Below are 57,221 nucleotides of genomic sequence, written 5' to 3' on the forward strand. Positions count from 1 at the left end.
TGGGGCTCAATGGCACGGGTGACCAGACCACCCAGACGCCGTTCACCCTGCAGACCTTCAACAACATGCTGTCCCAGTTCGGTATCAAGGTGCCGCCAGGCTCGGGCAACGTGCAATTGAAGAACGTTGCCGCGGTGTCGATCAGTGCCGATTTGCCGCCATTCGCCAAGCCGGGCCAGGTGGTGGACATTACCGTTTCGTCCATGGGCAACTCCAAAAGCCTGCGTGGCGGCACCTTGCTGATGACGCCGCTCAAAGGTATCGACGGCAACGTCTACGCCATTGCTCAGGGCAACCTGGTGGTCGGCGGGTTTGATGCTGAAGGCCGCGATGGTTCGAAGATCACTGTCAACGTACCGTCGGCCGGGCGCATTCCCGGTGGCGCGACGGTTGAACGCACCGTGCCGAGCGGTTTCAACCAGGGCAACAGCCTGACCCTGAACCTCAATCGCTCCGACTTCACCACTGCCAAGCGCGTGGTCGACAAGATCAACGACATGCTCGGCCCAGGTGTGGCCCAGGCCATCGACGGCGGTTCGATTCGCGTCACCGCACCACTGGACCCCAGCCAGCGTGTGGACTACCTGTCGATCCTGGAAAACCTGGAGGTCGACCCTGGCCAGGCGGTGGCAAAAGTCATCATCAACTCGCGTACCGGCACTATCGTGATCGGTCAGAACGTCAAGGTCTCGCCGGCAGCGGTGACCCACGGCAGCCTGACGGTGACCATCACCGAAGACCCGATCGTCAGCCAGCCGGGCCCGCTGTCCAACGGCCAGACCGCCGTGGTCCCGCGCTCGCGGGTCAATGCCCAGCAAGAAGCCAAGCCGATGTTCAAGTTCGGCCCCGGCACCACCCTGGACGAGATTGTCCGTGCGGTGAACCAGGTGGGCGCAGCGCCCGGCGACTTGATGGCCATCCTCGAAGCTTTGAAACAGGCCGGCGCCTTGCAAGCCGACCTGATCGTGATCTGAGGCCATGGCCATGGATATGCGCAAGAGCGGCATCAGCAGCACGGCGGACTCGGGGTCTTACTCCGACCTGAATCGGCTTAACCAGCTGAAGGTCGGTGATGATAAGAACAGCGAAGGCAACATGCGCAAGGTGGCGCAGGAATTCGAATCGCTGTTCTTGAACGAGATGCTCAAGTCCATGCGCTCGGCCACCGATGCCCTGGGCAAGGACAACCCGTTGAACACCCCGGCGGCCAAGCAGTACCAGGAAATGTACGACCAGCAACTGGCGGTGTCGATGTCCCGCGAGGGCGGTGGTATCGGCCTGGCCGACGTGCTGATGCGCCAGATGCAAAAGAACAAACCTGTGGAGGCCCAGGCCGCCACCTTGCAAGGCCCGGCAGCGGATGGGCCGGTGAGGAAAGTCGATGTGCCGACCGAGATTGCTGCCGGTACCCAGGCTGAGGGCCCGTTGGGGCGCTCCAATGGCCAGCGTCCATTGTGGGCCTATCGCGTGGCCGAGCCGCAGGCCGGGGCCGTTGCGTCTCACAGCAACGACATGGAGCTGATGAACCAGCGCCGTATCGCCTTGCCCAGCAAGCTGACTGACCGTTTGCTTGCCGGCATCGTGCCCAGTACCCAGGTCGAGGCCAAGGCCGCGCCGCTGCGCAACAGTGCCGCCGATGACAACGTCATCAACAGCAGTGCGCGCACCTTTGCCGTACCGAGCGGGCGCATGCAGGTGTATGGCCGCGCCATTGCCCAGCCACCGCTGGCACCGGCGAAGAAAGCCTTCAGCTCCCAGGATGAATTCGTTGCCACCATGCTGCCGATGGCCAAGGCCGCCGCCGCACGGATTGGCATCGATCCCAAGTACCTGGTGGCCCAGGCAGCGCTGGAAACCGGTTGGGGCAAATCGGTCATGCGTGCCGAAGACGGCAGCAGCAGCCACAACCTGTTCGGCATCAAGGCTGGCCAGAGTTGGCAGGGCGGCCAGGCCCGTGCGATCACCAGCGAGTTTCGCGATGGGGCGATGGTCAAGGAAACGGCGCAGTTCCGTTCCTACAGCTCCTACCAGGACAGCTTCCACGACCTCGTGACCCTGCTGCAAAGCCATGATCGCTATAAAGAAGTTGTGAAATCAGCCGACAACCCGGAACAGTTTGTACGCGAGTTGCAAAAAGCCGGTTATGCAACCGACCCGGATTACGCCAGCAAGATTTCGCAGATCGCAAAAACCATGAACAGTTACCAGAACTACGCTGCCGCTGGCGCAACCACACATTTATAAGGTCTGAACCATGAGTTTGCTCAGTATCGGGATGTCAGGGCTCAACGCCGCTCAAGGATCGCTGTCGGTCTTGAGTAACAACATCGCCAACGTGAACACCCCGGGGTATTCGCGTCAGCAGACCACGCAGAATACCAACGCGTCGAACCCGTTCGGCGGTGTGTTCATCGGCACTGGTACCACCCTGGCCGACGTGCGCCGGGTGTACAACGAATACCTGGACACTGCCTACCAGAACAGCACGGCCCTGAACAACGATGCCAAGGCGTATCTGGATCAGGTCGGCGCCGTCGACAAAGTGCTGTCGGACAAGACCACCGGTCTGTCATCGGTGCTCAGCTCGTTCTTCGCTACCCTGCAAACTGCAGCGTCCAACCCCAGCGACCTGTCGGCCCGCCAACTGCTGGTGACCAACGCCCAGACCCTGAGCAGCCGTTTCAACGCGATCTCGACGCAGTTGACCCAGCAGAAAGAGACTATCAACAACCAACTGAGCAGCATGAGTGAGCAGGTCAATCAATTGACCGCCTCGATTGCCTCGCTCAACAAGCAGATCTCCCAAGTGCAAGGCGCGTCGGGCAATGCACCGGCCAACCTGCTGGACTCGCGTAACGAGGCGGTACGCTCGCTCAATGAGCTGATCGGCGTAACGGCCACCGAGAAGAACGGCCAGTTCAGCGTGACCACCGGCAGCGGCCAGTCCCTGGTGGAGGGCGGGATCTCCAATACGATTTCCGCAGTGCCGAGCAAAACCGATAACAGCCAGTACACCATTCAGTTGGACATGAACGGCACCACCATGGACCTGGGCGGCGTCATCAGTGGCGGCAGCATCGGCGGCCTGTTGCGTTATCGCAGTGATGCCTTGATGCCGGCTATCAACGACCTGGGCCGTATCGCCATCGCAACCGCAGACACCATCAATAACCAACTGGGCCAAGGCCTGGACCTCAATGGTGACTTTGGCGTTTCGCTGTTCAAAGACATCAACAGTGCCGCCGCCATTGCGTCGCGCAGCCAGGGCGCCTCGGGCAACAGTGCCGGGGCCGGCAACCTGAATGTGACGATCAAGGACAGCAGTAAGTTGTCCACGTTTGACTACACCGTGACCTTCAGCGACAAGACCGACCCCAACAAGGTCACGGTACTGCGTTCGGACGGCAAGGCAATGGGCACCTTTGACATGGGCTCCACACCGCCGCCGACCATGGATGGCTTTACCCTGGCGCTGGACGGCAAGGGCGCCATGGCGTTTGGCGACAGCTTCAAAGTCAGCCCGACCGCCACCGGCGCAAGCGGTATGGGTGTAGCGCTCACCGATGCCAACAAGCTGGCGTTTGCCGGCCCGCTGGCGGGTACCAGCAGCAAGACCAACAGCGGCACAGGCACATTTACCCAGCCGTCGTTGACGGTGCCGGTGGACATCCATGGCGGCACCGACACCGCACAGTTGCGCGCCGGTATTGAAAACTCGATGCCGGTGAAGATGGTGTTTGGCAAGCCCGGCGCTGACGGCACGCAGTCGTATACGATCAGCGATTCCAAGGGAAACCCGATTGGCACTGGTTCAATCATCCCGGGGCAGGGCAACAAGATCACCGTCGACGTACCGATGCGCGACGCCAGCGGTGCAGCCATCCCCGGCAAGAGCTTCAAGTTCGACACCACCGTCAATGGCTCCCCGGCAGACGGCGACAGCACTACCTTCGCCTTCAACAGCGGCGGCAAATCCGATGGCCGAAACGCCCAGGAACTGCTGAACCTGCAAACCAAGGCCACCGTTGGCATGGGCGAGGGCAACGGGGGCACCAGCCTGGTGGGGGCCAATAGCAAGCTGGTCTCCACTGTCGGCGCCAAGGCCAGCCAGGCCGGGGTCGACAGCGCCGCCACCGGTGCGTTGCTGAGCGCCAATAAAGATGCGCGCAACTCGGTGTCCGGGGTCAACCTGGATGACGAAGCCGGCGACATGATCAAGTTCCAGCAGTACTACACCGCGTCGTCGCAGATCATCAAGGCTGCGCAGGAAACCTTCACCACACTGATGAATGCTCTTTAAGGGAGGCTGGGACGATGCGTATTTCTACACAGCAGTATTTCGAGACCAGCTCTGCCAAGTACCAGAGCAACTATTCCAGCGTGGTCAAGGCCCAGGACCAGGCCAGCACCGGTGTCCGTGTGCAAACCGCCGCGGATGATCCGGTAGCGGCGGCGCGGTTGCTGATGCTGCAACAGCAGAAAGATATGCTGGCGCAATTCAACGGCAATATCGACACGTTGAAGAACTCGCTGACCACCCAGGACGGCGTGCTGGAAAACATCAATATCGCGATTCAGCGGGCCAGTGAGCTGGCGTTGAAGGCGGGTAACGTTGGTATCAGCGACGCTGACCGCAAATCGACTGCCGCCGAGATCGGCGCCATTGAAGATCAGGTGCTGGGCCTGCTCAATACCAAGGACGCCAGCGGTAATTACCTGTTCTCCGGGAGCAAGACCGACACGCCTCCCTACACCCGCAACAATGACGGCACCTACAGCTACCAGGGCGATGACACGCCGCTGAGCCTGAAGGTGGCGGAGAACCTGTCGGTCGCCATGGGCAATACCGCCAAGAGCATGCTGGAAAGCTCGGCGAATACGGGCCGTACGCAAACAGCACCGATCCTCGTGCCGCCAGCGGTCGATGATGGCAAGGTCACCGTGTCTGCCGGGCTGATCGCGGCCAACACCAGCTATAACAGCAGTTTTTCCGACGGCCAGCCGTACAAGCTGACCTTCACCAGCAGCACCCAATATGTCGTAACGGACAATGCCGGCAAGGACATCACCTCGGAGATTCCGGGCAACGGCACTTTCGATGCCACCAAGGAAGGCGGTTCGAGTATCAATCTGCGCGGGGTCAAGTTTGACATCGGCTTGAACCTGGGCAAGGACGCACTGGGCAAAGACATACTGCCCGGCGCGCCATCGGACGCCATCGTCAAGGATCGCGAGTTCAGCTTGTCGGTCAAGCCGGACACCTTCAGTGTTTCACGCACCCCGAGCAATCCGTCCACTGCGCAACTGAGCGGCGGCACGGTGAGCGATCCGGCGGCATACGCCAGCACCTTTCCCAACTCGGGTGTCGTCGTCAAGTTTGGCGCGGCCGGTGCCTATGATCTGTATGCGCAGCCGTATACCGCAGACAGTAAATCCATTGCCAGTGGCACCCTGGCAGCTGGTGCAACGTCAATCACGGCGGCGGGCGTGACCTTCGATGTCACCACCGCACCGGCGCCGGCAGCCGGCGACCAGTTTTCGATCAGTGCCACCAGCAACAAGAATGAGAATGTCCTCGACACCTTGAGCCATTTGCGCAAAATCCTGGAAACGCCGTCAGACGGCAACCCGGCGGCGCAGAAGGAGCTCAAGGATGTGGTGGCCAAGTCCATTGGCAACCTGACCAATGCCTACAGTCAGATCGACCAGGCGCGCGGTTCCCTGGGGGCGCGCCTCAATGGCCTGGATATTCAGTCCAAGGAAAACGTTAGCCTGGACCTGGCCAATACCACCACCATGAATGCCCTGGGCAATGTCGACTTCGCCGAGGCCGCCATCAACCTGAGCTTGCAGCAGACCATGTTGCAGGCTTCGCAGTTGGCCTTTGTGAAAATCTCGCAGTTGAGCCTGTTCAACAAGATGTGATCGGCGCTGTGCACGACGGCCCAGCCTGGAAACAGGCTGGGCCGTCGTCGTTTCCGTGGCGCAATTGTTGAAACGTTTTGCATAAACCACGCAAAATTGAGTGACCTGTGAGTCATAAAGCGCATCTTCACTGTATCGTGTGAAAAGGATAAGTCGCCCACAGTTCTTTATCAGGTGGCTTTCACCGGGATTTTTATGGGGTTATCCCCTTTATTGTCAGCACTTCCGGCATAGCCCGAGGGGTGTTCTCCAGCTATTTAGTATTGGGAAGCCACAATGATTGGCATAAAAAGCATCGCCAGTTACGTGCCGGCGGACGGGATCGATAACTACGCCCAGGGTGCCAAGTTCGCCAAGGATGAAGAATTCATCATTGGCAAGATCGGCTCGGCGTTCCTGCCGCGCAAGGAAGCTGCACAGGAGACTTCCGATCTGTGCGTCGAAGCAGTCAACGCCTTGTTTGCCAACAACCCCGAATTGAAGCGTGAGTCCATCGACGCGCTGATCGTCGTCACCCAGAACGGCGATGAAGAGGGCCTGCCTCATACCGCCGCCATCGTTCAGGACAAACTGGGCCTGCCTACCCACGTTGCCGCCTTCGATATTTCCCTGGGCTGCTCCGGCTACGTCTACGGCATCTACGCGATGAAGGGCTTCATGGAAGCCGCCGGCCTGAAAAACGGCCTGCTGATCACTGCAGACCCGTACTCGAAGATCGTCGACCCGGAAGACCGCAACACCACCATGCTGTTCGGCGATGCCGCCACCGCCACCTGGATGGGCGAAGATGCGCCGTGGTTGCTCGGCAAATCCAAGTTCGGCACCGACGGTTCCGGCGCGCCGCACCTCAAAGTCAGCGACGGCGTGTTCTTCATGAACGGCCGCCAGGTATTCAATTTCGCACTGCTGAAAGTGCCTGCGCACTTGCATGAACTGCTCGCCGAGTCGGACCTCAAGGCCGATGACATCGATGCGTTCTGCATCCACCAGGGCAGTGCGGCCATCGTCGATGCCGTGGCGCGTCGCTTTGAAGAGGCGCCGGTGGACAAGTTCATCAAGGACATGGTCGAGACCGGCAACACCGTGTCGTCGAGCATCCCGCTGCTGCTGGAAAAGCACGTGATGGACGCTACCTGGAAGCGCGTGGCAATCAGCGGGTTTGGTGTGGGCCTGTCGTGGGGCTCGGCGATTCTCTATCGCCCGTGATGTTTTAGCCGCTGCATAAAAAACGCCGATGATCCTTCGATCATCGGCGTTTTTTTATTGGCGCCAGAAAAGCCAATGAAACCGGGCTTCTGTGCCTGCATAAGCCCTTGAAATACAAGGGCTGGCACAGGGCTACTAAAAAAAATCAAAAAAATCCTCAAGCAACCGGCTACCACGACGATAACTATTACGTAGGTTCTCTAGGCCACACCCGGCGGTCGCCAGGGCCGGAAGCCGCAGTATCCAAACCACGAGGATTTCGTCATGGCATTATCAGTAAACACCAACATCACCTCCCTGGGTGTCCAGAAGAACCTGAACAAAGCTTCCGACGCCCTGAGCCAGTCGATGAACCGTCTGTCCTCCGGCCTGAAAATCAACAGCGCCAAAGACGACGCTGCCGGCATGCAGATCGCCAACCGTCTGAACAACCAGGTCAAAGGCCTGAACGTTGCCATCGCCAACGCCAACAACGGCGTGTCGATCGCCCAGACCGCTGAAGGCGCGATGCAAGAATCCACCAACACCCTGCAGCGTCTGCGTGAACTCGCCCTGCAAGCGTCCAACGGTGACAAAAGCGACGCTGACCGTGTTTCCCTGCAGCAGGAATTCACCGCTAAAGTGGGCGAGCTGAACCGTATCGCCAGCACCACCACCTTCGGTGGTCGTAACCTGCTCGACGGCTCGTTCAGCAACGTAGCCTTCCAAATCGGTGCCAACGCCAACGAGACTATCTCGTTCGGTATGACCGACATCAGCTCGACTGCGCTGAAGGGTAACTACAAAGAGGCTGCTGTAAATGGCACCGCGATGACTGGTCTGGCTGCTACTTCGACCGGCTCCGTGTTGGGCGGTACTAAAGCCACCGTAACCGGTGGTGCCGCAGCACTGGCAACTGTTGCAACTGACGCGTTCACCATTAACGGTACTGAAATTACTCTGGGTGTTGCCGCTGCTGGTGCAGCAGCCGGTACTGCTGCCGTTACTGCTATCAACGCTCAAACAGCTACCACTGGTGTTACTGCTAGCGCTGATGCTGCCGGTGTCGTTACTCTGACCTCGAAAAGTGCTATTACCCTGGGCGCTTCCGCTACCGGCGGCGCAACAGCGGGCCTGGCCAAACTCGGTCTGACTGCAGGTGCTACTCCAGCTACCAACAGTACCCCTACCGGCACCACCGCAATGGGTTTGACTGGCGGTATCTCGGTTAACGGCACTGCTGTAGCCTGGACTGCCACTGATACAATGGCTGACGTGCTGACTGACATCGCTGCTGCTGCGGGTGCTGGTGCAACCGCTACATTGGTTGATGGTCGTGTCAAAGTGACCTCCGGTGGTGGCCAGGACATCAAGCTGTCCAACACCTCTGCGGGTTCGCTGTCGCAATTGGGTCTTTCCGCTGGTACTTCCCAAGCCAAACTGACCGCTGACACCTCCATCGATGTGAACGGTGTTGAAGTCAAGTTCAAGAAGGGTGACACCGCTGACGCGATCGTTTCTTCGATCAACAGCGCCAGCACCGGTGTTCAAGCCAGCAAAAACGCTGACGGCACCCTGAACCTGTTCGCTGACAAAGACATCACCATCAAGGATGGTAGCGCCGGTACTGGCCTGGCTGCACTGGGTCTGACCGCTGTTGCAGCGGCCGGCACCAAAACCGCCGTCACCATGGAAACCAGCGTTTCCGACCTGAACATCCTGACTGCCGCTTCTTCGCAACAGGCTACCCAGGCTCTGGACGATGCCATGCAGCAGATCGACAGCCAGCGTTCGCAGCTGGGTGCCGTACAAAACCGCTTCACCAGCACCGTGGCCAACCTGCAGAGCATTTCGCAGAACTCCTCCGCTGCCAAAGGCCGCGTAGAAGACGCTGACTTCGCTTCTGAAGCCGCTGAGCTGACCAAGCAACAAACCCTGCAACAGGCTTCCACTGCGATCCTGTCCCAGGCCAACCAACTGCCATCCGCTGTACTGAAGCTGCTTCAGTAATAGCGCTAGCGGTTAAATAACGGGAGGGTGCGTTTAACGACGTGCCCTTCCGTTTTTTCAGTTTGGAGGTGGTGACATGGACATGAGCATCAAGCTGACCTCGTCTTACCCCGCAGCCACGGCTTCGGCCAACCTTGGCGCAGTGGTGACCCAGGCCAAGCCTGTGGCCAGCAATGAGCCGATCAAGAGTGAAGAGCCTCAGCGCGTGGCGCTGGAGAAGGCTGTTACCGATATGCGTGAGTTTGTGCAGGCTTCACAGCGCAACCTGGATTTTTCCATCGATGACTCTACCGGCAAGGTAGTGGTCAAGGTGATCGCCACCGACAGTGGTGAAGTGATTCGACAGATTCCATCGGAGACCGCGCTGAAACTGGCGCAGAACCTGAGCGATGCCGGCAGCCTGTTGTTTGATAGCAAGGCTTGAGTTGGCACGAAACATGTTTCTGATTGCGGTCTAGGCGTTTAAGCGCCAAAAAAACGGCCGCCGCAGGACAAGGAGAATGAAAAATGGCTAGTTCAACGATTTCCGGCCCTGGTTCGGGCTACGACACGCAAGCTATCGTCAAGGCGTTGGTGGGGGCTGAACAAGCGCCTAAACAACAGCAGATCACCAACGAGCAGAAAACTGCCACCGTCCAGTTGTCGGCAGTTGGTTCGATCAAGACGGCGTTGGAGGCCTATCAGGCGGCGATCACCAAGTTGAATAACCCCTCCGCGTTCAATGGGTTGGCGGCAAGTTCTTCGGAAGAGAAAAACGCCAAGGTGACGTTGGGTGACGGAGCATCCAGTGGCAAGTACGTGTTGCAAGTCGATAACCTGGCAACCGCTTCAAAAGTTACCACTGCGGTGAATGCTGAGGGTGCCTCGGGCAAGGCCAACACTACAGACGAAGACCAAACGCTGACCATCAACCAGTCGGGTAAAAGCTTCGATGTGGTGATTCCAGGTGGCGCGACCCTGCAACAGGTGCGAGAGTCAATCAATACCCAGCTCTCGTCGCAGGGTATCAGTGCCAACGTATTGAGCGACTCCAATGGTGCGCGACTGGTACTGACCTCGACCAATATGGGCGAAGGCACCGACATCACCCTCAGCGGTGATTCGCAACTGGCCAGCGGGTATGACAAAGGCACGCCGCCGACCAACGCCAAGTACTCCATCGACGGCATTGCAATGTCATCCAGCAGCAACAAAATCACGTCGGCGATCAGTGGCGTCACGTTGGAGCTGTTGGACACCATTGATGTGAAAAAACCGACGACCATTACCGTGGCCAGTAACACTGACACGTTGAAAACCTCGGTACAGTCCTTCGTCAGTGCGTACAACACGCTGATGACCGCCATCAATACCCAGACCAAAGTTACTGCAACCGGTGACGCGTCGACTACCACTGCCGGTGCGTTGACCGGCGATGCATCAATGCGTCAATTGGTGAACAGCCTACGCTCCGAACTGGTCAACGGCTCCGGCGCGGGCACCATGACCAGCCTGGCCCAGATGGGTATCACCACCGATCAGAAAACCGGCCTGCTGAGCCTGGATGACAAGACGTGGGACAAGGCGGTAGTCAAAGGCGCTGGCGATATTGCCAAGCTGTTCACCGGCGACACTGGTTTGATCACGCGCATGAACAAGGCGACGAAGAGCTACGTGGGCACCACCGGCACCCTGGCAACCCGGGCGACGGATCTCAACAACAAGTTGACCGACTTGACCAAAGAGACGGCCGACCTGACACGACGTATGGACGCCTTGCAAAAATCCCTGACCGCCAAGTACACGGCCATGGACACCATGATCGCGCAGATCAACGCCAGCAGCTCCAGCATCCTGACCACCCTCAACTCGCTGAACAATCCGAAATCGAACTGATGGGCGGCGCGCTTTCAGGCCCTGATTCAGGGCCTTGGCGCATGGTTGGGAATTAAAGTTTTCGTCGCCACGGTCGAAAAACTGGTTAAGCAAACCTATTCGATTGTCGCCAGTAACGAGGTAGCAACATGAACCCGATGAGAGCCCTTCGCCAATACCAGAAGGTCAGTTCCCATGCCCAGGTCTCCGAAGCCAGCCCGCACCGCCTGGTGCAGATGCTGATGGAAGGAGGCCTTGATCGCATGGCGCAGGCCAAGGGCGCATTGAACCGTGGGGATATTGCCCAGAAAGGGCTGATGCTGGGCAAGGCGATTGAAATTATCTCTGGCCTGCGTGACGGCCTGGAGCCAGAAAAGGCCGAAGATCCGGCAGCAGTGCACCAGTTGGACGCCTTGTATGGCTATATGAGCAATCGTTTGGTCGAGGCCAACCAGGTGAATGACGCCGAGATAATCGACGAAGTCGCCCGCCTGCTGATCACCGTCAAGACCGGCTGGGATGCCATCGCTCCACAATAAGGCCGATCGCCTTGAGGGACACATCATGAGCCATGCACTGCAACGCATCGACGAAACCCGCGAAGCCCTTCTCGGCGCGCTGGCTGAGCGCAATTGGGAAGCCGTGGGCGAGTTGGACCTGGGTTGCCGCGCGGTGATTGATGAGGTGCTCAGCGAAGCGCCGGTGGACGAGGGCGCCTTGCGCGAGAAACTGGAAAGCCTGTTGGTGGTGTATCAGCAGTTGCTGGAGGTCACGACCGGCGAGCGCCAAGCGATTTTCGAAGAGATGTCGCAGATCAACCAAGCGAAAAATGCGTCAAAGGTTTACCATCTCTTCGGTTGAACGGGCGCAGTTAATCCGCACGGCGCGTCATATATTTGACTGTGCCAGCATTTTTGACTTAACTAGTGCTGTTTTCAGATTTCAGACGTCTAGTAGGTAACAAATCTTACAGGCGTCTTGATTGCCCTCATTCCGGGGCAGGAAGTTTTACTAGGGAAGTTGCTATTGCATGTGGCGTGAAACCAAAATTCTGCTGATCGATGACGATAGCGTCCGCCGCCGCGATTTAGCGGTGATTTTAAATTTTCTTGGTGAAGAAAATTTACCCTGCGGCAGCCACGATTGGCAGCAGGCGGTCAGCTCGTTGGCGTCGAGCCGTGAAGTCATCTGTGTATTGATCGGGACGGTAAACGCTCCTGGCGCAGTTCTGGGCCTGTTAAAGACACTGTCAACCTGGGATGAGTTCCTTCCGGTGTTGCTGATGGGCGATATTTCTTCTGTGGACCTGCCGGAAGACCAGCGCCGCCGCGTGCTTTCCACCCTGGAAATGCCGCCCAGCTACAGCAAATTGCTCGATTCGCTGCACCGCGCCCAGGTCTATCGCGAGATGTACGACCAGGCCCGCGAACGCGGCCGTCACCGTGAACCCAACCTGTTTCGCAGCCTCGTCGGCACCAGCCGGGCGATCCAGCACGTGCGCCAGATGATGCAGCAAGTGGCCGACACCGACGCCAGCGTGCTGATCCTCGGCGAGTCGGGCACCGGCAAGGAAGTGGTCGCGCGCAACCTGCACTATCACTCCAAGCGTCGCGACGGGCCTTTTGTGCCGGTCAACTGCGGGGCGATCCCGGCAGAGCTGCTGGAAAGCGAGCTGTTCGGCCACGAGAAGGGCGCCTTTACCGGGGCGATCACCAGCCGTGCCGGGCGTTTCGAGCTGGCCAATGGCGGCACGCTGTTCCTTGACGAAATTGGCGACATGCCACTGCCGATGCAGGTCAAGTTGCTGCGTGTGTTGCAGGAGCGCACCTTCGAGCGCGTGGGCAGCAACAAGACCCAGAGCGTGGACGTGCGCATCATTGCCGCCACCCACAAGAACCTCGAAAGCATGATCGAGGTCGGCAGCTTCCGCGAAGACCTGTACTACCGCCTCAACGTATTCCCCATCGAGATGGCCCCGCTGCGCGAGCGCGTGGAAGACATCCCGTTGCTGATGAACGAGCTGATCTCGCGCATGGAGCACGAAAAACGCGGCTCTATTCGTTTCAACTCCGCTGCGATCATGTCCCTGTGCCGCCACGGCTGGCCGGGTAACGTGCGTGAGCTGGCCAACCTGGTGGAGCGCATGGCGATCATGCATCCGTACGGGGTGATCGGCGTGGTCGAGTTGCCGAAGAAATTCCGCTACGTCGATGATGAAGACGAGCAGATGGACAGCCTGCGCAGTGACATGGAAGAGCGCGTGGCCATCAACGGTCATACCCCGGACTTCGGTGCCACCGCCATGCTGCCGCCCGAAGGCCTTGACCTCAAGGACTACCTCGGCAACCTGGAACAAGGGTTGATCCAGCAGGCCCTGGACGATGCGCATGGCATCGTTGCCCGCGCCGCCGAGCGTCTGCGCATCCGCCGCACCACCCTGGTGGAGAAGATGCGCAAGTACGGTATGAGCCGCAAAGAAGGTGATGAACAGGCGGATGATTGACGCCTGTTTTTCAACTAGCTGATTTATAAGTAGATTTTTTTCGGCACGGGTATTGCTACAGCCCTCGCAACGTTCCGTTTAACTGACGGTCAGCCAAGCGAGAGAGCATCATGCCCCACGCCGCCCAACTATCTTCGGCCCCTGCCATCCAGGGGCTGGTTTCGCCTGTAGAACCGCCGACCCGCCAGGGCCTGGAACAAGCGTTCTCGCAGTTCAACCAGATGTCGAGCCAACTGACCGACTCCTACAGCCTGCTTGAGGCTCGTGTTTCCGAGCTCAAGGGCGAGCTGGCGGTGGTCAGCGCCCAGCGCATGCAAGAGCTGGCGGAAAAAGAACGCCTGGCCAACCGTCTGCAAAATCTTCTGGACCTGTTGCCCGGTGGCGTAATCGTCATCGACGACCAGGGCCGTGTGCGCGAAGCCAACCCGGCGGCCTGCGACCTGCTGGGCCTACCGCTGGAAGGCGAGCTGTGGCGCCATGTCATCACCCGCTGCTTTGCGCCGCGAGAAGATGACGGTCACGAAGTCTCCCTCAAGGACGGACGCCGCCTGTCTATCGCCACTCGCTCCCTGGATGCCGAGCCAGGCCAATTGGTGCTGCTCAATGACCTGACGCAAACCCGTCACCTGCAAGACCAGTTGGCCCGTCATGAGCGGCTGTCGTCGTTGGGCAGGATGGTCGCCTCGTTGGCGCATCAGATCCGCACGCCCTTGTCGGCGGCGTTGATCTACGCCAGTCATTTGACTGATGAGCAATTGCCTGTAGCCACTCAGCAACGATTTGCCGGGCGCCTCAAGGAGCGCTTGCATGAATTGGAGCACCAGGTGCGCGACATGCTGGTGTTTGCCCGCGGCGAATTGCCGCTGACCGACCGTGTCACGCCTGCCGGGTTGATGCAGGCCTTGCAAGCAGCGGCGGCGACCCATGTACAGGGCGCCAACCTGCGTTGGCAATGTGACAGCCACCAAGGCGAGTTGCTGTGCAACCGCGACACCCTGGTCGGCGCCTTGCTCAACCTGATCGAAAACGCCACTCAGGCCAGCGGCCCGGATGCACGTCTCAAAGTGCACCTCTACGCCCGCGAACAAACCCTGCGCCTGTGTATCAGCGACAGCGGCAGCGGCATCGACCCCCAGGTGCTGCAACGCCTGGGCGAGCCGTTTTTTACCACCAAGACCAACGGCACTGGCCTGGGCCTGACCGTGGTCAAGGCAGTGGCACGCGCCCATCAGGGAGAATTGCAGTTGCGCTCCCGGTTGGGGCGCGGCACCTGTGCATTGATGACCTTGCCGCTGTTTTCCAGCGCGGCGAGCGCGGAGTAAAAGGATTATGGCTATCAAGGTTTTATTGGTGGAAGACGATCGCGCCCTGCGTGAAGCATTGGCTGACACGCTGCTGTTGGCGGGCCATGACTACCGTGCGGTCGGCTCTGCCGAGGAGGCCTTGGCGGCGGTCGAGCAGGAAGCCTTCAGCCTGGTGGTCAGCGATGTGAACATGCCCGGCATGGACGGCCACCAGTTGCTCGGCCTGCTGCGTGCGCGCCAGCCGCAGCTGCCGGTGCTGCTGATGACTGCCCATGGCGCCGTGGAGCGGGCGGTGGACGCCATGCGCCAGGGTGCGGCGGATTACCTGGTCAAACCGTTCGAGCCCAAGGCGTTGATCGAGCTGGTCGCCCGACATGCCCTGGGTGTGATGTCGGCGGGCGAGGGTGACGGCCCGATAGCCTTTGAACCGGCCAGCGCGCAATTGCTGGAACTGGCAGCGCGGGTGGCGCGCAGTGATTCCACTGTGCTGATTTCCGGCGAATCCGGCACCGGTAAAGAAGTGTTGGCACGCTACATCCACCAGCAGTCCAGCCGTGCCCAGCAACCGTTCATTGCGATCAACTGTGCGGCGATCCCCGACAACATGCTCGAAGCGACGTTGTTCGGCCATGAAAAGGGCTCGTTCACCGGCGCCATCGCGGCCCAGGCCGGCAAGTTCGAACAGGCCGACGGCGGCACCATCCTGCTCGACGAAATCTCGGAAATGCCCCTGGGCCTGCAAGCCAAGTTGCTGCGTGTGTTGCAGGAGCGTGAAGTGGAGCGCGTGGGGGCACGCAAGCCGATCCAGCTGGATATCCGCGTGGTTGCCACCACCAACCGCGACCTGGCCGGCGAAGTGGCAGCGGGGCGCTTCCGGGAAGACCTGTTCTACCGGCTGTCGGTGTTCCCGCTGGCCTGGCGCCCTTTGCGCGAGCGCCCGGCGGATATCATTCCGTTGGCCGAGCGCCTGCTGAACAACCACGTCAAAAAAATGAAGCATGCCCAGGCGCGGTTATCGCCGCAGGCTCAGGCGTGCCTGGTCAGCTATCCGTGGCCGGGCAACGTGCGCGAGCTGGACAATGCCATCCAGCGTGCGCTGATTTTGCAGCAGGGCGGGTTGATCCAGCCGCAGGATTTCTGCCTGGCCATGGGCAATGGCGCTGCGCCGTTGCCGAGCCTGGCCCCGGCTTCAGTGGTCGCCGAGGTTGAATCAGCTGGCGCCCTGGGCGATGACCTGCGTCGTCGCGAATTCCAGATGATCATCGACACCCTGCGCGCTGAGCGTGGCCGCCGCAAAGAAGCGGCCGAGCGCCTCGGCATCAGCCCGCGCACCTTGCGCTACAAGCTGGCGCAGATGCGCGATGCTGGTATGGATGTGGAAGCTTATCTTTTCGCCACATGACCGGTAACAAGTTCTACAAGCTTTGTCGCCTTTTCTTACGAGTTGCTCCAGAGCTGGCACCCTTGTTGCTACCACCCCTAGTAACCGCTGCGTAGTGTCAAAAAATTGCGGGTCGTCGGAGAGAGAAGGTCATGAGCCAGGGTATTGAGTTCAATCGGTTGATGTTGGATATGCGCGCCATGCAAATGGATGCCATGGCTCAACCGAAATCCGTCGCGCCAGCGCCGGAATTGGGCCAAAGCAGTTTTGCCGACATGCTCGGTCAGGCAATCAATAAAGTCAGTGATACCCAACAGGCCTCCAGCCAGTTGGCAACGGCGTTCGAGATCGGTAAAAGCGGCGTGGACCTCACCGATGTGATGGTCGCCTCGCAAAAGGCCAGTGTGTCCTTCCAGGCCTTGACTCAAGTGCGTAACAAGCTGGTTCAGGCTTATCAAGACATCATGCAGATGCCGGTTTAAGGACGAGATTTAAGTCATGGCAGAAGCACTCTCCGACAACCTCCCCGCCAAGGCAGACGGCAAGCCGCCGTTGTTTGGCCTGTCGTTCCTGGAAAACCTCTCGCAAATGACCATGCTGCGTCAGGTGGGCCTGATGGTCGGCCTGGCGGCCAGCGTGGCGATTGGTTTTGCCGTGGTGTTGTGGTCGCAACAACCCGATTACCGCCCACTGTACGGCAGCCTGTCGGGCATGGATTCCAAGCAGATCATGGAAACCCTCGCCGCTGCCGACATCGCTTACACCGTGGAGCCCAACTCCGGCGCCTTGCTGGTCAAGTCTGATGACGTGGCCCGTGCACGGATGAAACTGGCCGCCGCTGGCGTGGCGCCGTCCGACAGCAATATCGGTTTCGAGATTCTCGACAAGGACCAGGGCCTGGGCACCAGCCAGTTCATGGAAGCCACCCGTTATCGCCGTGGCCTGGAAGGCGAACTGGCGCGCACCATCTCCAGCCTGAATAACGTCAAGGGTGCCCGTGTGCACCTGGCGATTCCGAAAAGCTCGGTGTTCGTGCGTGACGAACGCAAACCCAGCGCTTCGGTACTGGTCGAACTGTTTGCCGGCCGCTCCCTGGAGCCTGGCCAGGTGCTGGCGATCGTCAACCTGGTGGCCACCAGCGTTCCCGAATTGAGCAAGTCGCAAATCACCGTGGTCGATCAGAAGGGCAACCTGCTCTCCGACATGGCCGAAAACTCCGCGCTGACCCAGGCCGGCAAGCAATTCGACTACAGCCGCCGCATGGAAAGCATGCTCACCCAGCGCGTGCACAACATCCTGCAACCGGTGCTGGGCAACGACCGCTACAAGGCTGAAGTGTCCGCCGACGTAGACTTCAGCGCTGTCGAATCGACCTCCGAACAGTTCAACCCTGACCAGCCGGCCCTGCGCAGCGAGCAGTCCACCAGCGAGCAGCGCACCGCCGCCAATGGCCCGCAAGGTGTGCCGGGGGCCTTGAGCAACCAGCCACCGTCGGCCGCCTCGGCACCGCAGACCACTGGCGGCGCCGCTGCCACTGCTGGCGCGATCCAGCCTGGCCAGCCGCTGCTGGATGCCAACGGCCAGCAGATCATGGACCCGGCCACCGGCCAGCCGATGCTTGCGCCATACCCGGCGGACAAGCGTAACCAGTCCACCAAGAACTTCGAACTCGATCGCTCTATCAGCCACACCAAGCAGCAACAGGGCAAGATCAATCGCCTGTCGGTGTCGGTGGTGGTCGATGACCAGGTCAAGGTCAACCCAGCCGATGGCGCCGTGACCCGTGCGCCCTGGACCGCCGACGAATTGGCGCGCTTCACCCGCCTGGTACAGGACGCCGTCGGTTTCGACGCCAGCCGTGGCGACAGCGTCAGTGTGATCAACATGCCGTTCTCCGCCGAGCGCGCTGAAGTGATCAGCGACCCTGCGTTCTACACCCAGCCGTGGTTCTGGGACATCGTCAAGCAAGTGCTGGGGGTGTTGTTCATCCTGGTGCTGGTGTTCGGCGTGCTGCGCCCGGTGCTCAACAACATCACCGGCGGCGGCAAGAAACAGCTTGCGCTCGCAGGTGGCGACGTCGAGTTGGGTGGCATGGGCGGCCTGGATGGCGAACTGGCCAACGACCGCGTCAGCCTTGGCGGCCCGCAAAGCATCCTGTTGCCAAGCCCGAGCGAAGGCTATGACGCTCAGTTGAACGCAATCAAGAGTCTGGTGGCAGAAGACCCGGGCCGTGTGGCCCAGGTCGTGAAAGAGTGGATTAACGCTGATGAATGATCGAGCCGCTGTGGCCAAGCTCTCCCGGGTCGACAAAGCCGCCGTGTTGCTGCTGTCCCTGGGTGAAACCGACGCTGCCCAAGTGCTGCGCCACATGGGCCCCAAAGAGGTCCAGCGTGTCGGCGTGGCGATGGCGCAGATGCGCAACGTGCACCGCGAGCAAGTCGAGCAGGTGATGAGCGAGTTTGTCGAGATCGTCGGCGACCAAACCAGCCTGGGCGTCGGCTCCGACAGCTACATTCGCAAGATGCTCACCTCGGCGCTGGGCGAAGACAAGGCCAACGGCCTGATCGACCGCATCCTGCTGGGCGGCAACACCAGTGGCCTGGACAGCCTCAAGTGGATGGAACCACGTGCGGTCGCCGACGTGATCCGTTACGAACACCCGCAGATCCAGGCGATCGTTGTGGCTTACCTGGACCCGGACCAGGCCGGTGAAGTGCTTGGCCACTTCGACCACAAAGTGCGCCTGGACATCATCCTGCGCGTGTCGTCGCTCAACACCGTACAACCGGCGGCCCTCAAGGAACTCAACACGATTCTGGAGAAGCAGTTCTCCGGCAACTCGAATGCCTCGCGCACCACCCTGGGTGGCATCAAGCGCGCGGCCGACATCATGAACTTCCTCGACAGCTCGGTCGAAGGCCAGTTGATGGACTCGATCCGCGAGATCGACGACACCCTGTCCGGTCAGATCGAAGACCTGATGTTCGTCTTCAACAACCTTGCCGATGTCGACGACCGTGGCATCCAGGCGCTGTTGCGTGAAGTCTCCTCCGACGTGTTGGTGCTGGCCCTCAAGGGCTCGGACGAAAACGTCAAAGAGAAAATCTTCAAGAACATGTCCAAGCGTGCGTCCGAACTGTTGCGCGACGACCTGGAAGCCAAGGGCCCGGTGCGCGTCAGCGATGTGGAAACCGCGCAGAAGGAAATCCTCACCATTGCCCGCCGTATGGCCGAAGCCGGAGAAATCGTTCTCGGCGGGAAGGGCGGCGAAGAAATGATCTAAGGCGCCTTGCATGTCGAACAAAGATGAGACGCCCAGCGATCTGATTCGCGCGCGGGATGTCGGCGGGTTCGACATCTGGTCGTTGCCCAGCTTCGACCCCCATGTGCCGGAGCCCGAGCCTGAGCCGGTCGAAGAGCTTCCGGTGGAAATGGAAGAAGTGCCGCTGGATGAAGTCCAGCCACTGACCCTCGAAGAGCTTGAAGCCATCCGCCAGGAAGCCTACAACGAAGGCTTTGCGGCGGGTGAGAAAGACGGTTTTCGCAGCACCACCCTCAAGGTCCGCCAGGAAGCCGAGGCAGCGCTGGGCACCCAGCTGGCCAGCCTGGAACGCCTGATGGGCAACCTGTTCGACCCGATTGCCGAGCAGGACACCCAACTGGAAAAATCCATGGTCGACCTGGTGCAGCACATTGCCCGCCAGGTGATCCAGCGTGAGCTGGTGCTGGATTCCAGCCAGATCGAAAGCGTGATGCGTGAAGCTCTCAAGTTGCTGCCCCTGGGCGTCGGCAATGTGCGGCTGTACATCAACCCCCAGGATTTCGAGCAGGTCAAAGCCTTGCGCGAGCGCCATGAAGAAACCTGGCGCATCGTCGAGGACGCTTCGTTGCAACCCGGTGGGTGCCGTGTCGAAACCGAACACAGCCGCATCGATGCCACGGTGGAAACCCGCATCAGCCAGATCATGGCCAAATTGTTGGATCAACTGCATGAGCAAGCCCTGCATCCGGCAGCGCCTGACGTGAGCGTTGACCTGGACGCTCCCGATGCGCCTTGATCGCACCAGCTTTGCCAAGCGCCTGAGCAGCTACGCCGAGGCAACCGAATTGCCCGGCCAGCCGATCCTTGAAGGGCGCTTGTTGCGCATGGTTGGCCTGACCCTTGAAGCCGAGGGCTTGCGCGCCGCCATGGGCAGCCGCTGCCTGGTGATCAATGACGACAGCTACCACCCGGTGCAGGTCGAAGCCGAGGTGATGGGTTTTTCCGGCAACAAGATTTTCCTGATGCCGGTGGGCAGCCTGGCCGGTATTGCCCCGGGTGCTCGCGTGGTGCCGCTGGCCGACACGGGCCGCCTGCCCATGGGCATGAGTATGCTCGGCCGCGTACTCGACGGCGCCGGGCGTGCGCTGGATGGCAAGGGCGGCATGAAGGCCGAAGACTGGGTGCCGATGGACGGCCCCACCATCAACCCGCTCAACCGCAACCCCATCAGCGTGCCGCTGGATGTGGGCATTCGCAGCATCAACGGTTTATTGACGGTCGGCCGCGGCCAGCGCCTGGGCCTGTTCGCCGGTACCGGCGTGGGTAAGTCGGTGTTGCTGGGCATGATGACGCGCTTTACCGAGGCCGACATCATCGTGGTCGGGCTGATCGGTGAGCGGGGCCGTGAGGTCAAGGAGTTCATCGAGCACAGTCTCGGTGAAGAAGGGCTCAAGCGCTCGGTGGTGGTAGCGTCGCCTGCGGACGATGCGCCACTGATGCGCCTGCGCGCAGCCATGTACTGCACACGCATCGCCGAGTATTTCCGTGACAAGGGCAAGAATGTGCTGCTGCTGATGGATTCGCTCACGCGTTTCGCCCAGGCCCAGCGGGAAATCGCCTTGGCCATTGGTGAGCCACCGGCCACCAAAGGCTATCCGCCGTCGGTGTTCGCCAAACTGCCCAAGCTGGTGGAGCGCGCCGGTAATGCCGAGGCCGGCGGTGGTTCGATCACTGCGTTTTATACCGTGTTGTCCGAAGGCGACGACCAGCAAGATCCGATTGCCGACTCGGCGCGGGGCGTGCTCGACGGCCACATTGTGCTGTCGCGACGCCTGGCAGAAGAAGGGCACTACCCGGCCATCGACATCGAAGCGTCCATCAGCCGGGTGATGCCGGCGGTGGTCACCCCTGAGCATATGGCCCGTGCGCAGCAGTTCAAGCAACTGTGGTCGCGTTACCAGCAGAGCCGCGACCTGATCAGCGTCGGCGCCTATGTGGCCGGCGGCGATCGCGACACCGACCTGGCCATTGCCTTGCAACCACAGCTGGTGAACTACCTGCGCCAGGGCCTCAATGACAAGATCAGCATGGGCGAAAGCGAAGCGCATCTGCAGTCCATCTTCGCCCCCGCGCCAGGCGGTTAAGCCATGGCCAACAGCCGCGCCGCGCGCCTGGCCCCGGTGGTGGAAATGGCCGAAAAGGCCGAGAAAACCGCCGTGCAACGCCTGGGTTACTTTCAAGGCCAGGTGCGCCTGGCAGAGAGCAAGCTGGGCGACCTGGAGCGCTTTCGCCTGGAATACCAACAACAGTGGATCGAGCGCGGCAGCAAGGGCGTGTCGGGCCAGTGGTTGATGGGGTATCAGGGCTTTCTCAATCAGCTTGAAACAGCCGTCGGCCAACAGCGCCAGAGCCTGGCCTGGCACCAGAACAACCTCGATAAAGCCCGGGAAAGCTGGCAGCAGGCGTTTGCCCGCGTGGAAGGTTTGCGCAAGCTGGTGCAGCGCTATATCGACGAAGCGCGGGCGATTGAAGATAAGCGCGAGCAAAAGCTGCTTGATGAATTGTCCCAACGCCTGCCCCGCCAGGAACAATTCTAACTAACGACGCAGGATAAATGTGGGAGGGGGCTTGCTCCCGATAGCGGTGTGTCAGCCAGCAAATCCATTGCTGACACATCGCCATCGGGAGCAAGCCCCCTCCCACATTTGATTCGATGTGTTGCTCAGATCCGGTTCGCCTGCTAAACCTTGTTGCACAGTGCCAATGACAAGGAAGCAGTCACATGTCAATCGAGTCCGATGTATCCCTGGATGGGAAGAAGTTGACGATCGCAATCAAGGGCCGGTTCGATTTCGGCAGCCACCAAGACTTTCGCAATGTCTACGAGCATGTTTACCCCAAGCCGGAGACTGTTGTGGTGGACTTGAGGGGGACCACCTACATGGACAGTTCGGCCCTGGGCATGCTCTTGTTGCTGCGTGACCACACGGGTGGCGATACGTCCGATATTCGCGTGGTTAATAGCAACCCCGACGTGCGCAAGATCCTCGCCATCTCCAACTTCGACAAACTGTTCGATATCAGTTGAGCGCCTTGGCCCCGGTCCTTGAGGCGCTGACTATCCTGATCGCCGAAGACAGCGCCGCCGATCGGCTGTTGCTGTCGACCATCATCCGTCGCCAGGGCCATCAGGTGCTGACTGCCAGCAACGGTGCCGAGGCAGTGGAGATCTTCCGTCATGAGCGCCCGCAACTGGTGCTGATGGATGCGCTGATGCCGGTGATGGACGGCTTTGAAGCCGCCCGGCAGATCAAGCAGTTGGCGGGGGAGGCGCTGGTGCCGATCATCTTCCTCACCTCCCTGCGCGAAAGCGAAGCGCTGGCCCAATGCCTGGACGCCGGCGGCGACGACTTCTTGCCCAAACCTTACAACCCCCTGATATTGGCGGCGAAGATCAACGCCATGGATCGCCTGCGCCGCCTGCAGGCCACGGTCTTGCAACAACGCGACCTGATCGCCAGGCACCACGAGCACCTGATGCATGAGCAGCGGGCAGCCAAGGCGGTGTTCGACAAGGTTGCCCACTCCGGCTGTATCAATGCCGCACCCAATATCCGCTACCTGCAATCGCCCTATGCCTTGTTCAACGGTGATTTGCTGCTGGCGGCCTACACGCCGTCCGGTGACATGCACGTGCTGCTCGGCGATTTCACCGGCCATGGCTTGCCGGCCGCCATTGGCGCCATGCCGTTGGCCGAAGTGTTCTACGGCATGACTGCCAAGGGCTACGGCCTTACGCAGACCTTGCGGGAGATGAACGCCAAGCTCAAGCGCATCCTGCCGGTGGACATGTTCTGTTGCGCCACCTTGTTGTGCCTGAGCGCCCAGCGGCGTGCGGTCGAGGTGTGGAACGGCGGTATGCCCGAAGGCTATGTGCATGAAGTCGCCACTGGCAAGCGCACGCCGCTGATGTCGCGGCATCTGCCCCTGGGCGTGCTGTCGGCGGAAAGCTTTGATGACAGCACCGAGGTCTGGCCCATGGCCTTGGGCGACCGGGTGTTTCTGCTCTCCGATGGCGTGCTGGATACGGCTGACGCCAATGATCAACTGTTCGGCGCCGAGCGGTTGCAACAGGTGTTCGCTGCCAACCGCGAGCCTGACCGCCTGTTTGAGGATATCGAGCACGCCCTGGCTACGTTTCGGGGGCTGGCGCGCGATGACGTCAGCATGGTCGAGATCACTTTGCTCTCCGGCCAGGCGCTGCGAGTGGCCGAGCCGATGTATGCCGACAGCGGCCAGTCGTGCCCGCTGGATTGGTCGGTGGGTTTTGAGTTTCGCGCCCAGACGCTGCAGCGCTACAACCCGCTGCCGTACCTGCTGCAACTGCTGCTGGAGATCCATGGGTTGCGCGAGCAGAGCGGCGCGCTGTACAGCGTGATGGCGGAGTTGTATTCCAATGCCCTGGAACATGGTGTGCTGGGCCTGGACTCACGGCTCAAGCGCGATGCGCAAGGTTTTGCACAGTATTATCATCAGCGCAATGAGCGTCTGGCGCAGCTGAGCAGTGGCTACGTGCGCGTGGATGTGCAGGTGGTACCGACCGACAAGGGCGGCAAGATGACCCTGTGCATCGAAGACAGCGGGCCGGGTTTTGATGTCGAACAGGAGCTGGCGCGGCCCTTGGAAATTGACCGTCTGTCTGGCCGAGGGCTGAACCTGGTGCGTCAACTGAGCAGCGCTGTACGCTGGTCCGAGGGCGGGCGCCGTGTCTGCGTGGAGTTTTGCTGGGAAGCTCTGGCATAATCCGCTGATTCTTGATCAAGGAGCGAGCAAGTGGCTGAGATTCATCTGGACCCCGACGTGTTGTCGGGTTTGCAGGACGTCATGGAGGGTGAGTATCCCAAACTGCTCGACACCTTCCTCGATGACTCGCAAAAGCGCATCGAAGCGCTGCGCGACGCGCGCGACGATGCCAAGGCATTGGGACGGATTGCGCACAGTTTCAAAGGCAGCAGTGGCCACCTTGGGGCGGTGCGGCTGGCGCAGCTGTGTCAGCGCCTGGAGGCTGAGTCCGTCAAGCCATCATCGGATCTGGGCGAATTGGTTGACCAGATCGATCATGAGTTCGCGTTGGTCCGGCCGCTGTATGAGTCGGAGCGCCAACGTTCAGTTTCTGAATCATCGCGCTAAACCTGGCCCGACTCTTGCTCTATCTCCACAGACTGCATCCCCGACCCCATGCAGTGGAGAACCTTACCCATGCCAGTCGCCCCCAATTCGCTCCTTCAGGCTGCCCCTGCGGCCAAGCCGTCAGCGCCTGCCGCTAACCCGCCGGTAGCGGTTGCGGCCCCGCGAGACAAGGGCGCAGGCTTTGCTCAAGTGTTTGCCAACCAGGGCGCCAAGCCGACGCTGAAGGGCGACGACACCCCCAATAAGGTCACGCGTGACAAGCCTTCCGATACCGGCGCCAACCCGGCTGCCGGCAGCGACAAGCCTGCCGCCAGCAAGCCGGCGGTTGCCGATAGCGGCAATCCCTTGCCTGCCAAGCCGTCGGCCAAGCCCGATGACAGCGCCGGCACCGAGGGCGATAAACCCAGCGATCCAGTTTTGGCGCAGTCACCTGCGGTAGACCCTGTTGTCGACCCTGCGGTAATCGCCGCCGCGACGCCGGTGGCGGTGCCTGTACAAGTGTCGGCGGTTGACGAGGACGCCAAGGCCCAGCCGGTGGTCGCTGTGGTCGAGGAGGCCTTCGACCCGCAGGCTGATCCCCTGGATGCGATGCCGGCCGTACGCCTGGCGATGGAGCAGGGCGGTCATGTGTCGGCCAGCAGCCAGACGCCGCAGAAAAGCGCAGCCGCCCCTACGGATCAACCGACCGCCGCGCAGAGCTTTGCCGCTGGCCTGGCCACGATGGTCGACCAGCAAGCCACCAAGGACAGCACCGACCAGGGTGGCGACAAGGCGTTTGGCGCGTTGATCGATGACGGCCTCAAGGACCTCAAGAACGCCAGCAGCGACACCCGCGTGGACGATTTCGCCAACCGCCTCGCCGCGCTGACCCAGGCCGCCACGCCCAAAACCGCCAACGCCTTGCCGCCGGTTGCCAATGCACCGCTGGCCATGCACCAGAGCGGCTGGACCGAAGAGGTCGTCAACCGCGTGATGTACCTCTCCAGCGCCAACCTCAAGTCTGCCGAGATCCAGTTGCAGCCGGCCGAGCTTGGGCGTCTGGATATCAAGGTCAACATGACGGCGGACCAGCAGGCCCAGGTCAATTTCATGAGCGGCCATGCGGTGGTGCGTGAAGCGCTGGAAAGCCAGTCTGGCCGCTTGCGTGAGATGTTTGCCCAGCAGGGGATGGGGCAGGTGGATGTGAATGTGTCTGACCAGTCCCGTGGGCAGGACCAGCAGCAACAGCAGGGCCAGGCGCGGGGGGTGAGCGGCAGCGGCAGGCGTGCTGACAGCGGCGACGCTGGTGGCCCTGTGGACGTGGCCGAAGTGGCGGGGCCCGTGAGCCAGAGCGTGATCGGCTCCAGCGCGGTCGACTACTACGCCTGACTTCCTGTCCAAACCCGGTCAGTGTGGGAGCTGGCTTGCCTGCGATGGCGGTGTATCAGTGACACATATGTGAACTGACCCACCGCCATCGCAGGCAAGCCAGCTCCCACATTTGATTTGGGTTGCCTTCGCGCCAGACAACTCTGGCATAACACTTGCTCTTGCCTTCCCGTAGATCTATGAATTCCCGAATAGTGACGGATTATTGGCATGGCGAAGAGCGACGACGCAGCAACTCCCCCCGCAGCAGGCAAAGGCAAGCTCAAGCTGATCCTGTTGATTGTGCTGGGCCTGCTCCTGGCCATCGGTGCCTCGATTGGCGGTACCTGGTACATCATGCACAGCAGTGCAAGCAAGCCGGCACCCGCCGCCGACGCCGCCACCAACGTCAAGCAACCGGCAATCTTTGAGCAGATGCTCCCGGCATTTGTTGCCAATTACAACGTCAACGGTCGTCAGCGCTACCTGCAGGTGAGTATTACCTTGCTGGCGCGCAACCAGGCGGACCTGGATGCCCTCAAGGTGCATATGCCGGTGATCCGCAACAACCTGGTGATGCTGTTCTCCGGGCAGGCCTTCGACAGCCTGGCCACCCCGGTCGGCCAGGAAATGCTACGCCAGAAGGTCACTGCCAGCGTGCAGGAAGTGGCCCAGAAAGAACTCGGCAAAGTCGTGGTCGAGCAGGCGCTCTTCACTAACTTCGTATTGCAGTAGGATCACGACATGGCCGTGCAAGACCTGCTGTCCCAGGATGAAATCGACGCGCTGTTGCACGGCGTGGACGATGGTCTGGTACAGACCGAAATGGCTGCCGAACCCGGCAGCGTCAAAAGTTATGACCTGACCAGCCAGGATCGCATCGTTCGTGGACGCATGCCGACCCTGGAAATGATCAACGAGCGTTTCGCCCGCTACACCCGTATCAGCATGTTCAACATGCTGCGCCGTTCGGCGGACGTGGCGGTGGGCGGCGTGCAGGTGATGAAGTTCGGTGAATACGTGCACTCGCTGTACGTGCCCACCAGCCTCAACCTGGTCAAGATCAAGCCGCTGCGCGGCACCGCGCTGTTCATCCTCGACGCCAAACTGGTGTTCAAGCTGGTGGACAACTTCTTCGGCGGCGACGGCCGTCACGCCAAGATCGAAGGGCGTGAATTCACCCCCACCGAACTGCGTGTCGTGCGCATGGTGCTGGAGCAAGCCTTCATCGACTTGAAGGAAGCCTGGCAGGCGATCATGGAAGTCAATTTCGAGTACATCAATTCGGAAGTGAACCCGGCCATGGCCAACATCGTCGGCCCCAGCGAGGCGATTGTGGTGTCGACCTTCCACATCGAGCTCGATGGCGGTGGCGGTGACCTGCACGTGACCATGCCTTACTCGATGATCGAGCCGGTGCGCGAAATGCTCGACGCCGGTTTCCAGTCCGACCTCGACGACCAGGACGAGCGCTGGGTCAAGGCCCTGCGCGAAGACCTGCTGGACGTCGACGTGCCCCTGAGCGCCACCGTGGCCCGTCGGCAGTTGCGCCTGCGCGATATTTTGCACATGCAGCCCGGGGATGTGATCCCTGTCGACCTGCCGGAAGAACTGATCATGCGCGCCAATGGCGTGCCGTCGTTCAAGGTCAAGCTCGGTTCCCACAAAGGCAACCTGGCGTTGCAAGTGGTTGAGCCGATCAACCGACGCTGATTCAACCCTAATTCATGATTGTTTGCTGCGCCGAGGACATGTAATGGCTACCGAACACGAAAACACTTCCGCCGAAGACCAGGCCCTGGCTGACGAGTGGGCCGCGGCCCTGGAAGAAACCGGCGATGTCGGCCAGGACGACATCGACGCACTGCTGGCCGCCGACGCAGCCACTGCGCCTGCCGGCAAGCGCCTGCCGATGGAAGAATTTGGCAGCGTGCCGAAGAACAACGAGCCGGTGACCCTCGACGGTCCGAACCTGGATGTGATTCTTGACATCCCCGTGTCGATTTCCATGGAAGTGGGCAGCACCGAAATCAATATCCGCAACTTGCTGCAACTCAACCAAGGCTCGGTGATCGAGTTGGACCGCCTGGCCGGTGAGCCACTGGACGTGCTGGTCAACGGCACGCTGATCGCCCACGGCGAAGTGGTGGTGGTCAATGAGAAGTTCGGCATCCGCCTGACGGACGTGATCAGCCCGAGCGAACGCATCAAGAAGTTGCGCTGAGATGAAGTACTCGATGGCGGGACTGTTGCTGGCGCTGCCATTGAGCGCCCGGGCGGTGGAGCCGGTCGCGCAAGCGGCTGCGGCACCGGTGGTCGGCAGCGTCGGCGGGCAATTGACGCAGCTGGTGCTGGGCCTGTTGCTGGTGATCGGCTTGATCTTTGTGCTGGCCTGGCTGATGCGCCGCGTACAGCGCATCGGCCCGGGCAATGGCCAGGTGATCGAGCTGGTCGGTTCGCGCGCCCTCGGCCCGCGTGATCGGCTGGTGCTGGTGCAAGTCGGCGAGGAGCAGATCCTGCTTGGCATCACGCCCGGACGCATCACCCCGCTGCATGTACTCAAGACCCCGGTGGACGCGGCCAAGACCGAGACCGCCACGCCAGAATTCGCCCAGCGCCTGATGGAGTTGCTGGGCAAGGATCAGAAGGATAAGAAGTAATGCGCGTTTTGCTGACGCTCATGCTGTTGCTGGCTGCGCCGCTGGCCCTGGGCGCCGACCCGTTGTCGATCCCGGCGATCACCCTGGGTACCAACGCGGCCGGCGCGCAGGAATATTCGGTCAGTTTGCAGATCCTGCTGATCATGACCGCGCTGAGTTTTATCCCGGCCTTCGTGATGTTGATGACCAGCTTCACGCGGATCATCATCGTGTTCTCGATCCTGCGCCAGGCCCTGGGCCTGCAACAGACGCCGTCAAACCAGATCCTCACCGGCATGGCCTTGTTCCTGACGCTGTTCATCATGGCGCCGGTGTTCGACAAGGTGAACCAGCAAGCCCTGCAACCCTACCTCGCGGAAAAACTCAACGCCCAGGACGCCATCGACAAAGCCCAGGGCCCGATCAAGGACTTCATGTTGTCGCAAACCCGCTCCAGCGACCTTGAGCTGTTCATGCGCCTGTCCAAGCGTACCGACATCGCCACTCCGGACCAGGCACCCTTGACCATTCTGGTGCCGGCGTTCGTCACCTCCGAATTGAAGACCGCGTTTCAGATCGGCTTCATGATCTTTATCCCGTTTTTGATCATCGACCTGGTGGTGGCGAGCGTGCTGATGGCCATGGGTATGATGATGCTGTCGCCGTTGATCATCTCGTTACCGTTCAAGATCATGCTGTTTGTGCTGGTGGACGGCTGGGCGCTGATTATCGGCACCCTGGCCGGCAGTTTCGGAGGGATATAGGGCCATGACCCCAGAAGTCGCCGTCGACCTGTTCCGCGAAGCGCTGTGGCTGACCACCCTGATGGTCGCCGTGCTGGTGGTGCCGAGCCTGTTGGTCGGCCTGCTGGTGGCGATGTTCCAGGCGGCCACCCAGATCAACGAACAAACCCTGAGCTTTCTGCCGCGCCTGTTGGTGATGCTGGTGACCCTTATCGTCGCCGGCCCGTGGCTGGTGCAAACCTTCATGGAATACATCCTGCAGTTGTACGGCAGTATTCCGCAGTTGATTGGCTGAGCCGATGCAGTCCTTGCTGGCGTTGACCGACACCCAGATCAGCACCTGGGTGGCCTCGTTTATCCTGCCGTTGTTCCGCGTCACGGCGATGTTGATGGCCATGCCGGTGTTCGGCACCACCCTGGTTCCGCGTCGCGTGCGTTTGTACTTTGCCGTGGCGATCACCGTGGTGATCGTGCCGGGCCTGCCACCGATGCCGCCGGTCAATGCGCTGGACCTCAGCGCCTTGCTGTTGATCGCCGAACAGATCCTGATCGGCGCCATGCTGGGGTTTTCCCTGACCTTGTTTTTCCAAGCCTTTGTGGTGGCCGGGCAAATCATCTCGATCCAGATGGGCATGGGCTTCGCCTCCATGGTCGACCCCACCAACGGCGTGTCGGCGGCAGTGATCGGGCAATTTCTGACCATGCTGGTGACCTTGCTGTTCCTGGCCATGAACGGACACCTGGTGGCGTTCGAGGTGCTGACCGAGAGTTTCACCACCTTGCCGGTGGGCGCAGGCTTGGTGGTCAACCACTTCTGGGAACTGGTGGGGCGCCTCGGTTGGGTACTCGGCGCGGCGCTGTTGCTGGTGTTGCCGGCGATCACGGCGCTGCTGGTGGTCAATATCGCGTTTGGCGTGATGACCCGTGCGGCGCCGCAACTGAACATCTTCTCGATTGGTTTCCCGCTGACCCTGGTGTTGGGCATGGGGATTTTCTGGGTCGGCCTGGCCGACATTCTCAATCAGTATCAACCGCTGGCCACCGATGCCCTGCAGTTCTTACGTGATCTGGCACGGGCGCGCTGAGCCATGGCCGAAAGCGAGAGTGGTCAGGACAAAACAGAAGACCCCACGGAGAAACGTAAAAAGGACTCCAGGGAAAAGGGCGAGATTGCACGCTCCAAAGAGCTCAACACCTTTGCCACCATGATCGCCGGTGCCGGTGCCTTGCTGATCTACGGCGGGGGCCTGGCGCTGGACTTGCTGGAGATGATGAAACACAACTTCAGCTTGCCTCGCGAAGTGTTGCTCAACCCCGACGCCATGGGCCAGTACCTGCTGCACTCAGGCAAAATCGCCCTGTTGGCGGTGCAACCGATCTTGATCACCTTGCTGCTCGCCGCGCTGATCGGCCCCGTTGCTCTCGGCGGCTGGTTGTTTGCCGCGGGCAGCATGGCGCCCAAGTTCAGCCGCATGAACCCCGGCGCGGGGCTCAAGCGCATGTTCTCCGCCAAGGCCCTGATTGAATTGCTCAAGGCCCTGGCCAAGTTTTTCCTGATTCTGTTCGTGGCGTTGGCGGTGTTGTCGTCCGACATCGACGACTTGTTGCGTATCGCCCATGAGCCGCTGGAGTCGGCGATCATCCACAGCGTGCAGGTGGTGGGCTGGAGCGCGCTGTGGATGGCCCTCGGGCTGATCCTGATTGCGGCCGTGGATGCGCCGATCCAGCTGTGGGAAAGCCACAAGAAACTGCTGATGACCAAGCAGGAAGTGCGTGACGAACACAAGGATCAGGAAGGCCGGCCCGAGGTCAAGCAACGCATTCGCCAGCTGCAGCGCGAAATGTCCCAGCGCAAGATGATGGCTTCGGTACCCGACGCCGACGTGATCATCACCAACCCGACCCACTACGCCGTGGCCCTCAAGTACGACCCGGAGAAGGGTGGCGCACCGATGCTGTTGGCCAAGGGCAGCGACTTCACCGCCCTGAAAATCCGCGAAATCGCCGTGGCCAACGACATTCTGCTGCTGGAATCGCCGGCGCTGGCGCGCTCGATTTTCTATTCCACCGACCTCGACCAGGAAATCCCTGCCGGGTTGTACCTGGCCGTTGCACAGGTACTGGCCTACGTTTACCAAATCCGCCAATACCGCGCCGGCAAGGGCAAGCGGCCTGATCCGCTCAAGGATTTGCCGATACCGCCGGATTTGCGTCGCGACACCTGATTCTTCTCTGACCTGTCAACTTTGACAGTAGCCATTACGCCGCCTTCACTGTTTGATACAGCGATGAGGCGCGCAGCCATGCGCGGCTTGGGAGGCGGTGATGGATAGGGGCACGGTCAGGTGGTTCGATGCGGTCAAGGGCATTGGTTTTATTGCTCGGGATCGCGATGGCAATGCGGTTGCCGTCCAATCGACGAATGTCAAATGCGCCGAACCCCCGCAAGCGCCTGCCGAGCAGCGCAAACCCCGCAAACGCAAAAAGTCAGGGGATGCATGATCCGCAACATTGCCATGCCTACACTCACTGGAAGCCCGCGTCTACCTGTCAACTTTGACAGTAGCCAAAGGGCGCTGCCCGCTGTTTTATTAACCTCCATGCACTGCGCGTATGTAGTAAACGAGATGCAGGGAGAGCGGTTGTGAAGGTGGTTACGGGTACGGTCAGGTATTACGTCTGGCTCAGAGGCGATTGGTTGATCAAGCCCGATGGCGGGGGAGAGGATGTGTTTATCAATGGCAGAGACTGGCGTTGCACTGCGCTGTGGTTTGGCAAGCGCATGGAGTTCCAAATGGTCCATCGACCCGAGGGTATTTATGCGTTGCCCGTCAAACTGTGCAACCCAGGTGAACCGGGTCTCAAGTGAAGTGTAGGGAGAATGGCAATGGCAACTGGCACGGTGAAGTGGTTTAACGCGGAGAAGGGGTTTGGTTTTATTACCCAAGATGATGGAGGGCCCGATGTGTTTGCCCATTACTCGGCAATTGCGACGGCTGGGTACAAAAGCCTGGAGGAGAATCAAAAAGTAGAGTTTGACATCACGCAAGGTCCAAAAGGCCCACAGGCTGAGAATATACGGCCAGTTTAGAAACTGAATCACACGTGGGAGCTGGCTTGCCTGCGATGGCTGACTCACAGCCAATATCCCAGTGGCTGACACACCGCAATCGCAGGCAAGCCAGCTCCCACCCTTGTCCGTATTATCCGCTGCTTGCTTTGCCCGCCATTGTGGCGCCAAGGTGCAGGCTATCAGCCAGTAATTGCGCCAGTTCGATCAACTGCGCAACACCAGTGGTGTACGGAGACTAGAGAGCCGGTTTCCTAGGGGCAACCCCAAATCCTTGTCAGAAATTTCCTCGATAGCCCCGGCTTTACACAGATCAAATGTGGGAGGGGGCTTGCTCCCGATAGCGGTGAATCAGCCAAACATCAGTGCCTGACACTCAGCAATCGGGAGCAAGCCCCCTCCCACATTTGGATTGATTTACACCCGGTGGCCCGGGGTGTTTGTGAGGTTCTCCGGGCCCAAAAGCAAAGTTGGAAGGCTTCTTGCAACCCCGCCTCCAAGTCGCCTCCCAGCGTCAAAACTTTGCTTCAAGGACACGAGGAATACCGGTGGTAGATCGCTCTCAAATGCTCAACACGGCCCGTGGCACCCTGACTGACCTGTCGCGGGGCAATCTGGGTGTGCCGTTGTTGTTGCTGGTGATGCTGGCAATGATGATGTTGCCGATGCCGCCGTTCCTGCTCGATGTGTTCTTCACCTTCAACATTGCCCTGTCTGTCGTCGTGCTGCTGGTCTGCGTGTACGCGCTGCGGCCGCTGGATTTCGCGGTATTCCCGACCATTCTGCTGGTGGCGACCCTGCTGCGCCTGGCGCTGAACGTGGCGTCCACGCGGGTGGTGATGCTTCACGGCCAGGACGGCCACGCTGCCGCCGGCAAGGTGATCCAGGCGTTCGGCGAGGTGGTGATCGGCGGCAACTACGTGGTCGGTATCGTCGTGTTCGCGATCCTGATGATCATCAACTTCGTGGTGGTGACCAAGGGCGCCGGGCGGATTTCCGAGGTGAGCGCGCGGTTTACCCTCGACGCCATGCCCGGCAAACAGATGGCCATCGACGCCGACCTCAACGCCGGCCTGATCGACCAGAACCAGGCCAAGTCACGCCGGGCGGAAGTCGCCCAGGAAGCCGAGTTCTACGGCTCCATGGACGGTGCCAGCAAATTTGTGCGCGGTGACGCCATCGCCGGCCTGCTGATTCTGTTTATCAACCTGATCGGCGGCATGGCCGTCGGTATCTTCCAGCACGGCATGACCTTCGGCGATGCGGGCAAGGTGTACGCCTTGCTGACCATCGGTGACGGTTTAGTGGCGCAATTGCCATCACTGTTGTTATCGACAGCTGCGGCCATCATGGTTACCCGCGCTTCGGGCTCCGAAGACATGGGCAAGCAGATCAGCCGCCAGATGTTCGCCTCGCCCAAGGCCCTGGCCGTGGCGGCGGGCATCATGGCGATCATGGGCATCGTGCCGGGTATGCCCCACTTCTCGTTCCTGAGCATGGCGGCCCTGGCCGGCGGCGCAGCTTACCTGTTCTGGAAAAAGCAGAACGCGGTCAAGGTCCAGGCCCAGCAAGAGATTGCCCGCCAGCAGGATCTGCTGCCATCCCCGGCCCGCGCCCAGGAAACCAAGGAGCTGGGCTGGGACGATGTGACCCCGATCGACATGATCGGCCTGGAAGTCGGCTACCGCCTGATCCCGCTGGTGGACCGCAACCAGGGCGGGCAATTGCTGGCGCGGATCAAGGGCGTGCGCAAGAAGCTGTCCCAGGACCTGGGCTTCTTGATGCCCACCGTGCATATCCGCGACAACCTCGACCTGGCCCCCAGTGCCTACCGCCTGACCCTGATGGGCGTGATCCTGGCCGAAGCCGAGATCTACCCGGATCGCGAGCTGGCGATCAACCCCGGGCAGGTGTTCGGCACGCTCAACGGCATTACCGCCAAAGATCCGGCTTTTGGCCTGGAAGCGGTGTGGATCGAAGTCAGCCAGCGCAGTCAGGCTCAATCGCTGGGTTACACCGTGGTGGATGCCAGCACCGTGGTTGCCACGCACCTCAACCAGATTCTCTACAAGCACTCCCACGAGCTGATCGGTCATGAGGAAGTCCAGCAATTGATGGGCTTGCTGGCCAAATCCTCACCGAAACTGGCCGAAGAGCTGGTGCCGGGTGTCCTGACACTGTCGCAGTTGCTCAAGGTGCTGCAAGCGCTGTTGGCCGAGCAGGTGCCGGTACGTGACATTCGCAGCATTGCCGAGGCCATCGCCAACAATGCCGCCAAGAGTCAAGATACTGCCGCTCTGGTGGCGGCGGTGCGCGTCGGATTGTCCCGTGCAATCGTGCAAAGCATTGTAGGCATTGAGTCCGAGCTGCCTGTGATCACCCTGGAACCCAGGTTGGAACAAATATTGCTCAATAGTATTCAGAAGGCAGGGCAAGGCCAGGAAGAGGGCGTTTTGCTGGAGCCGAGCATGGCTGAAAAGCTGCAGCGTTCGTTGATCGACGCCGCACAGCGCCAGGAAATGCAAGGCAACCCGGTGATCCTGCTGGTGGCCGGCCCGGTTCGGGCGATGTTGTCGCGGTTTGGACGCCTGGCTGTACCGAATTTGCACGTGTTGGCTTACCAGGAAATTCCTGACAATAAGCAAGTGACTATCGTCGCGACAGTTGGGCCCAATGGCTGAGGTAGTGGGTTATGCAAGTTAAGCGTTTTTTCGCCGCCGATATGCGTCAGGCCATGAAACTGGTCCGTGATGAGCTGGGCGCCGATGCCGCGATTATCGGTAACCGTCGGATTGCCGGCGGTGTCGAGCTGACGGCTGCCCTGGATTACACCCCCCAGGCGCTGGCCCCGCGCGTGCCGAACATGGAACTCGAAGACGAGCTGCGCAAGACCGCCTCGCGCATTGTGTCGGCCCAGGCTGAACTGAGTATGCGTGGCGACAGCGATGCCAGCACCAATCGCCAATTGTTCGCCGGCCTGCCGTTGACCGCCGCCGAGCCGCTGGTAGAGCCGACATTTGTCGAACCGCCGCGTCCAGCCGCGCCCGCCCCGGCTGCTGCTGTCGACCAGCGTGTGTTCGATTCGATGCGCTTTGAACTCAATGGCCTGCGTGAACTGCTGGAAGTGCAGCTGGGCTCGTTGGCCTGGACGCAACTGCAAGGCAGCAAGCCCCAGCAAGCCAACCTGTGGCGCCGCCTGCAACGCATCGGCTTGTCCGGCCCTTTGTCCCGCGACCTGCTGGCCTTGACCGCCGAAGTCGAAGAGCCGCGTCAGGCCTGGCGCATGTTGCTGGCGCACTTGGCGCGCATGATCGCCACCCCGGAAATCGAACCCCTGGAAGAGGGCGGTGTGATTGCCATGGTCGGCCCCGCCGGCATGGGCAAGACCACCACCCTGGCCAAGCTGGCCGCACGCTACGTACTCAAGTACGGCGCACAGAATATCGCCCTGGTGAGCATGGACAGCTACCGCATCGGCGCCCAGGAGCAGCTCAAGACCCTGGGCCGCATCCTCAATGTGCCGGTGACGCACGTCGATCCGGGCCAGTCCCTGGCCAATGCCCTCGACCCGTTGCTGCGCAAGCGCGTGGTGCTGATCGATACCGCCGGCCTGCAAGCCAGCGACCCGGCCCTGCGTATGCAGCTCGAAAGCCTGGCCGGGCGTGGCATCAAGTCGAAAAACTACCTGGTGCTTGCAACCACCAGCCAGAAACAGGTTCTTACCGCCGCGTACCATAGTTACAAACGCTGCGGTCTGGCCGGCTGCATCCTCACCAAGCTCGACGAAACCGCGAGCCTGGGCGAAGTGTTGAGCCTGGCCATCAGTCATGAATTACCGGTCGCCTACCTGACCGACGGGCCGCGGATCCCTGATGATCTGCATCTGCCGCGCCGTCATCAGTTGGTCAGCCGTGCCGTCAGTGTGCAAATGCAAGAAGAGCCTAGCGAGGAAGCGATGGCCGATATGTTCGCCGACCTTTACCACCACCCGGCAAAACGGGTCGGTTGAGGCAGGATGAACACCGTGAAATGTACCTACATCGATGGTCTGCAAGCGTTTCAAGCGGCCAAGCCATGTAGCCTGCGTCTAAGCAAGACAAGGTAAAGAAATAAAATGGGCAGCATGCATCCCGTACAGGTGATCGCGGTGACCGGCGGCAAAGGTGGCGTCGGCAAAACTAACGTGTCAGTGAATTTGTCCCTGGCCCTGGCAGAGCTTGGCCGTCGCGTCATGCTGCTGGATGCTGATTTGGGCTTGGCGAACGTGGACGTTCTGCTGGGGCTGACACCCAAACATACCCTTGCCGATGTGATCGAGGGCCGCTGTGAGCTGCGCGATGTGCTGCTCCAGGGGCCCGGTGGCATTCGTATCGTGCCGGCTGCCTCGGGCACCCAGAGCATGGTGCACCTGAGCCCCGCGCAACATGCCGGGCTGATCCAGGCCTTCAGTGATATCGGCGACAACCTCGACGTGCTGGTGATCGACACCGCCGCCGGGATCGGCGAATCGGTGGTCAGCTTTGTGCGCGCCGCGCAGGAGGTGCTGCTGGTGGTGTGCGACGAACCCACTTCCATCACCGACGCCTATGCGCTGATCAAACTGCTTAACCGTGACTACGGCATGAACCGCTTTCGCGTGCTGGCCAACATGGCCCAGAGCCCGCAGGAAGGGCGCAACCTGTTCGCCAAGTTGACCAAGGTCACGGATCGCTTCCTCGATGTGGCTTTACAATACGTCGGCGCAGTTCCCTATGACGAGTGTGTGCGCAAGGCCGTGCAAAAGCAGCGTGCGGTCTACGAAGCGTTCCCTCGTTCGAAATGCGCACTGGCGTTCAAGGCCATTGCCCAGAAGGTCGATACCTGGCCGTTGCCCGCCAATCCGCGTGGGCATCTGGAGTTTTTCGTCGAGCGTTTGGTGCATCAGACGAGTGCGGGACCGGTGCTATGACATCCAGCGGCTACAACCTTTACAAAAAGTCGGCACGTGACAGCCAGGGCGAATTGATCGAGCGCTATGCGCCTCTGGTCAAGCGCATTGCCTATCACCTGTTGGCGCGCCTGCCGGCGAGCGTGCAGGTCGAGGACTTGATCCAGGCTGGCATGATCGGCCTGCTTGAAGTGTCGACCAAATACGACGCGAGCAAGGGTGCGAGTTTCGAGACGTATGCGGGTATCCGTATTCGTGGCGCAATGCTCGACGAGGTGCGTAAAGGCGATTGGGCGCCGCGTTCGGTACACCGCAATACCCGCATGGTCAGTGATGCAATTCGTGCAATTGAAGCAAAAACCGGTCGTGACGCTAAAGATCATGAAGTTGCGGCCGAACTCCAATTGAGTCTCGACGATTACTACGGGATTTTGAACGATACCTTGGGCAGCCGCCTGTTCAGTTTCGACGACCTTTTACAGGACGGCGAACACGAAGGGCTGCACGAGGACGGCGCGAGTGCACATCTTGAACCGTCGCGCGATCTGGAAGATGAACGTTTCCAGAAAGCGTTGGCGGACGCGATTGCCAACTTGCCGGAGCGTGAGCGCCTGGTGCTGGCGCTGTACTACGACGAAGAGCTGAACCTCAAGGAAATCGGTGAGGTCCTGGGGGTCAGCGAGTCGCGTGTCAGCCAATTGCATAGCCAGTGCGCAGCCCGCTTGCGGGGGCGATTGGGAGAGTGGCGCGCGCGCTGACAGGCAGTGTGGGGACACTGCAGACGCTACCGCGAAACCGCAGGGTTTTGCGGGTGAGTACCGTGGTGCCCTGGGCAGTCCTTTTTGTGTAACGCCTGTTGATTGAAATGGCGCGTCCAGGTGCTGGGCGCGTTTAAGACTGCTTGGAGGTCGAATTGGACAAGAACATGAAAATCCTCATCGTTGATGACTTCTCAACGATGCGGCGGATCATTAAAAATCTGTTGCGTGACCTTGGGTTCACCAACACGGTCGAGGCGGATGACGGCATTACGGCGATTCCGATCCTCAACAGCGGGAGCATCGACTTTCTGGTAACCGACTGGAACATGCCGGGTATGACCGGTATCGACCTGCTGCGCCATGTGCGTGCCGATGAAAAACTGCGCAGTCTGCCTGTGCTGATGGTGACCGCCGAAGCCAAGCGTGAACAGATCATCGAAGCCGCCCAAGCCGGGGTCAACGGTTACGTGGTCAAGCCATTCACGGCACAGGCCTTGAAAGAGAAGATCGAGAAAATCTTCGAACGCATCCACGGCTAATGCCATCGCGGGGGAGCTATGGAGCATAACGAAACGTCACAGGGCGACTTTGAGTCGACCCTGAAAAAACATGCTCACCAGTTGGTCGACAGCCTGGAAAAAGGCCAGTTCGCCGATGCGGTGCAGTTGATCCATGAGCTTAACCAGACCCGTGACCGCGGCCTGTACCAGGAAGTGGGCAAGCTCACACGCGAGCTGCACAGTGCGATCGTCAATTTCCAGATTGACCCGCGCATGCCCCAGGCCGAAGAAATTTCCCAGATCACCGATGCCACTGAGCGCCTGTCGTATGTGGTCAGGCTGACCGAGGCCGCTGCCAACCGCACCATGGACCTGGTGGAAAACGCCACGCCTCTGGTCAACGGCATGGCCAGCGAAGCCCAGGCCCTGAGCCTTGACTGGGGCCGCTTCATGCGCCGTGAAGTGGGCGCTGAGGAATTTCGTGAGTTGGCGCGTCGGGTCGACGGTTTCCTGTCGCGCAGCGAGCAAGAGAACCGCACGGTGGCCAGCAACCTCAACGACATCCTGCTGGCCCAGGATTACCAGGACCTCACCGGCCAGGTGATCAAGCGCGTGACCCAGTTGGTCACCGAAGTGGAAAGCAACTTGCTCAAATTGGTGCTGATGGCCGGCCAGGTCGACCGTTTTGCCGGCATCGAGCACGACCGCGAAGCGATCCTCTCGGAAAAAGATCCACAAAAACATCTCGCCAAGGGTGAAGGTCCGCAGATTCATGCCGATAAACGTGAAGACGTTATGTCAGGTCAGGATGACGTAGATGACCTGTTATCCAGTTTAGGCTTCTAAGGAGCACACCCATGAGCTTCGGCGCCGATGAAGAAATCCTTCAGGATTTCCTTGTAGAGGCCGGCGAAATTCTAGAGCAACTGTCCGAGCAACTGGTCGAGCTGGAAAGCCGACCGGATGATGCGAACCTGCTCAATGCAATTTTTCGCGGTTTTCACACTGTAAAAGGGGGCGCCGGCTTCCTCCAGCTCCATGAACTGGTGGAGTGCTGCCACATCGCCGAGAACGTGTTCGACATCCTGCGCAAGGGTGAGCGTCACGTTGATTCGGAATTGATGGACGTGATTCTCGAAGCACTGGATGCGGTCAACGGCATGTTCAGCCAGGTGCGTGAACGTGCGCCGATCACGGCGGCTACCCCGGAACTGCTGGCCGCCCTGGCGCGCCTGGCTGAACCGGCTGCTGCTGCGCCGGTTGTGCAAGCGGCGCCTGAGCCGGTGGTAGAAGCCGAGCCGGACGTGACCGACAGCGAGTTCGAACAGCTGCTCGACTCGCTCAATGCGGTCAAGGCCGAGGCCGAAGGCCCGGCGGCGCCTGTCGCCACGCCGACCAGCGAAGACATTACCGACGCAGAATTCGAATCCTTGCTCGACCAGTTGCATGGCAAGGGCCAGTTCGCGGCCGATGCCGTGGCCCCTGTGGCGCCGCCGCAAGTGCCGGATGCCAATGCCAGCACCGACATTACCGACGATGAGTTCGAAGCACTGCTCGACCAACTGCATGGCAAAGGCACCTTTGTGGCCGAAGCCCTGCCGGAAGTCGCAGCCACGGCTGCCGCCCCGACCACCAAGGCTGGGCCTGCCGACGACGGGCTGATCTCCGATCACGAGTTCGAAGCGCTGCTGGACGAGCTGCACGGTAAAGGCAAGTTCACCGAAGTGGCCCCGGCTGCCGCCGCAGCGGTCGCCACTGCCGCACCGGCGGCTGCCAAAGCGCCTGCGCCAGTCGCCAAACCGGCACCCGCGCCGGCACCTGCCCGTGCAGCGGCACCGGCCGCGGCGGAAAAGCCCGCCAGTGAAGCCGAAACCACCGTGCGCGTCGATACCGCACGCCTGGACGACATCATGAACATGGTCGGCGAACTGGTGCTGGTGCGTAACCGCCTGGTGCGCCTGGGCCTGAACAGCGGCGACGAAGCCATGCAAAAGGCCGTGTCGAACCTCGATGTGGTCACCGCCGACTTGCAAACCGCCGTGATGAAAACGCGGATGCAGCCGATCAAGAAAGTCTTTGGCCGCTTCCCGCGCCTGGTCCGCGATCTGGCGCGCCAGCTCAAGAAAGAAATCAACCTGGAACTGGTGGGCGAAGAAACCGACCTGGATAAAAACCTGGTCGAGGCCCTCGCCGACCCGCTGGTCCACTTGGTGCGCAACGCTGTCGACCACGGGGTAGAAACCCCGGAAGAACGCGAAGCCGCCGGCAAGTCGCGTAACGGCAAGGTGATCCTGGCTGCAGAGCAAGAGGGCGACCACATCCTGCTGTCGATCACCGATGACGGCAAAGGCATGGACCCGACCATCTTGCGCAATATCGCGGTCAAGCGCGGCGTGATGGACAAGGACGCCGCCGACCGCCTGACCGACACCGAGTGCTACAACCTGATCTTCGCCCCGGGCTTCTCGACCAAGACCGAGATTTCCGACGTGTCCGGCCGTGGCGTCGGCATGGACGTGGTGAAAACCAAGATCAGCCAGCTCAACGGCTCGATCAACATCTACTCGACCAAGGGCCAGGGCTCCAAGATCGTCATCAAGGTGCCGTTGACCCTGGCGATCATGCCGACCCTGATGGTGATGCTGGGCAACCAGGCGTTCGCTTTCCCGCTGGTCAACGTCAACGAAATTTTCCACCTCGACCTGTCGCGCACCAACGTGGTGGACGGCCAGGAAGTGGTGATCGTGCGCGACAAGGCATTGCCATTGTTCTACCTCAAGCGTTGGCTGGTGGCGTCGGCCAAGCATGAAGAGCAGCGTGAAGGCCATGTGGTGATTCTGTCTGTGGGCACCCAGCGCATCGGCTTTGTGGTCGATCAACTGGTGGGCCAGGAAGAAGTGGTGATCAAGCCTTTGGGCAAGATGCTGCAGGGCACCCCGGGCATGTCGGGCGCGACCATTACCGGTGACGGTCGGATCGCGTTGATTCTCGATGTTCCAAGCATGCTCAAGCGTTACGCCGCACGGCGTATTTGATTCTGGTGGGGCAGGGCGGTCATGCCCGCCCCACCTAACGGAGTGTTTATGGCAGTCAAGGTCCTGGTGGTGGACGATTCGGGTTTCTTCCGCCGCCGCGTCTCGGAAATTCTTTCCGCCGATCCAACGATCCAGGTGGTCGGCACGGCCACCAACGGTAAAGAGGCGATCGATCAGGCCATCGCGTTGAAGCCGGACGTGATCACCATGGACTACGAGATGCCAATGATGGACGGCATTACCGCCGTGCGTCATATCATGCAGCGCTGCCCCACCCCGGTATTGATGTTCTCGTCGCTGACTCACGAAGGCGCACGGGTGACCCTCGACGCGCTGGATGCCGGCGCGGTGGACTTTCTGCCGAAGAATTTCGAAGACATCTCGCGCAACCCCGACAAGGTCAAGCAGATGCTGTGCGAGAAGGTGCACAGCATTTCCCGCAGTAACCGTCGTAGCCTGTTCAGTGCACCTGCGCCGGCACCTGCGCCTGCGCCCGTAGCGGCTGCACCGACCTCATCGTTTGCACGCCCGGCCCCTGCGCCGGTGGCTCGGCCTGCGGTGGCGCCGGTACGTGCCGCCGCTGCACCGAGCACCCATTCGCCAGCGCCCAAGCGCAAGGCTTACAAGCTGGTTGCCATCGGTACCTCCACCGGCGGCCCGGTGGCCTTGCAGCGGGTGTTGACCCAGCTGCCGGCCAACTTCCCGGCGCCGATTGTGCTGGTGCAGCACATGCCCGCGGCGTTCACCAAGGCGTTCGCCGAGCGCCTGGACAAGCTGTGCCGGATCACCGTCAAGGAAGCCGAGGATGGCGACATCCTGCGTCCTGGCCTGGCGCTGCTGGCGCCGGGTGGCAAGCAGATGATGGTGGACGGCCGTGGTGCGATCAAAATCCTGCCGGGCGACGAGCGCTTGAACTACAAGCCGTGTGTGGATATCACCTTCGGTTCGGCGGCCAGGTCCTACGGTGACAAAGTTCTGGCGGTGGTGCTCACCGGCATGGGCGCCGATGGCCGTGAAGGCGCACGCCTGCTCAAGCAGGGCGGCAGCGCCATCTGGGCCCAGGACGAAGCCAGCTGTGTGATCTATGGCATGCCCATGGCCATCGTCAAGGCTGACCTGGCTGACGCGGTCTACAGCCTGGACGACATCGGCAAGCATCTGGTGGAGGCCTGCCTCTGATGGATGTCTTGAGCCTGATCGGGATCACCATGGCGTTTGTCGCCATCATCGGCGGCAACTACCTCGAAGGCGGCCACCTCGGCGCCCTGGCCAATGGCCCGGCGGCGCTGATCGTGATCGGTGGCACCGTGGGCGCGGCGCTGTTGCAGTCGCCGTTGAGCTCGTTCAAGCGGGCCATGCAGATCCTGGTGTGGATCATTTTCCCGCCACGGGTCGACCTGCCCGGCGGCATCGACCGCGTGGTCAATTGGAGCCTCACTGCCCGCAAGGAAGGTTTGCTGGGTCTGGAAGGCGTGGCCGATGCCGAGCCCGACAGCTACGCACGCAAGGGCCTGCAATTGCTGGTGGACGGCGCTGAGCCGGAAGCGATCCGCAGCATCCTGGAGGTGGATTTCTACACCCAGGAAAGCCGTGACATCAATGCGGCCAAAGTCTTTGAAAGCATGGGTGGCTACGCGCCGACCATCGGCATCATCGGCGCGGTGATGGGCCTGATCCACGTGATGGGCAACCTGGCTGATCCTTCGCAACTGGGCAGCGGTATTGCCGTGGCGTTTGTGGCGACCATCTACGGCGTGGCCAGTGCCAACCTGGTGCTGTTGCCGGTGGCCAGCAAGCTCAAGTCAATTGCCATGCGCCAGTCGCGTTATCGCGAAATGCTGCTTGAAGGCATCCTCTCGATTGCCGAGGGCGAGAACCCGCGCTCCATCGAATTGAAGCTCCAGGGCTTCATGGATTGATGGGGAGGAACCGCCTGTGAGCCGTCGCCGTCGCGAGCCTGAAGAACATGTCAACCACGAGCGCTGGCTGGTGTCCTACGCGGACTTCATCACCTTGTTGTTTGCGTTTTTCGTGGTGATGTATTCGATTTCGTCGGTCAACGAAGGCAAGTACAAGATCATTTCCCAGGCGCTGGTGGGCGTGTTCAACGATACCGAGCGTGCGCTAAAGCCGATTCCCATCGGTGACGAGCGGCCCAAGACCGTCACCCCGGCCAAGCCGCTGGTTAACGACAGCGATGAGATCGCTGCCGGTGTCGGCGGCACCAGTGACCCGCTCAAAAGCATCGCCGATGACATCAGTGCCGCCTTTGGTGACCTGATCAGTTCCAATCAGATGACCGTACGCGGCAACGAGTTGTGGGTGGAGATCGAACTCAACTCCAGCCTGTTGTTTGCCAGTGCCGATGCGTTGCCCAGTGACCAGGCGTTCACCATCATCGACAAGGTGGCGGCGATCCTTAAACCGTTTGAAAACCCGATCCATGTGGAAGGCTTCACCGACAATTTTCCCATCAGCACCGCGCAGTACCCGACCAACTGGGAACTGTCATCGGCCCGTGCATCGAGCATCGTGCGCATGTTGGCCATGCAGGGTGTGAACCCTCAGCGACTGGCGTCGGTGGGCTATGGTGAATTCCAGCCGGTGGCCAATAACGCCACGGCGGAAGGGCGGGCACGCAACCGCCGGGTGGTGCTGGTGGTGTCGCGCAACCTGGATGTACGTCGCAGCCTGACCGGCACCGGCACGGCCAATGCAACACCGGATGCGGCGTTGAAGCGCGCTGGCACACAAACTGCACCGGCCCCTGTAAAGTCGCCGGTTCGGGCAAGCGCCGTCAATTCTCCGTCACCGGCTCAATAACCTTATGCCATGTCTCGGTCGCGCCTGTGCCCACCGGGAGGAACCAACCGAATGAGAGTCTGGGCAGTTGCCAATCAAAAGGGTGGAGTCGGCAAGACCACCACCTCCATCGCCTTAGCCGGCTTGCTGGCCGAAGCGGGCAAGCGTGTGGTCGTGGTCGACCTCGACCCCCACGGTTCCATGACCAGCTATTTCGGTTACGACCCGGATGCGCTGGAACACAGCTGCTATGACCTGTTCCTGCACAAGGGCAGCGTGCCGGCGGATTTGCCCGGGCAATTGCTGCTGCCCACCAGCAACGAGAGCATTTCGCTGTTGCCGTCGAGCACCGCGCTGGCCACCCTTGAGCGCCAGTCGCCGGGGCAGAGCGGCCTGGGCCTGGTGATCGCCAAGACCCTGGCGCAGCTGTGGCAGGATTTCGACTACGCGATCATCGACAGCCCGCCGTTGCTGGGCGTGCTGATGGTCAACGCCCTGGCGGCCAGCCAACAATTGGTGATCCCGGTACAAACCGAGCACCTGGCGGTCAAGGGCCTGGAACGCATGGTCAGCACCCTGGCGATGATCAACCGTTCGCGCAAACAGGCGCTGCCGTTCAGCATCGTGCCGACGTTGTTCGACCGCCGTACCCAGGCATCCCTCAGCACTTTGCGTGTATTGCGCGATGCCTATCCGGACACCATCTGGAACGGCTACATCCCCGTGGATACGCGCCTGCGTGATGCCAGCCGTGCGGGGCTCACGCCGTCGCAGTTCGATGGCAAGAGCCGTGGTGTGCTGGCCTACCGTGCGTTGCTCAAGCATCTGCTGTCGCAGCAGCTTGTGGCGCAGGTGGCGTGATGAACCGTCCTGTCGAATTCAAGACCCGGCCGCAACTGGCGCTGGAATCCTACCTGGATGCCCTGCTGCAGGATGCGACTGACGAAGCGCTGCCGGAACCGATTCTGATACTTGAGCCTGCTGTCGAGCCTGACACTACGCTGGACGATTTCCAGCAGGCCGTCATGGAAGAGCAGGCGCGTGATGCGCAGGCGGTGGAGGCTCCAGTCGTGGTGCCGATCACCCCTGCGGTGGTGGCGCCGATGGTGGTCGAACCGGTGGTGGACGTGCACCTGCCGCCGAGTATCACGCCACCGCCGGTAACCGGTGACGGCCGCCCGGCGTGGGCGGCCGAGCCGTTCGAGTGCCTGCTGTTCGACGTCGCCGGCTTGACCCTGGCAGTGCCGCTGGTGTGCCTGGGCTCGATCTATTCTTTGGAAGGCCAGGAGCTGACACCGCTGTTTGGTCAGCCGGAGTGGTTTCTCGGCATCCTGCCCAGCCAGGCCGGCAACCTCAAGGTGCTGGACACCGCGCGCTGGGTGATGCCCGACCGCTACCGCGACGATTTCCGCCAGGGCCTGCAATACGTGATTTCGGTGCAGGGCTACGAATGGGGGCTGGCGGTGCATCAAGTCAGCCGCTCGTTGCGCCTGGACCCCAATGAAATCAAATGGCGCAGCCACCGCGGCCAGCGCCCCTGGCTGGCGGGCACCGTGATTGAGCACATGTGCGCATTGCTGGATGTCGCTGAACTGGCCGAGTTGATTGCCAGCGGTGCGGTCAAGGCGATGCCACAGAACAAACGTAGTTGATTGAACAATAAGGGCCGTGCGGTTGCGCGGCGCAATAGCATACACGCCGTCGATAGCGGCATTTGAAGGGGTTACACGAATGAACAAGTCAGCGTCCGCACAAGGTTTGGATGATCCGATCCTGCAATGGGTTACCTTCAAACTCGACAACGAGACCTACGGCATCAACGTGATGCGCGTGCAGGAAGTGCTGCGCTACACCGAGATCGCTCCGGTACCGGGTGCACCGAGCTATGTGCTGGGCATCATCAATCTGCGTGGCAATGTGGTGACAGTCATCGACACCCGCCAGCGTTTTGGCCTGGACACGGTTGAAGTCAGCGACAACACCCGTATTGTGATCATCGAAGCCGACAAGCAAGTGGTCGGGATCATGGTCGACAGCGTGGCCGAAGTGGTTTACCTGCGCCAATCGGAAGTGGAAACCGCACCGAATGTCGGTAACGAAGAATCGGCCAAGTTCATCCAGGGCGTGTGCAACAAGAACAACGAACTGCTGATCCTGGTTGAGCTGGACAAGATGATGAGCGAAGAAGAGTGGTCGGAACTGGAGAGCATCTGATTGTTCCTTGAGGCAGCGGTGATTGTCCTGGCCCTGTTGTGGGCCGGGACCTTGGCGTTTGTACTGCGCTATATGCGTCAGCAACGGGAATTGGCCTTGCAACAGGCCGAACGCGATGCCGTGCGTGATCGGCGCATTCTGGAGCTGGTCAAGCGCGTGGATCATTACCAGCAGAGTGCGGTGCGGGTCGGCGATGAAGTGCATGAACTGCGCGCGATTCTCGGGCCTTTGCCGGATAAGTTGGTGCAATTGGAACAGCGCGACCCTTCGAACCTGTCCTTTGCCCAGGCGGCCAAGCTGGTGGGGATGGGGGCGACGGTGGACGAACTGACCCAGTCGTGCGGCTTGACCCAGGCCGAGGCGCAGTTGATGAGCAAATTGCACAAGAGCTGATTCGGCTGCGCTTGCTGGGTTCATGTGGGAGGGGCTTGCCCTCGATAGCGGCCTGGCAACCGACGCTTCTCTGCCTGACACCCTGCGACCAAACTGTGGGAGCTGGCTTGCCTGCGATGGCGGCCTGATAGCCGACATTTATCTACCTGACACCCCTCAGTCCAAATGTGGGAGCTGGCTTGCCTGCGATGACGGCCTTACAGCTGACACAGTTATACCGAGTACATATCCATTCCTGCGGTAACGGCCACTTAGGGTTCCGCTTTTACAGCGGGTCACTTTTGGAAAAGAGCCCGGAATGCCGGCCCAGCCAAATTCCAGCCAGCGTGGTTTAACGGGGCGCCTAAGATCAAAAGCAGATCAAGATCAAGGGCGTCTCGCTTCGCATCGTGGTTACCTTTGGGCGGCAGATTGGACATCTCTGTCGATTGAGCCGCCGCCATCGCAGGCAAGCCAGCTCCCACAGTTTGATCTGCGTACATCAATCAATTTTCTCCATCCACAGACTTTTCCCGTTCTCCAAGGGTCAACATCCTTCAAGCACCTTGACCCAGGAGATACCCTCAAATGACTACCCCCAAAGCCCTGTTGATCCTTCACGGCAAACAAGCCCTGAACGAGGACGTGCGTGCCGCCGTGCTGGCCCGACGTGAGCAGGGTTGGGAGTTGGCGGTGCGGGTGACGTGGGAGGGTGGTGATGCCCAGCGGCTGGTCGATGAAGCCCTGGCTGACGGCTACACCCATATCATCGCCGGCGGCGGCGACGGTACGCTGCGCGATGTGGCCGAGGCCATGGCGCTGGCCAAGGCCGACGCCAGCCTGGTGTTGATGCCCCTGGGCACCGCCAATGACTTTGCCAAGGCCGCGGGCGTGCCGTTGGAACCGGCCGGCGCCCTGGCGTTGCTTGACGTCGAGCCCAAGGCCATCGACCTCGGCCAGGTGGGCGGGCAGATCTTCCTGAACATGGCCACCGGCGGTTTCGGTAGCCAGGTCACGGCCAACACCTCCGAAGACCTGAAGAAAGTCCTAGGCGGCGCCGCCTACCTGTTCACCGGTTTGTCGCGCTTCAGTGAATTGAAGGCCGCCTACGGGGAGCTGGAAGGCCCGGATTTCCACTGGAAAGGCGAGCTGCTCGCGCTGGGTATCGGCAACGGTCGCCAGGCCGGTGGCGGGCATGTCCTGTGCCCCGGCGCATTGGCCGATGATGGATTGCTCGACGTCAGCATCCTGCCAGCCCCCCAGGAAGTGGTCGGCACCCTGCGTGAATTGATGAACAATGGCTGGGGGCTGGACACCATGTTCGTTCGCGCACGTCTGCCATGGGTCAATATCAAGGTCGCCCAAGGCTTGTACATCAACCTCGATGGCGAGCCGCTGGAAGGCGACGACCTGCATTTCGAAGCGTTGCCCAAGGCGCTTCGCGTGCATCTGCCGCTGGGTTCGCCGTTAGTCGTCCAGGCTGATGATTTGCTCACGCACGGCGAATAACACCAGGCCCGCCACGTCGAAAATCTGCAAGCGCTTCATGATCTGCGAGCGATGGGCCTCCACGGTCTTGATGCTCAAGCCCAGGCCATGGGCGATTTCCCGAGTGGACTTGCCACGTACGATCAAACGCAAAATCTCCAGTTGCCGCGCCGTCAGATTATGGCTGTGGGCAACGGGGGCGCTGGGGCTCTGGCTGCGGATCAGCGCCTGGTTGATCACCGTGTGGGCGATGGCGGGGCTCAGGTAGCGTTCGTTGTTACGCAGGGCCAGCAGGGCATGTTCCAGCTCGTTGGCGGTGGTGTCCTTGAGCAGGTAGCCGTGGGCTCCGGACTCCAGCGCGCGCATGATCAGGTCTGGTTCGGTGTGCATCGACAGAATCAGCACCTTGCAGTTGGGGTAAAAGCGCTTGAGTTGCTGCAAGGCATCCAGCCCACCGGTGTGCCGCATCGACAGATCGAGCAGCACGATATCCGGCTGCAAGGCGCTGTATTGCGCCAGCAGTTGTGCGCCATCGCTGGCTTCGCCGATGACGCTGTAGCCGGGAATATCCAGAATCAGCGCACGCACACCGGCGCGAATCAGTGCGTGGTCATCCACCAGGAGTAAATTGCAGGTCACTCGAGAACCTTAGGGGCGCTGGCCCGTTCGAGAGCGCGGGGCGCCCAGGGGAAAAGTGCGTTGATACGGGTGCCGTTGCCAGGCTGGCTGCTGATGGAAAAGGTGCCCCCCAGCTGGTGTGTCCGTTCGCACATACCGGCCATGCCCCGTTGGCCTTCCCGGCCCGGGTCGGGGGCAGGCGAGAACCCCTGGCCGTCATCGCAGATCATCAGCGACAGGCCTTCAGGCAGGCGTTGCAGGCGCACCAGCAGGTTGCGCGCCTTTGCATGGCGAAGCATGTTGGTCACCGCTTCCTGGGTGATGCGAAAGGCCGCCACGGCCACTTCTTCGGGGATGCCGGTGAGCCGTTGCTGACACTCCAGGCTCCAGCACACCTGGGTGTTTTCCAGGGTCTTGAGCAGGTGCGCGCGCAGGCTGGCTTCCAGGCCCAGGCTGGTCAGTTGGCGGGGGTTGAGGATGGCGCAGACGTCGCGCACCTTGGCCAGGGTTTCATTGAGCGTATTGCACAGCACCGTGCAATGGGTGTTCAGGTCCGGGGGCAGGCGGCGCTGCAACCATTCGCTTTGCAGTTTGGCGGCGGTCAGCAGTTGGCCGATATCGTCATGCAGTTCGCGGCTGAGCCGGTGGCGTTCGTTCTCCTGCACTTGCAGCAAGCGGTCGGCCAGCTCCTGGGGCTCGAACTTGATGGCTTTGCGCGAATTCCACTGTTGCAGCCCCACCACCACCAGCGTGGCGAAGTTGAGCAGCAGGATCGGCAACGGCAGCGGCGCGTCCTGCAGATAGGCCCACAGGCTGCCCAGCAATGAGCACAGGCACAGCGCAAGGGTGAGTCGGCGCACATGGCTGCGGGACACGGACCTGGCGATAAGTGACTTGAAACTGGCGTACATAGCGGATGGAGCCAATGAGGGTTCACTGCGGTGAGGCCGGTTGACCGGGCTCTGTTTGGAGTGCGCTGCCAAATCGTCTTTAAGCATGTTGAAGTTAAATCACTTCGAGCGGGGCATAGTACCACCCCGCTTACCGTTGGTCGCCTGATTGGTTTATGGCCCACACAAATACTCTGGCCGTTAATCCCAGAGTTGAAAGCGGAAAGTTGTATTAACGAAGTTGGTTTGTATAATTATTACATTGATGGCTAATTGATATTTTCCCATTGCGTCCAAGCCGGTCGTTTTTAGATAACTCGGCAGTTAAATACGACCTGCACGACGCTCACGACCCATGATGCAGATGCTGCGGCGGTGTACGGCTCAAATCCTTTTGCGGGATCTGCAAGGCAACCGTTGCGATCAATGAAGTTTGCTCGCTGTCATCCAGGCTCAGTTCACCGGTGCGGGTGTCGATCAGTTCCAGTTGCCAGGCCAGCAGGGTCAGGCAGTCATGCAGCGCGTCCAGCGCCTCGTCATGCAACTGCAGAGGGCTTTGGGCATTGGCGATCAGATTTTGCAGATGCCCCGAGAACTCGCTGATTGCCTGCAGCGCCAGGCCATCGGCTTTTTCAGCCAGTTTGGCCAAGCTGGCTTTCATGCAGTCGATGGCGTCGCTGTCGTTGCGGATCAAGTGCAGATGGCTCAAACACTCTTCGGATTTGCCCAGAAGCAGTTGAGCCTCGCCCAGAAACGCGAGAAGTGCTGTTTGCCATTCGTTTGCGCTATTCATCATGCAAGTCTCCGCAACGTAAGGTCGGGTGATGAGATGTCGCACCGGGTGAATGGCTTAAAACTAGCGCTGAAATACGACTTGGACTTGTAGGTCGCTTCCGATGTTTCAGTAGGACGTTTATTGAAATGCTCACGAAAGTCGTATGTAGCCCCTGGGGTGCGGGATGACACGACTTCAGTTGCCGATACGTGAGTGCCTGAAAGGCCCGTGGGCCAAGGGCTGGGGATGGCAAACAAAAGCCTGACTCCATTCATGCAATGAGAATGGCGTCACATTAATGGCTATTAGATATCGCGAATATCAGGTTGGGCCTGATTGCGTATAGGGGAACCCCCTATATGGTGGAACTGCACGTCGGTTCGACTGTCGCGCACGGCGCCTTGAAACAGTATTAAGGGCCGAAGCAGTAAAGCATGATGTCAGTGTGACATCAATGGATTTACATGGCATTTTATTGGGGTCAAGGTCCGGCGCTTGCCGCCGATAATGTACCTATACGACTGCACACCCTCTCAACGCGCCTGCGGCGTGTACACCAGGAGCTTTTAATGGCCGGCATTCTCGACACGGTAGATCAACGCACGCAATTGGTGGGTGAGAATCGCCTGGAAATTCTCATGTTCCGCCTCTTCGGTCGGCAGTTGTTCGCGATCAACGTGTTCAAAGTGCAGGAAGTGCTGCAGTTACCCAAGCTGACCCTGATGCCCCAGCGCCACCCATTCGTGTGCGGGGTGGTCAACCTGCGGGGCCAGACCTTGCCGGTGATCGACTTGTCCCAGGCCATCGGTATGCGCCCTTTGGTGCCGGGGCCCAACAGCACCATCATCGTCACCGAATACAACCGTTCGGTGCAGGCGTTTCTGGTGGGCGGCGTTGACCGCATCGTCAACATGAACTGGGAAGCCATCCTGCCGCCGCCGACCAGCGCCGGTCGCCAGCACTACCTTACTGCCATCAGCAAGGTCGATGACCAGTTGGTGGAAATCATCGACGTGGAAAAAGTCCTCGCCGAGATCGTGCCCTATAACGCCAAGGTCTCGCGGGAAAAACTCGAAGACCCGGTGCTCGAACGTGCCCGTGGTCGCGAAGTGCTGCTGGTGGACGACTCCAACGTGGCCCTGTCGCAGTTGCGCGATACCCTGGGACAGTTGGGGGTGAAGATGCACATCGCCAGCGACGGTCTCAAGGCGTTGAACATGCTCAAAGCCTGGGCCGACAGCGGCCAGGTGATGACCGACAAGCTGCTGATGATCTTCACCGACGCCGAAATGCCCGAGATGGACGGCTACCGCCTCACCACCGAAATCCGCAACGACCCGCGCCTGCGCGGCCTCTATGTGGTGCTGCACACCTCGCTGTCGGGCAGCTTCAATGAGTCAATGGTGAAAAAGGTCGGCTGCGACAATTTCCTCTCCAAATTCCAGCCGGACAAGCTGGTGGATGTGGTGCGCGAGCGACTGATGTTGGACGAAGTGCCCGCCTGACTTTAGGATGACACTTTGTTTCCCAGGAAGGCAGGCCCATGCTTCGTCTCAGCGCGTTGTACCGTTACCCCCTCAAATCCGGCAAGGCCGAAGCCTTGCAGCACATCGGCCTGGATAAACTCGGCCTGCAAGGGGATCGACGTTGGATGCTGGTGGACGAAGCCAGTGGGCGGTTCCTGACGCAGCGGGCGGTGGCGAAGATGAGCCAACTGTCGGCGCTGTGGAACGACGCGGGCGGCCTGACCTTGAGTTCGCCGGGCTACTCATCGTTGGAGGTGGCGTTGCCGGAGGGTGCCAGTGAACTGCGCGGCGTGACCATCTGGCGCGACACCCTGCGCGTACCCGATGCTGGCGATGAGGCGGCCGCCTGGGTCAGCGAGTTTATCGGCAAGCCTACGCGCCTGGTGCAGCTTCCCCTGGAACGTGCGCGCACCACCGAAGCCGGCTACGGCAAGGATGACGACAAGGTCGGCTTTGCCGACGGCTACCCGCTGTTACTGATCGGCCAAGGCTCCCTGGATGACTTGTGTGAGAAGATCGGCCGCCCGATGGAGATGCTGCGTTTTCGTCCCAACCTGGTGATCGAAGGCGCCCAAGCCTTTGCCGAGGATGGCTGGAAGCGCTTGCGCATCGGCGATGTGGAGTTCCGGGTGGTCAAGCCGTGCTCGCGTTGCATCCTCACCACCATTGATCCCCGCACCGGCGAGCGCAGCCCCGACCGCGAACCCTTCGCGACGCTGGAGACCTATCGCAAGACCGAGAAGGGCGCGATGTTCGGCCAGAACCTGGTCAACGATGGCATCGGCCACTTGGAAGTCGGGATGCCGGTGACGGTCCTGGAATAAAAAATGCCCGTCTCGCTGGAGACGGGCATTTTTGTTTACCTGTGATACTTAGCCGCGGTATTCACACAGGTAAGCGGTGTCTACGGCGACCTTCAACTGGAACTTGCTGTTGGCCGGTACGTTGAACTGGCTGCCGGCGGCGAAGGTTTCCCACTCGGCGTCGGGCAGTTTGACAATCAGTGCGCCGCAGACCACATGCATGATTTCACGCTGGGCGGTACCGAATTCGTATTCACCCGGAGCCATCACGCCGATGGTCGCCGGACCTTCTGCAGTGCCGAAAGCGATCGACTTGACGGTGCCGTCGAAGTACTCGTTGACTTTGAACATGGGTGAATCCTCGGAAAAAGGGTCTGGAAAGGTCGGCCAGTATGCCCAAGCCCACGGGAGCTGCCTAGACCGGCAAAATCAACGGTAACAGGCGTGCGGTGTTACGCGCGTCTTCCAGGGCGCGATGCTGTTGGCCATTGAACTGCATCCCCGCCAATTGCAGCGCACCATTGAGCCCCAGTGGTTTGTCCAGGCGCCGGGCCTTGGCAAAGCGTTGCTTGAGGTTCACATGGGGCGTTTGCCCCAGGGCGCTGGACAGGCCATGGCGCTGCCATTCGAGTTCAAGTTGCACGCGATCGTAATCACCCCAGCTGGCCCAGCCTTCCAGGCGTGCCTGGTGCTGGCCCAGCCAGCGCTCGAACAGCGGCCACACCTCGGTGATCGGTGTGGCTGCGTCGATATTGGCTTGGGTGATATGGGTCAGCTTGCGGCAAAAGGGCGTCAGCAACGGCCGTCGCAGTGGCCGCACAAAGCGCTGAAAGTGATCCAGTTCGCGGCCCTGGCGGTTGACCAGGCTGGCGCCGATCTCGATGACTTCCATCTCCGTCACGGGCCAACCGCCGTCATCCGTTGTGGCTTCAAGGTCAATAATCAGCCAATGAGGCATGGTGCAGGTTCCCGTACTCGTCCCTTTCTGATGGGGATAGAGCGTAGCCCGGCCCTGTAGTTCCGCCTAGGGCGTTATTCGATCTGTAGCAAAACCTGACGATTGCGCACCTGATCGCCCGCCATGACCTGCACCGCCTTGACGATGCCGTCGATCCCGGCCTTCAGCGGGTGCTCCATTTTCATCGCTTCGAGCACCAGCAACAGTTGGCCTTTGGTGACTGTGTCGCCGACGCTGACCTGGATATCGACAATGGCGCCATCCATCGGCGCCTTGACCGTGCCACTGCTGGCATCCACCTGGCGGCTGGCGACCTGCTGGGTGCGGTTGGTCACCTTCACGCCGGGCAGCCACAGTTGGGTATCGTCGATGTAGTAGGCGGTACGCCGCCGGATGCCGTTGAGCACCCAGGTGGCCCAGCGACCGTCGATGGTGAGTTGCAGGTCGTCGGCACTCACGGTGTGGGTTTGGCCATTGACCTCCAGGCGGTAGGTGCACGGCACATTGGCGGTGTTGCGCCATCCCGCCAGGCCTTGGGGATGCTGGTCGGCGCTGTGCCGGTAAAACAGCGCTGCGGCCAGGCTGAGCTGTTCAGTCGATGGCGCTTGGGGCAGTAGCTGGCCGAAGCGTTCGGCGATAAAGGCGGTGCTGAACTCGCCGGCGATAAAATCCGGCTGCTTGAGCAAATCAACCAAAAACCGCTGATTGGTGGTGACACCCAGTAGCACGTTGTCTTCCACTGCCCGCAGCAACTTTCGGCGAGCTTCTTCGCGAGTGGCGCCGTGGGCGATGATCTTGCCCAGCATCGGGTCGTAGAACGGGCTGATGGTTTCGCCTTCGCGTAGGCCATGGTCGATGCGCACGCAGGCGGCAGGCTCCCAGCGCAGCACCTCACCGGTTTGCGGCAGGAAGCCCTGGGCCGGGTCTTCGGCGTACAGGCGTACTTCCATGGCGTGGCCGCTCAGCACCACATCGGCTTGTGCCAGCGGCAGAGGCTGGCCGGCGGCGATGTGCAGTTGCCAGGCCACCAGATCGAGGCCGGTGATCAGCTCGGTCACCGGGTGTTCGACTTGCAGGCGCGTGTTCATTTCCAGGAAATAAAACCGACCATTGCGATCGAGCAGAAACTCCACGGTACCGGCGCCGACGTAGCTCACCGCCCGCCCGGCCTTGAGCGCCGCGTCGCCCATGGCCTGGCGCAGTTCGGGCGTCATCACGGGGCAGGGCGCTTCTTCGATGACTTTCTGATGGCGGCGCTGGATCGAGCAGTCGCGCTCGCCCAGGTAGATCAGGTTGCCATGGCGGTCGCCGAACACTTGCACCTCAACGTGGCGCGGGTCGATCAGGGCCTGCTCAAGAATCAGTTCGTCGCTGCCAAAAGCGTTCATTGCCTCGGAGCGCGCAGTGCGCAGTTGCTCCAGCAGCTGTTCAGGTTGGTGTACCAGGCGCATGCCACGCCCGCCGCCACCGGCGCTGGCCTTGATCATCAGCGGGAAGCCGATGCGCTCGGCTTCCTGTTGCAGCGTGGCGTCGTCCTGGGCGCTGCCTTGGTAACCGGCGATACAGGGCACACCGGCGTCGAGCATGGCGATCTTCGACAGGCGCTTGCTGCCCATCAGCTCGATGGCTTCGCTGCTGGGGCCGATGAAAACGATATGGGCGTTCTGACAGGCGCGGGCGAAGTCGGGGTTTTCCGAAAGGAAGCCGTAGCCGGGGTGGATGGCGTCGGCGCCGGTGCGTCGGGCGGCGTCGAGGATGGCGGCGATGTTCAGGTATGACTGTTGTACGGAAGCCTGGCCGATATTCACGGCTTCGTCGGCCATCTGCACGTGCAGGGCATGGGCGTCGGCGTCGCTGTACACGGCCACGGTGCGGTAGCCCAGGGCTTGGGCAGTGCGCTGGATACGACAGGCGATTTCGCCGCGGTTGGCGATCAGGATTTTGGTGAAGGCGGGCATTGGGTTATCCCTTACTGGATGTGGCGTGTGTTGGGGCCTCTTCGCAGGCCAGCTCCCACATTTGAAATGTGTTCCCCTGTGGGAGCTGGCTTGCCTGCGATGGCGTCATCGAGACCAACCCGGCTTTCGCTTCTGCACAAACGCCTGCGTCCCCTCAATCCCTTCCTCGCCTCTCACCGCCTCGGCAAACCACTGCGCCCCGCGGTCCAGTACAGCATCAAGCGGCTCATCCACGCTTGCCAGCAACAGGGATTTGGTTCGCGCATTGGCCCCCGGCGCGCACTGCAATACCTGCCCCAACACTTCATCCAGCCGCTGCGCCAGTGCCTGGGCATCGTGCTCGACAAAATGCACCACGCCCAAACGGCCAGCCTCGACCCCATCAAACCGCGCCGCCGTCAGCGCCAGCCGCCGTGCCTGGGTCAAGCCGATGCGCTTGACCACAAACGGCGCTATCTGCGCCGGCAACAACCCCAGGGTGGTCTCCGGCAAGCCGAACTGCGCCTTGTGTTCGGCGATCGCAATATCGCTCACACAGGCCAACCCAAACCCACCGCCCAGCACCGCGCCCTGCAGCACTACGATTACCACCTGCGGCAGCGCTTGCACCTCTTGCAGCAAGGTGCCAAACGCGCGGTTCAACGCGTGTAACTGATCCCCCGCGCCGACCAGGTCCTTCACATCGGCCCCCGCGCAGAAATGCCCCCCCGCACCGCTGATCACCACGGCGCGTACCTGTCTGTCCAATTGCGCCAGTACTGCACGCAGTTCCTTGACCATGGCCAGGCTCATTGCATTGCGGCATTCGGGCCGGTTGAGGGTGATATGCAGCACGCCGTTATGGGCTTCCAGCAGCAGGGTACTCATGGCTTTTTACCGGGCAGGGTGCCCATCAGTTTGCAGATGATGCCCAGCATGATTTCGTCGGCACCGCCGCCAATCGATACCAGGCGCACGTCGCGGTAGGCGCGGGCCACCGGGTTGTCCCACATGAAGCCCATGCCGCCCCAATATTGCAGGCAACTGTCGCTGACCTCACGGCCCAGGCGTCCGGCCTTGAGCTTGGCCATGGACGCCAGGCGAGTCACGTCCTGGCCCTTGATGTACTGCTCGGTAGCCTGGTAGACCAACGCACGCAGACACTCGATTTCGGTGGCCAGTTCGGCCAGGCGGAAGTGGAT

At 60.8% G+C, this 57,221-nt stretch carries 58 protein-coding genes (2 of these 58 cut by a window edge); 50 read left to right on the top strand and 8 right to left on the bottom strand.

Annotated features, from left to right (window positions below):
• The 48 genes from E4O98_RS08480 to yegS all read left to right on the top strand — a co-directional run.
• Positions 1–974, top strand: the 3' portion of a protein-coding gene (locus E4O98_RS08480) for a flagellar basal body P-ring protein FlgI (protein WP_164699565.1). It extends 115 nt beyond the left edge of the window; the window shows 974 of its 1,089 coding nt (coding positions 116–1,089); the start codon falls outside the window, past its left edge; its stop codon occupies positions 972–974.
• Between the two features lie 4 nt (positions 975–978).
• Positions 979–2,244: a flagellar assembly peptidoglycan hydrolase FlgJ gene (flgJ, locus tag E4O98_RS08485; protein ID WP_032880054.1), complete on the top strand. Its 1,266-nt coding sequence runs from the start codon at positions 979–981 to the stop codon at positions 2,242–2,244.
• Positions 2,245–2,254: 10 nt separating this feature from the next.
• Positions 2,255–4,300 (top strand): flagellar hook-associated protein FlgK, encoded by a 2,046-nt coding sequence (gene flgK / locus E4O98_RS08490; RefSeq protein WP_248134695.1) that lies wholly within the window; start codon positions 2,255–2,257, stop codon positions 4,298–4,300.
• A 14-nt stretch (positions 4,301–4,314) separates the two neighbouring features.
• Positions 4,315–5,925, top strand: a complete 1,611-nt coding sequence (locus E4O98_RS08495; RefSeq protein WP_032880055.1) for a flagellar hook-associated protein 3 — start codon at positions 4,315–4,317, stop codon at positions 5,923–5,925.
• A 276-nt stretch (positions 5,926–6,201) separates the two neighbouring features.
• A complete protein-coding gene (locus E4O98_RS08500) occupies positions 6,202–7,131 on the top strand; it encodes a ketoacyl-ACP synthase III (protein WP_005790096.1) in 930 nt (309 codons plus the stop codon).
• Positions 7,132–7,395: 264 nt separating this feature from the next.
• Entirely contained in the window at positions 7,396–9,120 is a 1,725-nt protein-coding gene (locus tag E4O98_RS08505) for a flagellin (RefSeq protein WP_248134696.1), read from the top strand.
• 76 nt (positions 9,121–9,196) lie between these two features.
• A complete protein-coding gene (locus E4O98_RS08510) occupies positions 9,197–9,544 on the top strand; it encodes a flagellar protein FlaG (RefSeq protein WP_078821974.1) in 348 nt (115 codons plus the stop codon).
• Positions 9,545–9,627: 83 nt separating this feature from the next.
• Entirely contained in the window at positions 9,628–10,995 is a 1,368-nt protein-coding gene (gene fliD / locus E4O98_RS08515) for a flagellar filament capping protein FliD (protein WP_032880058.1), read from the top strand.
• A 128-nt stretch (positions 10,996–11,123) separates the two neighbouring features.
• Complete coding sequence (gene fliS / locus E4O98_RS08520) at positions 11,124–11,513, top strand: flagellar export chaperone FliS (RefSeq protein WP_005790090.1); 390 nt, start codon at positions 11,124–11,126, stop codon at positions 11,511–11,513.
• Between the two features lie 25 nt (positions 11,514–11,538).
• Positions 11,539–11,835: a hypothetical protein gene (locus E4O98_RS08525; RefSeq protein ID WP_014719354.1), complete on the top strand. Its 297-nt coding sequence runs from the start codon at positions 11,539–11,541 to the stop codon at positions 11,833–11,835.
• Positions 11,836–12,004: 169 nt separating this feature from the next.
• Positions 12,005–13,477, top strand: a complete 1,473-nt coding sequence (locus tag E4O98_RS08530; protein ID WP_032880059.1) for a sigma-54 dependent transcriptional regulator — start codon at positions 12,005–12,007, stop codon at positions 13,475–13,477.
• 110 nt (positions 13,478–13,587) lie between these two features.
• Positions 13,588–14,799, top strand: a complete 1,212-nt coding sequence (locus E4O98_RS08535; protein ID WP_005790086.1) for an ATP-binding protein — start codon at positions 13,588–13,590, stop codon at positions 14,797–14,799.
• Between the two features lie 7 nt (positions 14,800–14,806).
• Positions 14,807–16,183, top strand: a complete 1,377-nt coding sequence (locus tag E4O98_RS08540) for a sigma-54 dependent transcriptional regulator (protein WP_248134698.1) — start codon at positions 14,807–14,809, stop codon at positions 16,181–16,183.
• 131 nt (positions 16,184–16,314) lie between these two features.
• Entirely contained in the window at positions 16,315–16,644 is a 330-nt protein-coding gene (gene fliE, locus E4O98_RS08545; protein ID WP_005790083.1) for a flagellar hook-basal body complex protein FliE, read from the top strand.
• Positions 16,645–16,660: 16 nt separating this feature from the next.
• Positions 16,661–18,436 carry a flagellar basal-body MS-ring/collar protein FliF gene (fliF, locus tag E4O98_RS08550; RefSeq protein ID WP_032880061.1) on the top strand — a complete coding sequence of 592 codons (1,776 nt, stop codon included), beginning with the start codon at positions 16,661–16,663 and terminating at the stop codon, positions 18,434–18,436.
• On the top strand, positions 18,429–19,445 hold the full coding sequence (gene fliG, locus E4O98_RS08555) for a flagellar motor switch protein FliG (protein WP_003192957.1): 1,017 nt from the start codon (positions 18,429–18,431) through the stop codon (positions 19,443–19,445). Before fliF ends, fliG begins: the two co-directional genes overlap by 8 nt.
• A gap of 10 nt (positions 19,446–19,455) precedes the next feature.
• Positions 19,456–20,220 (top strand): flagellar assembly protein FliH, encoded by a 765-nt coding sequence (gene fliH / locus E4O98_RS08560; protein ID WP_032880062.1) that lies wholly within the window; start codon positions 19,456–19,458, stop codon positions 20,218–20,220.
• Positions 20,210–21,568 (top strand): flagellar protein export ATPase FliI, encoded by a 1,359-nt coding sequence (gene fliI / locus E4O98_RS08565; protein WP_005790078.1) that lies wholly within the window; start codon positions 20,210–20,212, stop codon positions 21,566–21,568. The genes fliH and fliI overlap by 11 nt, the downstream gene beginning before the upstream one ends.
• Positions 21,569–21,571: 3 nt before the next feature.
• Positions 21,572–22,021 carry a flagellar export protein FliJ gene (gene fliJ, locus E4O98_RS08570; RefSeq protein ID WP_005790077.1) on the top strand — a complete coding sequence of 150 codons (450 nt, stop codon included), beginning with the start codon at positions 21,572–21,574 and terminating at the stop codon, positions 22,019–22,021.
• Between the two features lie 185 nt (positions 22,022–22,206).
• Positions 22,207–22,512, top strand: a complete 306-nt coding sequence (locus E4O98_RS08575) for an STAS domain-containing protein (protein ID WP_032880063.1) — start codon at positions 22,207–22,209, stop codon at positions 22,510–22,512.
• Positions 22,509–24,227 (top strand): fused response regulator/phosphatase, encoded by a 1,719-nt coding sequence (locus E4O98_RS08580; protein WP_078821971.1) that lies wholly within the window; start codon positions 22,509–22,511, stop codon positions 24,225–24,227. The genes E4O98_RS08575 and E4O98_RS08580 overlap by 4 nt, the downstream gene beginning before the upstream one ends.
• 30 nt (positions 24,228–24,257) lie before the next feature.
• Complete coding sequence (locus E4O98_RS08585) at positions 24,258–24,614, top strand: Hpt domain-containing protein (protein ID WP_103733685.1); 357 nt, start codon at positions 24,258–24,260, stop codon at positions 24,612–24,614.
• Positions 24,615–24,683: 69 nt separating this feature from the next.
• On the top strand, positions 24,684–25,982 hold the full coding sequence (locus tag E4O98_RS08590) for a flagellar hook-length control protein FliK (RefSeq protein WP_248134700.1): 1,299 nt from the start codon (positions 24,684–24,686) through the stop codon (positions 25,980–25,982).
• A gap of 210 nt (positions 25,983–26,192) precedes the next feature.
• The gene (fliL, locus tag E4O98_RS08595) at positions 26,193–26,696 is read left to right on the top strand and encodes a flagellar basal body-associated protein FliL (RefSeq protein ID WP_005790069.1); all 504 of its coding nucleotides are present in this window, start codon (positions 26,193–26,195) and stop codon (positions 26,694–26,696) included.
• Positions 26,697–26,705: 9 nt separating this feature from the next.
• On the top strand, positions 26,706–27,674 hold the full coding sequence (fliM, locus tag E4O98_RS08600) for a flagellar motor switch protein FliM (RefSeq protein WP_005790068.1): 969 nt from the start codon (positions 26,706–26,708) through the stop codon (positions 27,672–27,674).
• A 43-nt stretch (positions 27,675–27,717) separates the two neighbouring features.
• On the top strand, positions 27,718–28,185 hold the full coding sequence (gene fliN / locus E4O98_RS08605; protein ID WP_005790067.1) for a flagellar motor switch protein FliN: 468 nt from the start codon (positions 27,718–27,720) through the stop codon (positions 28,183–28,185).
• A 1-nt stretch (position 28,186) separates the two neighbouring features.
• Positions 28,187–28,621 (top strand): flagellar biosynthetic protein FliO, encoded by a 435-nt coding sequence (fliO, locus tag E4O98_RS08610; RefSeq protein ID WP_148852731.1) that lies wholly within the window; start codon positions 28,187–28,189, stop codon positions 28,619–28,621.
• Positions 28,621–29,364, top strand: coding sequence for a flagellar type III secretion system pore protein FliP (gene fliP / locus E4O98_RS08615; protein WP_103733688.1), 744 nt, complete (start codon positions 28,621–28,623; stop codon positions 29,362–29,364). The genes fliO and fliP overlap by 1 nt, the downstream gene beginning before the upstream one ends.
• Before the next feature lie 4 nt (positions 29,365–29,368).
• Entirely contained in the window at positions 29,369–29,638 is a 270-nt protein-coding gene (gene fliQ / locus E4O98_RS08620; RefSeq protein ID WP_003192936.1) for a flagellar biosynthesis protein FliQ, read from the top strand.
• Between the two features lie 4 nt (positions 29,639–29,642).
• Complete coding sequence (gene fliR, locus E4O98_RS08625) at positions 29,643–30,428, top strand: flagellar biosynthetic protein FliR (protein WP_005790062.1); 786 nt, start codon at positions 29,643–29,645, stop codon at positions 30,426–30,428.
• A 3-nt stretch (positions 30,429–30,431) separates the two neighbouring features.
• Positions 30,432–31,568 (top strand): flagellar biosynthesis protein FlhB, encoded by a 1,137-nt coding sequence (flhB, locus tag E4O98_RS08630; protein ID WP_005790061.1) that lies wholly within the window; start codon positions 30,432–30,434, stop codon positions 31,566–31,568.
• Between the two features lie 419 nt (positions 31,569–31,987).
• Entirely contained in the window at positions 31,988–32,212 is a 225-nt protein-coding gene (locus E4O98_RS08640; RefSeq protein ID WP_032880067.1) for a hypothetical protein, read from the top strand.
• Between the two features lie 18 nt (positions 32,213–32,230).
• Positions 32,231–32,434 carry a cold-shock protein gene (locus tag E4O98_RS08645; protein WP_032880068.1) on the top strand — a complete coding sequence of 68 codons (204 nt, stop codon included), beginning with the start codon at positions 32,231–32,233 and terminating at the stop codon, positions 32,432–32,434.
• A 545-nt stretch (positions 32,435–32,979) separates the two neighbouring features.
• Complete coding sequence (gene flhA / locus E4O98_RS08650; RefSeq protein ID WP_032880069.1) at positions 32,980–35,094, top strand: flagellar biosynthesis protein FlhA; 2,115 nt, start codon at positions 32,980–32,982, stop codon at positions 35,092–35,094.
• Positions 35,095–35,105: 11 nt separating this feature from the next.
• The gene (flhF, locus tag E4O98_RS08655; protein ID WP_005790047.1) at positions 35,106–36,422 is read left to right on the top strand and encodes a flagellar biosynthesis protein FlhF; all 1,317 of its coding nucleotides are present in this window, start codon (positions 35,106–35,108) and stop codon (positions 36,420–36,422) included.
• 105 nt (positions 36,423–36,527) lie between these two features.
• Positions 36,528–37,361 (top strand): flagellar synthesis regulator FleN, encoded by an 834-nt coding sequence (fleN, locus tag E4O98_RS08660; protein ID WP_003192912.1) that lies wholly within the window; start codon positions 36,528–36,530, stop codon positions 37,359–37,361.
• Positions 37,358–38,098 carry an RNA polymerase sigma factor FliA gene (gene fliA / locus E4O98_RS08665; RefSeq protein WP_005790042.1) on the top strand — a complete coding sequence of 247 codons (741 nt, stop codon included), beginning with the start codon at positions 37,358–37,360 and terminating at the stop codon, positions 38,096–38,098. Before fleN ends, fliA begins: the two co-directional genes overlap by 4 nt.
• A 167-nt stretch (positions 38,099–38,265) precedes the next feature.
• Positions 38,266–38,640, top strand: a complete 375-nt coding sequence (locus E4O98_RS08670; RefSeq protein ID WP_164699535.1) for a chemotaxis response regulator CheY — start codon at positions 38,266–38,268, stop codon at positions 38,638–38,640.
• An 18-nt stretch (positions 38,641–38,658) separates the two neighbouring features.
• Positions 38,659–39,447: a protein phosphatase CheZ gene (locus E4O98_RS08675; protein WP_032880071.1), complete on the top strand. Its 789-nt coding sequence runs from the start codon at positions 38,659–38,661 to the stop codon at positions 39,445–39,447.
• Positions 39,448–39,458: 11 nt separating this feature from the next.
• A complete protein-coding gene (locus tag E4O98_RS08680) occupies positions 39,459–41,636 on the top strand; it encodes a chemotaxis protein CheA (RefSeq protein WP_078821963.1) in 2,178 nt (725 codons plus the stop codon).
• Positions 41,637–41,684: 48 nt separating this feature from the next.
• Entirely contained in the window at positions 41,685–42,815 is a 1,131-nt protein-coding gene (locus E4O98_RS08685) for a chemotaxis response regulator protein-glutamate methylesterase (protein ID WP_248134702.1), read from the top strand.
• Positions 42,815–43,555, top strand: a complete 741-nt coding sequence (locus E4O98_RS08690) for a flagellar motor protein (protein ID WP_005790033.1) — start codon at positions 42,815–42,817, stop codon at positions 43,553–43,555. The genes E4O98_RS08685 and E4O98_RS08690 overlap by 1 nt, the downstream gene beginning before the upstream one ends.
• Before the next feature lie 16 nt (positions 43,556–43,571).
• Positions 43,572–44,459 (top strand): flagellar motor protein MotD, encoded by an 888-nt coding sequence (gene motD, locus E4O98_RS08695; RefSeq protein ID WP_248134704.1) that lies wholly within the window; start codon positions 43,572–43,574, stop codon positions 44,457–44,459.
• A 51-nt stretch (positions 44,460–44,510) separates the two neighbouring features.
• A complete protein-coding gene (locus E4O98_RS08700) occupies positions 44,511–45,299 on the top strand; it encodes a ParA family protein (protein WP_005790028.1) in 789 nt (262 codons plus the stop codon).
• Entirely contained in the window at positions 45,299–46,090 is a 792-nt protein-coding gene (locus tag E4O98_RS08705) for a CheW domain-containing protein (protein ID WP_216091903.1), read from the top strand. The genes E4O98_RS08700 and E4O98_RS08705 overlap by 1 nt, the downstream gene beginning before the upstream one ends.
• A 79-nt stretch (positions 46,091–46,169) precedes the next feature.
• Entirely contained in the window at positions 46,170–46,652 is a 483-nt protein-coding gene (locus E4O98_RS08710; RefSeq protein WP_005790025.1) for a chemotaxis protein CheW, read from the top strand.
• The gene (locus E4O98_RS08715; RefSeq protein WP_005790023.1) at positions 46,653–47,045 is read left to right on the top strand and encodes a DUF2802 domain-containing protein; all 393 of its coding nucleotides are present in this window, start codon (positions 46,653–46,655) and stop codon (positions 47,043–47,045) included.
• Between the two features lie 567 nt (positions 47,046–47,612).
• Positions 47,613–48,533, top strand: coding sequence for a lipid kinase YegS (yegS, locus tag E4O98_RS08720; protein ID WP_032880078.1), 921 nt, complete (start codon positions 47,613–47,615; stop codon positions 48,531–48,533).
• Here the strand turns inward: yegS and E4O98_RS08725 are convergent.
• The 3 genes from E4O98_RS08725 to E4O98_RS08735 form a co-directional block, all read right to left on the bottom strand.
• Positions 48,492–49,151 (bottom strand): response regulator transcription factor, encoded by a 660-nt coding sequence (locus tag E4O98_RS08725; RefSeq protein WP_005790019.1) that lies wholly within the window; start codon positions 49,149–49,151, stop codon positions 48,492–48,494. The two genes, yegS and E4O98_RS08725, sit on opposite strands and share 42 nt — an antisense overlap.
• Positions 49,148–50,041, bottom strand: coding sequence for a sensor histidine kinase (locus E4O98_RS08730; protein ID WP_032880081.1), 894 nt, complete (start codon positions 50,039–50,041; stop codon positions 49,148–49,150). Before E4O98_RS08730 ends, E4O98_RS08725 begins: the two co-directional genes overlap by 4 nt.
• A gap of 325 nt (positions 50,042–50,366) precedes the next feature.
• Positions 50,367–50,816: a hypothetical protein gene (locus E4O98_RS08735; RefSeq protein ID WP_103733692.1), complete on the bottom strand. Its 450-nt coding sequence runs from the start codon at positions 50,814–50,816 to the stop codon at positions 50,367–50,369.
• A 548-nt stretch (positions 50,817–51,364) separates the two neighbouring features.
• Between E4O98_RS08735 and E4O98_RS08740 the strand changes: the two genes are divergently transcribed.
• Complete coding sequence (locus E4O98_RS08740) at positions 51,365–52,300, top strand: chemotaxis protein CheV (protein ID WP_005790014.1); 936 nt, start codon at positions 51,365–51,367, stop codon at positions 52,298–52,300.
• 38 nt (positions 52,301–52,338) lie between these two features.
• A complete protein-coding gene (locus tag E4O98_RS08745) occupies positions 52,339–53,145 on the top strand; it encodes an MOSC domain-containing protein (RefSeq protein ID WP_005790011.1) in 807 nt (268 codons plus the stop codon).
• A 48-nt stretch (positions 53,146–53,193) separates the two neighbouring features.
• Here the strand turns inward: E4O98_RS08745 and E4O98_RS08750 are convergent, their stop codons facing one another.
• The 5 genes from E4O98_RS08750 to atuD form a co-directional block, all read right to left on the bottom strand.
• A complete protein-coding gene (locus E4O98_RS08750) occupies positions 53,194–53,475 on the bottom strand; it encodes a pyrimidine/purine nucleoside phosphorylase (RefSeq protein ID WP_032880083.1) in 282 nt (93 codons plus the stop codon).
• Between the two features lie 64 nt (positions 53,476–53,539).
• A complete protein-coding gene (locus E4O98_RS08755; protein WP_005790007.1) occupies positions 53,540–54,082 on the bottom strand; it encodes an exonuclease domain-containing protein in 543 nt (180 codons plus the stop codon).
• A gap of 74 nt (positions 54,083–54,156) precedes the next feature.
• Positions 54,157–56,040, bottom strand: coding sequence for an acetyl/propionyl/methylcrotonyl-CoA carboxylase subunit alpha (locus tag E4O98_RS08760; protein WP_248134706.1), 1,884 nt, complete (start codon positions 56,038–56,040; stop codon positions 54,157–54,159).
• A 105-nt stretch (positions 56,041–56,145) separates the two neighbouring features.
• A complete protein-coding gene (locus E4O98_RS08765; protein WP_248134708.1) occupies positions 56,146–56,907 on the bottom strand; it encodes an enoyl-CoA hydratase-related protein in 762 nt (253 codons plus the stop codon).
• Positions 56,904–57,221 carry the 3' end of a citronellyl-CoA dehydrogenase gene (gene atuD, locus E4O98_RS08770; protein ID WP_103733696.1) on the bottom strand. It continues 840 nt past the right edge of the window, so the window shows 318 of its 1,158 coding nt (coding positions 841–1,158); the start codon falls outside the window, past its right edge; its stop codon occupies positions 56,904–56,906. The genes E4O98_RS08765 and atuD overlap by 4 nt, the downstream gene beginning before the upstream one ends.

Origin of the sequence: Pseudomonas sp. W2Jun17 (genome assembly GCF_023127795.1) — a bacterium.
GTDB lineage: Bacteria > Pseudomonadota > Gammaproteobacteria > Pseudomonadales > Pseudomonadaceae > Aquipseudomonas > Aquipseudomonas synxantha_A.

Bases quoted from the DNA above. Each gene is read 5' to 3' on its own strand.
- E4O98_RS08700 (WP_005790028.1), top strand. From the start codon at position 44,511: ATGAGAGTCTGGGCAGTTGCCAATCAAAAGGGTGGAGTCGGCAAGACC.
- fliI (WP_005790078.1), top strand. From the start codon at position 20,210: ATGCGCCTTGATCGCACCAGCTTTGCCAAGCGCCTGAGCAGCTACGCC.
- E4O98_RS08755 (WP_005790007.1), bottom strand. From the start codon at position 54,082: ATGCCTCATTGGCTGATTATTGACCTTGAAGCCACAACGGATGACGGC.
- E4O98_RS08680 (WP_078821963.1), top strand. From the start codon at position 39,459: ATGAGCTTCGGCGCCGATGAAGAAATCCTTCAGGATTTCCTTGTAGAG.
- fliN (WP_005790067.1), top strand. From the start codon at position 27,718: ATGGCTACCGAACACGAAAACACTTCCGCCGAAGACCAGGCCCTGGCT.
- E4O98_RS08735 (WP_103733692.1), bottom strand. From the start codon at position 50,816: ATGATGAATAGCGCAAACGAATGGCAAACAGCACTTCTCGCGTTTCTG.
- fliP (WP_103733688.1), top strand. From the start codon at position 28,621: ATGCGCGTTTTGCTGACGCTCATGCTGTTGCTGGCTGCGCCGCTGGCC.
- E4O98_RS08590 (WP_248134700.1), top strand. From the start codon at position 24,684: ATGCCAGTCGCCCCCAATTCGCTCCTTCAGGCTGCCCCTGCGGCCAAG.
- fliM (WP_005790068.1), top strand. From the start codon at position 26,706: ATGGCCGTGCAAGACCTGCTGTCCCAGGATGAAATCGACGCGCTGTTG.
- flgJ (WP_032880054.1), top strand. From the start codon at position 979: ATGGCCATGGATATGCGCAAGAGCGGCATCAGCAGCACGGCGGACTCG.
- E4O98_RS08745 (WP_005790011.1), top strand. From the start codon at position 52,339: ATGCTTCGTCTCAGCGCGTTGTACCGTTACCCCCTCAAATCCGGCAAG.
- E4O98_RS08505 (WP_248134696.1), top strand. From the start codon at position 7,396: ATGGCATTATCAGTAAACACCAACATCACCTCCCTGGGTGTCCAGAAG.
- E4O98_RS08750 (WP_032880083.1), bottom strand. From the start codon at position 53,475: ATGTTCAAAGTCAACGAGTACTTCGACGGCACCGTCAAGTCGATCGCT.
- E4O98_RS08740 (WP_005790014.1), top strand. From the start codon at position 51,365: ATGGCCGGCATTCTCGACACGGTAGATCAACGCACGCAATTGGTGGGT.
- E4O98_RS08685 (WP_248134702.1), top strand. From the start codon at position 41,685: ATGGCAGTCAAGGTCCTGGTGGTGGACGATTCGGGTTTCTTCCGCCGC.
- E4O98_RS08530 (WP_032880059.1), top strand. From the start codon at position 12,005: ATGTGGCGTGAAACCAAAATTCTGCTGATCGATGACGATAGCGTCCGC.
- E4O98_RS08510 (WP_078821974.1), top strand. From the start codon at position 9,197: ATGGACATGAGCATCAAGCTGACCTCGTCTTACCCCGCAGCCACGGCT.
- fliS (WP_005790090.1), top strand. From the start codon at position 11,124: ATGAACCCGATGAGAGCCCTTCGCCAATACCAGAAGGTCAGTTCCCAT.
- fliA (WP_005790042.1), top strand. From the start codon at position 37,358: ATGACATCCAGCGGCTACAACCTTTACAAAAAGTCGGCACGTGACAGC.
- fliR (WP_005790062.1), top strand. From the start codon at position 29,643: ATGCAGTCCTTGCTGGCGTTGACCGACACCCAGATCAGCACCTGGGTG.
- E4O98_RS08710 (WP_005790025.1), top strand. From the start codon at position 46,170: ATGAACAAGTCAGCGTCCGCACAAGGTTTGGATGATCCGATCCTGCAA.
- flgK (WP_248134695.1), top strand. From the start codon at position 2,255: ATGAGTTTGCTCAGTATCGGGATGTCAGGGCTCAACGCCGCTCAAGGA.
- fliH (WP_032880062.1), top strand. From the start codon at position 19,456: ATGTCGAACAAAGATGAGACGCCCAGCGATCTGATTCGCGCGCGGGAT.
- flhB (WP_005790061.1), top strand. From the start codon at position 30,432: ATGGCCGAAAGCGAGAGTGGTCAGGACAAAACAGAAGACCCCACGGAG.
- fliL (WP_005790069.1), top strand. From the start codon at position 26,193: ATGGCGAAGAGCGACGACGCAGCAACTCCCCCCGCAGCAGGCAAAGGC.
- E4O98_RS08670 (WP_164699535.1), top strand. From the start codon at position 38,266: ATGAAAATCCTCATCGTTGATGACTTCTCAACGATGCGGCGGATCATT.
- E4O98_RS08575 (WP_032880063.1), top strand. From the start codon at position 22,207: ATGTCAATCGAGTCCGATGTATCCCTGGATGGGAAGAAGTTGACGATC.
- E4O98_RS08730 (WP_032880081.1), bottom strand. From the start codon at position 50,041: ATGTACGCCAGTTTCAAGTCACTTATCGCCAGGTCCGTGTCCCGCAGC.
- fliE (WP_005790083.1), top strand. From the start codon at position 16,315: ATGAGCCAGGGTATTGAGTTCAATCGGTTGATGTTGGATATGCGCGCC.
- E4O98_RS08525 (WP_014719354.1), top strand. From the start codon at position 11,539: ATGAGCCATGCACTGCAACGCATCGACGAAACCCGCGAAGCCCTTCTC.
- E4O98_RS08765 (WP_248134708.1), bottom strand. From the start codon at position 56,907: ATGAGTACCCTGCTGCTGGAAGCCCATAACGGCGTGCTGCATATCACC.
- E4O98_RS08645 (WP_032880068.1), top strand. From the start codon at position 32,231: ATGGCAACTGGCACGGTGAAGTGGTTTAACGCGGAGAAGGGGTTTGGT.
- fliD (WP_032880058.1), top strand. From the start codon at position 9,628: ATGGCTAGTTCAACGATTTCCGGCCCTGGTTCGGGCTACGACACGCAA.
- fliQ (WP_003192936.1), top strand. From the start codon at position 29,369: ATGACCCCAGAAGTCGCCGTCGACCTGTTCCGCGAAGCGCTGTGGCTG.
- E4O98_RS08495 (WP_032880055.1), top strand. From the start codon at position 4,315: ATGCGTATTTCTACACAGCAGTATTTCGAGACCAGCTCTGCCAAGTAC.
- fliF (WP_032880061.1), top strand. From the start codon at position 16,661: ATGGCAGAAGCACTCTCCGACAACCTCCCCGCCAAGGCAGACGGCAAG.
- fleN (WP_003192912.1), top strand. From the start codon at position 36,528: ATGGGCAGCATGCATCCCGTACAGGTGATCGCGGTGACCGGCGGCAAA.
- E4O98_RS08705 (WP_216091903.1), top strand. From the start codon at position 45,299: ATGAACCGTCCTGTCGAATTCAAGACCCGGCCGCAACTGGCGCTGGAA.
- fliG (WP_003192957.1), top strand. From the start codon at position 18,429: ATGAATGATCGAGCCGCTGTGGCCAAGCTCTCCCGGGTCGACAAAGCC.
- flhF (WP_005790047.1), top strand. From the start codon at position 35,106: ATGCAAGTTAAGCGTTTTTTCGCCGCCGATATGCGTCAGGCCATGAAA.
- fliO (WP_148852731.1), top strand. From the start codon at position 28,187: ATGAAGTACTCGATGGCGGGACTGTTGCTGGCGCTGCCATTGAGCGCC.
- E4O98_RS08690 (WP_005790033.1), top strand. From the start codon at position 42,815: ATGGATGTCTTGAGCCTGATCGGGATCACCATGGCGTTTGTCGCCATC.
- E4O98_RS08675 (WP_032880071.1), top strand. From the start codon at position 38,659: ATGGAGCATAACGAAACGTCACAGGGCGACTTTGAGTCGACCCTGAAA.
- yegS (WP_032880078.1), top strand. From the start codon at position 47,613: ATGACTACCCCCAAAGCCCTGTTGATCCTTCACGGCAAACAAGCCCTG.
- flhA (WP_032880069.1), top strand. From the start codon at position 32,980: ATGCTCAACACGGCCCGTGGCACCCTGACTGACCTGTCGCGGGGCAAT.
- fliJ (WP_005790077.1), top strand. From the start codon at position 21,572: ATGGCCAACAGCCGCGCCGCGCGCCTGGCCCCGGTGGTGGAAATGGCC.
- E4O98_RS08535 (WP_005790086.1), top strand. From the start codon at position 13,588: ATGCCCCACGCCGCCCAACTATCTTCGGCCCCTGCCATCCAGGGGCTG.
- E4O98_RS08760 (WP_248134706.1), bottom strand. From the start codon at position 56,040: ATGCCCGCCTTCACCAAAATCCTGATCGCCAACCGCGGCGAAATCGCC.
- E4O98_RS08540 (WP_248134698.1), top strand. From the start codon at position 14,807: ATGGCTATCAAGGTTTTATTGGTGGAAGACGATCGCGCCCTGCGTGAA.
- E4O98_RS08500 (WP_005790096.1), top strand. From the start codon at position 6,202: ATGATTGGCATAAAAAGCATCGCCAGTTACGTGCCGGCGGACGGGATC.